Annotated in this window: 51 protein-coding genes, 1 pseudogene and 1 riboswitch (1 of these 53 running past the window's edge); of the genes and pseudogenes, 29 read left to right on the top strand and 23 right to left on the bottom strand. The window is 40.4% G+C overall.

Annotated elements, in window-relative coordinates; all coding sequences use genetic code 11:
- From dnaB to DW173_RS09410, 6 genes are all read left to right on the top strand, one after another.
- Positions 1-567, top strand: the 3' end of a protein-coding gene (gene dnaB / locus DW173_RS09435) for a replicative DNA helicase (RefSeq protein ID WP_004312759.1). 996 nt of this gene lie to the left of the window's left edge; only the last 567 of its 1,563 coding nucleotides appear in the window; the start codon falls outside the window, past its left edge; the stop codon is at positions 565-567.
- A gap of 112 nt (positions 568-679) precedes the next feature.
- The gene (pheT, locus tag DW173_RS09430) at positions 680-3,142 is read left to right on the top strand and encodes a phenylalanine--tRNA ligase subunit beta (protein ID WP_004312761.1); all 2,463 of its coding nucleotides are present in this window, start codon (positions 680-682) and stop codon (positions 3,140-3,142) included.
- A 33-nt stretch (positions 3,143-3,175) separates the two neighbouring features.
- Positions 3,176-3,913 carry a YebC/PmpR family DNA-binding transcriptional regulator gene (locus DW173_RS09425; protein WP_004312763.1) on the top strand — a complete coding sequence of 246 codons (738 nt, stop codon included), beginning with the start codon at positions 3,176-3,178 and terminating at the stop codon, positions 3,911-3,913.
- Between the two features lie 9 nt (positions 3,914-3,922).
- Positions 3,923-4,168, top strand: coding sequence for a TIGR03905 family TSCPD domain-containing protein (locus DW173_RS09420; RefSeq protein ID WP_004312765.1), 246 nt, complete (start codon positions 3,923-3,925; stop codon positions 4,166-4,168).
- Between the two features lie 257 nt (positions 4,169-4,425).
- On the top strand, positions 4,426-5,679 hold the full coding sequence (locus DW173_RS09415; RefSeq protein WP_008022695.1) for an Nramp family divalent metal transporter: 1,254 nt from the start codon (positions 4,426-4,428) through the stop codon (positions 5,677-5,679).
- A gap of 29 nt (positions 5,680-5,708) precedes the next feature.
- Positions 5,709-6,470 carry an exodeoxyribonuclease III gene (locus tag DW173_RS09410; RefSeq protein WP_008016274.1) on the top strand — a complete coding sequence of 254 codons (762 nt, stop codon included), beginning with the start codon at positions 5,709-5,711 and terminating at the stop codon, positions 6,468-6,470.
- Here the strand turns inward: DW173_RS09410 and DW173_RS09405 are convergent.
- Together DW173_RS09405 and DW173_RS09400 are read right to left on the bottom strand one after the other, a co-directional pair.
- A complete protein-coding gene (locus tag DW173_RS09405; RefSeq protein ID WP_004312772.1) occupies positions 6,465-6,872 on the bottom strand; it encodes a secondary thiamine-phosphate synthase enzyme YjbQ in 408 nt (135 codons plus the stop codon). The genes DW173_RS09410 and DW173_RS09405 overlap by 6 nt on opposite strands.
- 15 nt (positions 6,873-6,887) lie before the next feature.
- Positions 6,888-7,154, bottom strand: a complete 267-nt coding sequence (locus DW173_RS09400; RefSeq protein WP_008643710.1) for a hypothetical protein — start codon at positions 7,152-7,154, stop codon at positions 6,888-6,890.
- 92 nt (positions 7,155-7,246) lie between these two features.
- Here DW173_RS09400 and DW173_RS09395 point away from each other — a divergent pair, with 92 nt between their 5' ends.
- The 5 genes from DW173_RS09395 (at position 7,247) to nhaA (ending at position 12,637) form a co-directional block, all read left to right on the top strand.
- On the top strand, positions 7,247-7,705 hold the full coding sequence (locus tag DW173_RS09395; RefSeq protein WP_004312774.1) for a C-GCAxxG-C-C family protein: 459 nt from the start codon (positions 7,247-7,249) through the stop codon (positions 7,703-7,705).
- Between the two features lie 155 nt (positions 7,706-7,860).
- On the top strand, positions 7,861-8,061 hold the full coding sequence (locus tag DW173_RS09390; protein ID WP_004295603.1) for a winged helix-turn-helix domain-containing protein: 201 nt from the start codon (positions 7,861-7,863) through the stop codon (positions 8,059-8,061).
- Positions 8,062-8,189: 128 nt separating this feature from the next.
- Positions 8,190-9,971, top strand: coding sequence for a translation elongation factor 4 (lepA, locus tag DW173_RS09385; protein ID WP_004312779.1), 1,782 nt, complete (start codon positions 8,190-8,192; stop codon positions 9,969-9,971).
- 140 nt (positions 9,972-10,111) lie between these two features.
- The gene (locus DW173_RS09380) at positions 10,112-11,290 is read left to right on the top strand and encodes a sodium:proton antiporter (protein WP_120144364.1); all 1,179 of its coding nucleotides are present in this window, start codon (positions 10,112-10,114) and stop codon (positions 11,288-11,290) included.
- A gap of 45 nt (positions 11,291-11,335) precedes the next feature.
- Complete coding sequence (gene nhaA / locus DW173_RS09375; protein ID WP_008022684.1) at positions 11,336-12,637, top strand: Na+/H+ antiporter NhaA; 1,302 nt, start codon at positions 11,336-11,338, stop codon at positions 12,635-12,637.
- Here the strand turns inward: nhaA and DW173_RS09370 are convergent.
- From DW173_RS09370 to DW173_RS09355, 4 genes are all read right to left on the bottom strand, one after another.
- Positions 12,634-13,869 (bottom strand): DNA recombination protein RmuC, encoded by a 1,236-nt coding sequence (locus DW173_RS09370; protein ID WP_118408516.1) that lies wholly within the window; start codon positions 13,867-13,869, stop codon positions 12,634-12,636. The genes nhaA and DW173_RS09370 overlap by 4 nt on opposite strands.
- Positions 13,869-14,723, bottom strand: coding sequence for a type I methionyl aminopeptidase (gene map, locus DW173_RS09365; RefSeq protein ID WP_008643702.1), 855 nt, complete (start codon positions 14,721-14,723; stop codon positions 13,869-13,871). Before map ends, DW173_RS09370 begins: the two co-directional genes overlap by 1 nt.
- A gap of 100 nt (positions 14,724-14,823) precedes the next feature.
- Entirely contained in the window at positions 14,824-15,447 is a 624-nt protein-coding gene (locus DW173_RS09360; protein WP_118408867.1) for a DUF4858 domain-containing protein, read from the bottom strand.
- Positions 15,448-15,558: 111 nt separating this feature from the next.
- Entirely contained in the window at positions 15,559-17,199 is a 1,641-nt protein-coding gene (locus DW173_RS09355) for a B12-binding domain-containing radical SAM protein (protein WP_008643700.1), read from the bottom strand.
- Between the two features lie 111 nt (positions 17,200-17,310).
- Between DW173_RS09355 and DW173_RS09350 the strand changes: the two genes are divergently transcribed.
- Positions 17,311-17,709, top strand: coding sequence for a hypothetical protein (locus tag DW173_RS09350; RefSeq protein ID WP_008022678.1), 399 nt, complete (start codon positions 17,311-17,313; stop codon positions 17,707-17,709).
- 74 nt (positions 17,710-17,783) lie between these two features.
- Here DW173_RS09350 and DW173_RS09345 read toward each other — a convergent pair whose 3' ends face one another.
- Positions 17,784-18,704: an RluA family pseudouridine synthase gene (locus tag DW173_RS09345; protein ID WP_004312314.1), complete on the bottom strand. Its 921-nt coding sequence runs from the start codon at positions 18,702-18,704 to the stop codon at positions 17,784-17,786.
- Positions 18,705-18,807: 103 nt separating this feature from the next.
- The gene (gene rlmD / locus DW173_RS09340) at positions 18,808-20,178 is read right to left on the bottom strand and encodes a 23S rRNA (uracil(1939)-C(5))-methyltransferase RlmD (RefSeq protein ID WP_229077641.1); all 1,371 of its coding nucleotides are present in this window, start codon (positions 20,176-20,178) and stop codon (positions 18,808-18,810) included.
- Between the two features lie 247 nt (positions 20,179-20,425).
- Here rlmD and ppdK point away from each other — a divergent pair, with 247 nt between their 5' ends.
- The 11 genes and pseudogenes from ppdK (at position 20,426) to DW173_RS09275 (ending at position 33,830) form a co-directional block, all read left to right on the top strand.
- The gene (gene ppdK, locus DW173_RS09330; RefSeq protein ID WP_120144363.1) at positions 20,426-23,146 is read left to right on the top strand and encodes a pyruvate, phosphate dikinase; all 2,721 of its coding nucleotides are present in this window, start codon (positions 20,426-20,428) and stop codon (positions 23,144-23,146) included.
- A 203-nt stretch (positions 23,147-23,349) separates the two neighbouring features.
- On the top strand, positions 23,350-24,543 hold the full coding sequence (locus DW173_RS09325) for a tyrosine-type recombinase/integrase (protein ID WP_049703345.1): 1,194 nt from the start codon (positions 23,350-23,352) through the stop codon (positions 24,541-24,543).
- Between the two features lie 222 nt (positions 24,544-24,765).
- Positions 24,766-25,152 (top strand): annotated as a pseudogene (locus DW173_RS24120) (hypothetical protein); the annotation flags it as partial.
- A gap of 81 nt (positions 25,153-25,233) precedes the next feature.
- Entirely contained in the window at positions 25,234-27,402 is a 2,169-nt protein-coding gene (locus tag DW173_RS09315; protein ID WP_049702624.1) for a hypothetical protein, read from the top strand.
- A gap of 369 nt (positions 27,403-27,771) precedes the next feature.
- Positions 27,772-28,041, top strand: coding sequence for a hypothetical protein (locus tag DW173_RS09310; RefSeq protein WP_049702625.1), 270 nt, complete (start codon positions 27,772-27,774; stop codon positions 28,039-28,041).
- Positions 28,042-28,135: 94 nt separating this feature from the next.
- The gene (locus DW173_RS09305) at positions 28,136-29,023 is read left to right on the top strand and encodes an AAA family ATPase (protein WP_049702626.1); all 888 of its coding nucleotides are present in this window, start codon (positions 28,136-28,138) and stop codon (positions 29,021-29,023) included.
- Positions 28,989-30,074 (top strand): DUF3871 family protein, encoded by a 1,086-nt coding sequence (locus tag DW173_RS09300; protein ID WP_049702627.1) that lies wholly within the window; start codon positions 28,989-28,991, stop codon positions 30,072-30,074. The genes DW173_RS09305 and DW173_RS09300 overlap by 35 nt, the downstream gene beginning before the upstream one ends.
- Positions 30,075-30,082: 8 nt before the next feature.
- Positions 30,083-30,538, top strand: a complete 456-nt coding sequence (locus tag DW173_RS09295) for a JAB domain-containing protein (protein WP_049702628.1) — start codon at positions 30,083-30,085, stop codon at positions 30,536-30,538.
- Positions 30,539-31,594: 1,056 nt separating this feature from the next.
- Positions 31,595-31,942 (top strand): hypothetical protein, encoded by a 348-nt coding sequence (locus tag DW173_RS23750; protein WP_120067814.1) that lies wholly within the window; start codon positions 31,595-31,597, stop codon positions 31,940-31,942.
- 486 nt (positions 31,943-32,428) lie between these two features.
- Positions 32,429-32,827 (top strand): hypothetical protein, encoded by a 399-nt coding sequence (locus DW173_RS09280; RefSeq protein WP_049702631.1) that lies wholly within the window; start codon positions 32,429-32,431, stop codon positions 32,825-32,827.
- Between the two features lie 16 nt (positions 32,828-32,843).
- The gene (locus tag DW173_RS09275; protein ID WP_049702632.1) at positions 32,844-33,830 is read left to right on the top strand and encodes a leucine-rich repeat domain-containing protein; all 987 of its coding nucleotides are present in this window, start codon (positions 32,844-32,846) and stop codon (positions 33,828-33,830) included.
- A 248-nt stretch (positions 33,831-34,078) separates the two neighbouring features.
- Here DW173_RS09275 and DW173_RS09270 read toward each other — a convergent pair whose 3' ends face one another.
- The 4 genes from DW173_RS09270 to DW173_RS09260 all read right to left on the bottom strand — a co-directional run bounded on the left by DW173_RS09270 (position 34,079) and on the right by DW173_RS09260 (position 36,676).
- Positions 34,079-34,918: a VapE domain-containing protein gene (locus DW173_RS09270; protein ID WP_049702633.1), complete on the bottom strand. Its 840-nt coding sequence runs from the start codon at positions 34,916-34,918 to the stop codon at positions 34,079-34,081.
- Positions 34,915-35,184 (bottom strand): DNA-binding protein, encoded by a 270-nt coding sequence (locus tag DW173_RS09265; protein ID WP_049702634.1) that lies wholly within the window; start codon positions 35,182-35,184, stop codon positions 34,915-34,917. The genes DW173_RS09270 and DW173_RS09265 overlap by 4 nt, the downstream gene beginning before the upstream one ends.
- Before the next feature lie 159 nt (positions 35,185-35,343).
- Positions 35,344-35,520 carry a hypothetical protein gene (locus tag DW173_RS23805; RefSeq protein WP_153882615.1) on the bottom strand — a complete coding sequence of 59 codons (177 nt, stop codon included), beginning with the start codon at positions 35,518-35,520 and terminating at the stop codon, positions 35,344-35,346.
- 592 nt (positions 35,521-36,112) lie between these two features.
- Positions 36,113-36,676, bottom strand: coding sequence for a YdeI/OmpD-associated family protein (locus DW173_RS09260; protein WP_008643692.1), 564 nt, complete (start codon positions 36,674-36,676; stop codon positions 36,113-36,115).
- Positions 36,677-37,082: 406 nt separating this feature from the next.
- Here DW173_RS09260 and DW173_RS09255 point away from each other — a divergent pair, with 406 nt between their 5' ends.
- Both DW173_RS09255 and DW173_RS09250 read left to right on the top strand, forming a co-directional pair.
- Positions 37,083-37,616: an outer membrane beta-barrel protein gene (locus DW173_RS09255; protein ID WP_009039498.1), complete on the top strand. Its 534-nt coding sequence runs from the start codon at positions 37,083-37,085 to the stop codon at positions 37,614-37,616.
- Positions 37,617-37,812: 196 nt separating this feature from the next.
- A complete protein-coding gene (locus tag DW173_RS09250; RefSeq protein WP_049702636.1) occupies positions 37,813-38,385 on the top strand; it encodes a porin family protein in 573 nt (190 codons plus the stop codon).
- Between the two features lie 144 nt (positions 38,386-38,529).
- Here DW173_RS09250 and DW173_RS09245 read toward each other — a convergent pair whose 3' ends face one another.
- The 10 genes from DW173_RS09245 to DW173_RS09200 all read right to left on the bottom strand — a co-directional run bounded on the left by DW173_RS09245 (position 38,530) and on the right by DW173_RS09200 (position 49,337).
- On the bottom strand, positions 38,530-39,138 hold the full coding sequence (locus tag DW173_RS09245) for a thiamine phosphate synthase (protein WP_004313169.1): 609 nt from the start codon (positions 39,136-39,138) through the stop codon (positions 38,530-38,532).
- Between the two features lie 62 nt (positions 39,139-39,200).
- Positions 39,201-39,893: a HesA/MoeB/ThiF family protein gene (locus DW173_RS09240; RefSeq protein WP_118419474.1), complete on the bottom strand. Its 693-nt coding sequence runs from the start codon at positions 39,891-39,893 to the stop codon at positions 39,201-39,203.
- 4 nt (positions 39,894-39,897) lie between these two features.
- The gene (gene thiH / locus DW173_RS09235; protein ID WP_120144362.1) at positions 39,898-41,022 is read right to left on the bottom strand and encodes a 2-iminoacetate synthase ThiH; all 1,125 of its coding nucleotides are present in this window, start codon (positions 41,020-41,022) and stop codon (positions 39,898-39,900) included.
- A gap of 79 nt (positions 41,023-41,101) precedes the next feature.
- The gene (thiC, locus tag DW173_RS09230) at positions 41,102-42,799 is read right to left on the bottom strand and encodes a phosphomethylpyrimidine synthase ThiC (protein WP_049702637.1); all 1,698 of its coding nucleotides are present in this window, start codon (positions 42,797-42,799) and stop codon (positions 41,102-41,104) included.
- Positions 42,800-42,811: 12 nt separating this feature from the next.
- Positions 42,812-43,585, bottom strand: coding sequence for a thiazole synthase (locus tag DW173_RS09225; protein WP_049702638.1), 774 nt, complete (start codon positions 43,583-43,585; stop codon positions 42,812-42,814).
- A 153-nt stretch (positions 43,586-43,738) separates the two neighbouring features.
- Positions 43,739-44,359 (bottom strand): thiamine phosphate synthase, encoded by a 621-nt coding sequence (locus DW173_RS09220; protein ID WP_008022656.1) that lies wholly within the window; start codon positions 44,357-44,359, stop codon positions 43,739-43,741.
- 4 nt (positions 44,360-44,363) lie between these two features.
- Positions 44,364-44,564, bottom strand: a complete 201-nt coding sequence (gene thiS / locus DW173_RS09215; RefSeq protein ID WP_008022653.1) for a sulfur carrier protein ThiS — start codon at positions 44,562-44,564, stop codon at positions 44,364-44,366.
- 60 nt (positions 44,565-44,624) lie between these two features.
- Positions 44,625-44,718: riboswitch (TPP riboswitch) on the bottom strand.
- Positions 44,719-44,773: 55 nt separating this feature from the next.
- Positions 44,774-46,756 (bottom strand): ATP-binding protein, encoded by a 1,983-nt coding sequence (locus DW173_RS09210; RefSeq protein ID WP_120144361.1) that lies wholly within the window; start codon positions 46,754-46,756, stop codon positions 44,774-44,776.
- A 148-nt stretch (positions 46,757-46,904) separates the two neighbouring features.
- A complete protein-coding gene (locus DW173_RS09205) occupies positions 46,905-47,522 on the bottom strand; it encodes a superoxide dismutase (RefSeq protein ID WP_008022648.1) in 618 nt (205 codons plus the stop codon).
- A 75-nt stretch (positions 47,523-47,597) separates the two neighbouring features.
- Positions 47,598-49,337: an RHS repeat protein gene (locus DW173_RS09200; RefSeq protein WP_120144360.1), complete on the bottom strand. Its 1,740-nt coding sequence runs from the start codon at positions 49,335-49,337 to the stop codon at positions 47,598-47,600.
- Positions 49,338-49,483: 146 nt separating this feature from the next.
- Between DW173_RS09200 and DW173_RS09195 the strand changes: the two genes are divergently transcribed.
- Both DW173_RS09195 and DW173_RS09190 read left to right on the top strand, forming a co-directional pair.
- Positions 49,484-51,862, top strand: coding sequence for an ATP-dependent helicase (locus tag DW173_RS09195; protein WP_120144359.1), 2,379 nt, complete (start codon positions 49,484-49,486; stop codon positions 51,860-51,862).
- Positions 51,863-51,887: 25 nt separating this feature from the next.
- Positions 51,888-52,580, top strand: a complete 693-nt coding sequence (locus tag DW173_RS09190; RefSeq protein WP_004313158.1) for a hypothetical protein — start codon at positions 51,888-51,890, stop codon at positions 52,578-52,580.
- 102 nt (positions 52,581-52,682) lie between these two features.
- On the opposite strand, the gene DW173_RS09185 is transcribed toward DW173_RS09190, so the two are convergent.
- A complete protein-coding gene (locus tag DW173_RS09185) occupies positions 52,683-54,257 on the bottom strand; it encodes an ATP-binding protein (RefSeq protein WP_120144380.1) in 1,575 nt (524 codons plus the stop codon).
- Positions 54,258-54,382: 125 nt separating this feature from the next.
- On the opposite strand from DW173_RS09185, the gene DW173_RS09180 reads away from it, so the two are divergent.
- Both DW173_RS09180 and DW173_RS09175 read left to right on the top strand, forming a co-directional pair.
- Entirely contained in the window at positions 54,383-55,939 is a 1,557-nt protein-coding gene (locus DW173_RS09180; protein WP_120144358.1) for an ATP-binding protein, read from the top strand.
- 9 nt (positions 55,940-55,948) lie between these two features.
- Entirely contained in the window at positions 55,949-57,565 is a 1,617-nt protein-coding gene (locus DW173_RS09175) for a redoxin domain-containing protein (protein WP_049702646.1), read from the top strand.
- Positions 57,566-57,671 lie beyond the last annotated feature (106 nt).

The following is a 57,671-nucleotide window of genomic DNA, read 5'->3' as shown; positions in this document are numbered from 1 at the left end:
ATTATTATTGACTACCTTCAGTTGATGAATGCGAGCGGTATGGCGTTTGGTAGCCGCCAGGAAGAGGTTAGTACCATTTCCCGTTCGTTGAAAGGACTGGCGAAAGAGTTGAATATTCCGATTATCGCACTGTCGCAGTTGAATCGTGGTGTGGAAAGTCGTGAAGGTATTGATGGTAAACGTCCGCAGTTGAGTGACCTTCGTGAATCGGGAGCCATCGAGCAGGATGCCGATATGGTGTGCTTTATCCACCGTCCGGAATACTATAAGATTTATCAGGATGATCGTGGTAATGACCTGCGTGGTATGGCGGAGATTGTCATCGCCAAGCATCGTAATGGTGCGGTAGGCGAGGTGCTGCTCCGGTTTAAGGGAGAATTTACCCGTTTCTCCAATCCGGAGGACGATATGGTTATCCCGATGCCGGGTGAGCCTGCCGGGGCTATGTTAGGATCGAAGATGAATACAGGTGATGCCGGCTCGATGCCTCCTCCTCCCGCGCCTGATTTTGCACCGCAGACAGCGAATCCGTTCGGAGCACCGGGGGATGGACCTTTGCCGTTCTAGTTGCGTCCTCTGTGGTGAAATAACGCGCAATTTTTTATCAAACCTTCTCGGTCAACCGAAAAATCTTATTAACTTTGCGAATCTTTTTGAGAAACAATAAAAAATTAAGTATATGAATATCTCTTATAACTGGCTGAAAGAGTATGTCAACTTCGACCTGACGCCCGATGAAACGGCTGCTGCGTTGACTTCTATCGGCTTGGAAACAGGTGGTGTAGAAGAAGTGCAAACCATTAAAGGTGGTTTGGAAGGACTTGTGATCGGTGAAGTGCTGACCTGCACGGAACATCCTAACTCTGACCATTTGCATATTACTACTGTTAATCTGGGAGACGGTGAACCGGTACAGATTGTTTGTGGTGCCCCGAATGTGGCTGCCGGACAGAAAGTGGTGGTAGCTACTTTAGGTACGAAACTTTATGACGGTGACGAATGTTTTACCATCAAGAAATCAAAAATCCGTGGGGTAGAATCTACAGGTATGATTTGTGCTGAAGACGAAATTGGGATCGGTACGGATCATGCAGGTATCATCGTATTGCCGGAAACTGCTGTTCCGGGTACGCTTGCCAAGGATTATTATAATATCAAGAGCGATTATGTACTGGAAGTGGATATCACGCCTAACCGTGCGGATGCCTGCTCTCACTATGGGGTAGCTCGTGACCTGTATGCTTATCTGATTCAGAACGGTCGTCAGGCAACTTTACAACGCCCGTCAGTGGATGGCTTTAAAGTGGAAAACCATGACTTGAATATCGAAGTGAAGGTTGAAAACAGCGAAGCTTGTCCGCATTATGCCGGTGTTACCGTGAAAGGTGTAACAGTGAAGGAGAGTCCGGAATGGCTGCAAAACAAATTGCGCCTGATCGGTGTGCGTCCTATTAATAATGTAGTGGATATTACGAACTATATCGTTCATGCTTTCGGTCAGCCGTTGCATTGCTTCGATGCCGGAAAGATTAAAGGCAACGAAGTGATTGTGAAAACAATGCCCGAAGGTACTCCGTTCGTTACGCTGGATGAAGTGGAACGTAAGTTGAACGAACGCGACCTGATGATTTGCAACAAGGAAGAGGCCATGTGTATTGCCGGCGTATTCGGTGGACTGGACTCCGGTTCTACGGAAGCTACGACAGACGTATTCATCGAAAGTGCTTATTTCCATCCTACATGGGTGCGTAAGACGGCTCGTCGTCATGGCTTGAATACGGATGCTTCTTTCCGTTTCGAACGTGGTATCGATCCGAACGGTGTGATTTATTGCTTGAAACTGGCTGCTTTGATGGTGAAAGAACTGGCTGGCGGTACGATTTCTTCTGAAATAAAAGATGTATTCACTACTCCTGCACAGGATTTTATCGTCGATCTTGCTTACGAAAAAGTACATTCTTTGGTAGGTAAAGTGATTCCGGTAGAGACAATCAAGAGCATTGTGACCAGCCTGGAAATGAAGATTACCAATGAAACGGCAGAAGGACTGACACTGGCTGTTCCTCCTTATCGTGTAGACGTGCAGCGTGATTGCGATGTGATTGAAGATATTCTTCGTATCTATGGATATAATAATGTGGAAATTCCGACTACGCTGAACTCCAGTCTGACTACAAAGGGTGAGCACGACAAGTCAAATAAATTACAGAATCTGATTGCAGAGCAATTGGTGGGTTGCGGATTCAATGAAATTCTGAACAACTCACTGACTCGTGCTGCTTATTATGATGGGTTGGAGGCTTATCCGTCCAATCACCTGGTGATGTTGCTCAATCCGTTGAGTGCTGATTTGAACGCTATGCGTCAGACTTTGCTGTTCGGCGGACTGGAAAGCATTGCTCATAACGCCAATCGTAAGAACGCTGATTTGAAATTCTTCGAATTCGGTAACTGTTATTATTTCAATGCTGACAAGAAGAATGAAGAGAAGGTACTAGCTCCTTATTCGGAAGATTATCACTTGGGCTTGTGGGTAACCGGTAAGAAGGTTTCCAACTCATGGGCGCATGCAGATGAAAATAGTTCGGTGTATGAATTGAAAGCGTACGTAGAAAATATATTGAAGCGTCTGGGACTGGATTTGCACAATCTGGTTGTAGGTAATCTGACAGACGATGTTTTTGCTGCCGCACTCTCTGTCAACACAAAGGGCGGAAAACGTCTTGCTTCTTTCGGTATTGTAACTAAGAAGCTGTTGAAAGCATTTGATATCGACAATGAAGTATATTACGCCGACTTGAACTGGAAGGAATTGATGAAAGCCATCCGTTCTGTGAAGATCAGCTACAAGGAAATTTCCAAATTCCCTGCTGTGAAACGCGACTTGGCATTGTTGCTTGATAAGAATATACAATTTGCCGAAATCGAAAAGATTGCATACGAAACAGAGAAGAAGCTGTTGAAAGAAGTGGAACTCTTCGATGTATATGAAGGTAAGAACCTCGAAGCGGGTAAGAAGTCGTATGCGGTGAGCTTCCTGCTTCAGGATGAAAACCAGACTTTGAATGATAAGATGATTGATAAGATCATGTCGAAACTGGTGAAGAACCTGGAAGATAAACTGGGTGCCAAACTTAGATAAACTTAAAATTGTCATTATTAAAAATATAAACCAATGGGAAGAGCATTTGAATATAGAAAGGCCGCTAAACTGAAAAGATGGGGCCACATGGCTAAAACTTTTACAAGACTGGGTAAACAAATCGCTATCGCTGTAAAGGCAGGCGGTCCGGAACCTGAAAACAACCCGACGCTGCGTTCGGTGATCGCTACTTGTAAGCGTGAAAACATGCCGAAGGATAACATTGAACGTGCTATTAAAAACGCGTTGGGTAAAGACCAGAGCGACTACAAGAGCATGACTTATGAAGGATATGGCCCTCACGGTATTGCTGTGTTTGTAGACACATTGACAGACAACACGACTCGTACAGTGGCTGATGTTCGTTCGGTATTCAATAAGTTCGGTGGCAATCTGGGTACAATGGGTTCTCTTGCGTTCCTTTTCGACCACAAATGTGTGTTCACTTTCAAGAAGAAAGACGGATTGGATATGGAAGAACTGATTCTCGATCTGATCGACTATGACGTGGAAGATGAATATGAAGAAGATGATGAAGAGGGAACAATTACTATCTATGGTAATCCTAAGAGCTACGCCGCTATTCAGAAGCATTTGGAAGAATGTGGCTTTGAAGATGTCGGTGGAGACTTCACTTATATCCCGAACGACTTGAAAGAGGTTACTCCGGAACAACGCGAAACATTGGATAAGATGATCGAACGTTTGGAAGAATTTGATGACGTGCAGACTGTCTATACCAATATGCAACCGGAAGAAGGGGAAGAGTAAAGTAAGGTTATGGAATATGTTTATAAGACCCAGGGAACTTGCAGCACGAATATCGAACTGAATGTGGAAGATGGAGTGGTGAAGGAAGTTGCTTTCTGGGGAGGATGTAATGGTAACCTTCAAGGTATTTCCCGCCTTGTGAGAGGAATGAAGGTGGAGGAAGTGATCGCAAAACTTGAAGGAGTGCGTTGTGGTGGCAGGCCGACATCTTGTCCCGATCAATTATGTCGTGCATTGCATGAGATGGGATATTGATTGATCTTCATTTATGTAAATTATATATTGATTTGTGACCTCTGGCAATTGGTTTGTCGGAGGTCATTTTTTTGCAGAAAGTCCTTATTGCCTTTTCTCGAGTAGTCCTTACTCAATCCTTTTATAATAATGTCCTCATAATTAGTGTATCATCTGTGTCCATAGGTCATCTACTTATTGGTTGGTATTTTGAACTAAAATTGATTCTCACTCGTTATTTATAAGTATATTTGTACTGGATAAACTATTATGCAAAAATGAAGAATATTTTTCAAGACTTAAGACGCAAAGATCATAAACGCTATCTGGGTGGACTGGATGTTTTTAAATATATTGGTCCGGGGCTACTGGTTACTGTAGGATTTATTGATCCGGGAAACTGGGCTTCTAATTTCGCCGCCGGTTCCGAATTCGGCTATTCCTTGCTTTGGGTGGTTACCTTGTCTACTATCATGCTGATTGTCCTTCAGCACAATGTTGCTCACTTGGGAATCGTTACCGGACTTTGCCTTTCGGAGGCGGCCACTAAGTACACTCCTAAATGGGTGTCACGACCTATTCTTGGTACAGCAGTACTGGCGTCGATCTCTACTTCCCTGGCGGAAATTCTGGGAGGTGCCATCGCGTTGGAAATGTTATTGGATATTCCTATTATATGGGGAGCTGTATTGACTACGCTTTTTGTCTCCATCATGCTTTTCACTAATTCGTATAAAAAGATAGAACGTTCCATCATTGCGTTCGTTTCTGTTATCGGGCTTTCATTTATTTATGAGTTGTTTCTGGTGGAAATAGACTGGCCGGCTGCAACGGCGGGGTGGGTGACTCCTTCTTTCCCGAAAGGTAGTATGCTGATTATCATGAGTGTGTTGGGAGCGGTAGTGATGCCTCACAATCTGTTCCTTCATTCGGAGGTGATACAGAGTCACGAGTACAATAAGAAAGATGATGCTTCTATTAAGAAGGTATTGAAATATGAGTTGTTTGACACTCTTTTCTCAATGATTGTTGGTTGGGCGATTAACAGTGCCATGATTCTGCTGGCGGCCGCCACTTTCTTTAAGAGCGGTATTCAGGTAGAGGAACTGCAACAGGCTAAGTCTTTGCTCGAACCTTTATTGGGAAGTAATGCGGCAATTGTATTTGCATTGGCATTGCTGATGGCGGGCATTTCGTCAACTATTACGAGCGGAATGGCGGCAGGTTCTATTTTTGCAGGTATTTTCGGCGAGTCTTATCATATCAAGGACAGTCACTCGCAGGTGGGAGTTCTCTTGTCTTTGGGAATTGCCTTATTGCTGATTTTCTTTATTGGAGATCCGTTTAAAGGATTGATTATTTCGCAGATGGTACTTAGTATTCAATTGCCTTTCACCGTGTTCTTACAGGTGGGACTGACGTCTTCCCGAAAGGTGATGGGCGATTATGTCAATAGTCGTTGGAGTACGTTCGTGTTGTACTCGATTGCTATTATCGTTTCGGTACTGAACATTATGCTTTTGTTTTCATAAAATGAACATGAACTTATAAATATAGAATGATGAAAATTATTACTTATAACGTGAACGGACTACGTGCTGCCGTATCTAAAGGGTTACCGGAATGGTTGGCACAGGAGAATCCTGATATTCTTTGTCTGCAAGAGACGAAACTGCAACCGGACCAATATCCGGGAGAAGTGTTTGAAGCATTGGGCTACAAGTCTTATTTATACTCGGCGCAGAAGAAGGGATACAGTGGAGTGGCTATACTTACCAAGCGGGAACCGGACCATGTGGAATATGGGATGGGAATGGAAGCATACGATAATGAAGGACGTTTCATTCGTGCGGACTTCGGAGACTTGTCGGTAGTCAGCGTTTACCATCCTTCGGGAACGAGCGGAGATGAACGCCAGGCCTTTAAAATGGTCTGGTTGGAAGATTTCCAGAAATATGTGATGGAGTTGCAGAAGTCTCGTCCCAACTTGATTCTTTGCGGCGATTATAATATCTGTCACGAGCCGATTGATATTCATGACCCTGTCCGGAACGCGACCAACAGCGGTTTCCTTCCTGAAGAACGGGAATGGATGACGCGTTTCCTGTCTGCGGGATATGTGGACTCTTTCCGTACGCTTTGTCCGGAGAAACAGGAATATACCTGGTGGAGCTATCGTTTTAATTCGCGTGCCAAGAATAAAGGCTGGAGAATTGATTATTGTATGGTCAGCGAGCCGGTACGCCCGCTGTTGAAACGGGCGTATATCTTGAATGAGGCCGTACATTCCGACCATTGTCCGATGGCTCTGGAAATATTATAGAATGGTAATACTCAATTTACGGGTGTCTCCTCCGTCGCGAAACTCGCCGAGGTAGACGCCTTGCCATGTACCTAAGTTCAAACGGTGGTTTTTGATGGGGATGGTGACCGAGCTTCCTATCAGGGAGGCTTTTATATGGGCACTCATATCGTCAGGGCCTTCAAGGGTATGGATGAAGTAGGGAGCACCGTCGGGAACGAGTTTATTAAAAAACGTCTGAAAGTCATGCCGTACGTCCGGGTCTGCATTTTCGTTGATAGTCAGTCCGGCAGAAGTGTGTTTGATAAAGACTACCAGCAGACCGCTTTCAGGAAGTGGGGGTAGCTGTGAGACAATATCGCGCGTGATTAGATGAAATCCGCGCGAATAATGAGGTAGTTGGATGTCAAATGTTGTAGCCATATATATTTTAGCTTTTTAAAATTTGGATGGTGGATTCAGATCCACATACGGATCTTTGACGGCTGATTCCATCATCGCGTTGATTGTGATTCCTGTGTCTTCTTTATAATTCCTTCTTTTGTTCCATTCACGTATGTCCTTGAGAGTGACATCACGTTTCTTTCTGTTTTGAGGGAAATTACTTTTTCTTTTCCTATCGGCATATTCATCCTTTCTGGCTGCGCTCATCATAGCTTGGATGGCAATGGCTGTCGATTCTTTATATGAAATAGTTTTGTTCATATTTTCTTTTTTTTGATTTTAATCTTTACGCCCTATCTGATACAAAGATACTTTTTTATACTTTTGCACGAAATAAAAATGCAAAATAGTTTATGGAAGATAGAATACAGAAAGCAGTGGAGCTTTTTAAGAGTGGATATAACTGCTCACAGTCGGTGGTAGCGGCTTTTGCAGACATGTATGGATTTACACAGGAACAGGCATTGCGTATGAGTGCTTCTTTTGGCGGGGGCATCGGACGGATGCGTGAAACGTGTGGAGCTGCCTGCGGCATGTTTCTGGTGGCAGGCTTGGAAACCGGTGCTACGGAAGCAACTGACCGGGAAGGAAAAGCTGCCAATTATGCGGTAGTGCAAGAACTGGCGGCTGAATTTAAGAAGCGTAACGGCTCGCTGATTTGTGGCGAATTGTTGGGATTAAAGAAAAAAGAGCCGGTCTCCACTATTCCGGAAGAGCGTACTGCTCAATATTATAGCAAGCGTCCCTGTGCAAAAATGGTTGAAGAAGCGGCAAGAATTTGGTCGGAATATCTCGAAAAGCATCCAAAATGAGCTCCTAAAATGCTTTTTTATTACAAAAACGGTAAAAAAGTGCTCAATAAAGTGTTATATAACATAAAAATAACTATCTTTGCCTCCGAAATAAAATCTGAAAGTCTTTATGGCTGGAAAGATTTTAAGCATGTCTAACTAAAATTGCAAAGCAAATGTTGAAAGAAAAAGCTGGTGTAATTGCAGGTACTATCTGGAATGCACTGAACGAAACAGAAGGAATGACTGCCAAGCAGCTTAAAAAAGCAACTAAATTGGTTGACAAAGATCTGTTTCTCGGCCTTGGCTGGTTATTGAGAGAAGACAAAGTCTCTGTGGAAGAAGTTGAAGGTGAACTCTTCATCAAATTGATCTAAGCGAGTAACTCACTTAAGCAATAAAAAAATGCGTTGGTACATAATCATAATGTTATCAACGCATTTTTTTTTATTCCGCCATTTACGTATCTTTGCACACCAAAAAGATAAAATAATAAGAATTCAGAATGAAGAATATACGCAACTTTTGCATTATTGCTCATATTGACCACGGTAAGTCGACTTTGGCTGACCGTTTGTTGGAGTTTACACATACCATTCAGGTGACTTCCGGGCAGATGCTTGATAATATGGATCTGGAGAAGGAAAGAGGGATCACTATCAAGAGCCATGCTATCCAGATGGAATATACTTATCAGGGTGAAAAGTATATCCTTAACTTGATTGACACCCCGGGACATGTGGACTTTTCGTATGAGGTATCGCGTTCTATTGCTGCGTGTGAAGGTGCGTTGCTGATTGTCGATGCTTCCCAGGGAGTGCAGGCGCAGACGATTTCAAATCTGTATATGGCCATTGAGCATGACCTTGAGATTATTCCGGTGATTAATAAATGTGACATGGCGAGTGCCAATCCCGAAGAAGTGGAAGATGAGATCGTTGAATTGTTGGGCTGCAAACGGGAGGAAGTAATCCGTGCGTCCGGCAAAACGGGGATGGGAGTGGAAGAGATACTGGCGGCTGTGATTGAGCGGATCCCTCATCCGGAAGGAGATGAAGAGGCTCCGTTGCAGGCTTTGATTTTCGACTCTGTATTTAATTCTTTCCGCGGAATTATAGCCTATTTCAAGATCGAAAACGGTATGATTCGCAAGGGAGACAAGGTGAAGTTCTTCAATACGGGAAAAGAGTATGATGCCGATGAAGTAGGGGTGTTGAAAATGGATATGGTGCCTCGTAACGAACTTCGTACGGGAGATGTAGGATATATTATTTCCGGTATCAAAACTTCCAAAGAGGTGAAAGTGGGAGATACCATTACGCATATTGCCCGTCCGTGTGAAAAGGCTATTGCCGGTTTTGAGGAAGTGAAGCCGATGGTATTTGCCGGAGTTTATCCGATTGAAGCGGAGGATTTTGAAGATCTCCGTGCGTCTTTGGAGAAGTTGCAGTTGAATGACGCGTCTTTGACTTTCCAGCCGGAATCTTCGTTGGCTTTGGGTTTTGGCTTCCGTTGTGGTTTCCTCGGATTGCTCCACATGGAGATTGTGCAGGAGCGCTTGGACCGTGAGTTTGATATGAATGTGATTACTACGGTGCCGAACGTTTCTTACCATATATATGATAAGCAAGGTAATATGAAGGAAGTGCATAACCCTGGTGGTATGCCCGACCCGACTATGATTGACCATATCGAAGAGCCGTATATCAAAGCATCTATTATTACTACTACCGATTATATCGGTCCTATCATGACGCTTTGTTTAGGTAAACGTGGTGAATTGATTAAACAGGAATATATCTCCGGTAACCGGGTGGAAATCTATTATAATATGCCTTTGGGAGAAATTGTGATTGACTTTTATGATAAGTTGAAGAGTATTTCCAAAGGGTATGCTTCGTTTGATTATCATCCGAATGGTTTCCGTACTTCTAAACTGGTGAAGTTGGATATCCTCTTGAACGGTGAGCCTGTGGATGCGCTTTCCACTTTGACGCATATTGACAATGCTTACGATATGGGACGCCGGATGTGTGAGAAGTTGAAGGAACTTATTCCGCGTCAACAGTTTGATATTGCCATTCAGGCAGCTATCGGAGCGAAGATTATTTCTCGCGAAACCATTAAGGCGGTTCGTAAGGATGTGACCGCGAAGTGTTATGGTGGCGACGTGAGCCGTAAACGTAAACTGCTTGAAAAACAGAAAAGAGGTAAAAAACGAATGAAACAAATCGGTAACGTGGAAGTGCCGCAGAAAGCCTTCCTCGCCGTACTGAAGCTGGATTAAAAAACACTGCCGCAAGCAATTTTTCAGAGATATGTTCTGAACAAATTGACTTGCGGTTAGTTTTTAATACACCAGGTGATTGCCTTCTGTCTGCAGAGCTTTCCTTGGCAATCACTTTTTAGGAACAAACAACTATAAATATGAGAAAAGTTCTGTCTTTTTCGGGCTTCCTGATGCTGGGGCTCGTCGTTTCGCAATTCCTGCCGATGATGGCAGGGGATGGCTATGGAGCTGTTAAATCCATATCGAATGTATTGCTCTATGTATGCCTTAGTTTTATAATGATTAATGTAGGCCGTGAATTTGTTCTTGATAAGACACGGTGGAAAAGTTACGCCCAGGATTATTTTATTGCCATGGCTACGGCTGCTTTGCCGTGGTTTATGATTGCCATCTATTATGTGTTTGTATTGCTGCCACCCGATTTTTGGAACAGTTGGGAAGCCTGGAAGGAGAATTTGCTGTTGAGCCGTTTTGCCGCACCGACATCAGCCGGTATTTTGTTTACGATGTTGGCGGCTATCGGGCTAAAGTCCAGTTGGATTTATAAGAAGATACAGGTGTTGGCTATTTTCGATGATTTGGATACGATTCTTTTGATGATTCCTCTTCAGATTATGATGATCGGGCTGCGCTGGCAGTTGATTATTGTGGTGGTGATTGTGTTCCTGTTATTATCGATCGGCTGGCAAAGGCTGAATAAATACGATTGGCGTCAGGATTGGAAGGCTATCCTCTTTTATTCAATAATCATATTTTTGGCTACTCAAATTCTTTATCTCGGTAGTAAGGAATTGTATGGGGAGGAGGGAAGTATTCATATTGAAGTCCTGCTGCCTGCATTTGTGCTGGGTATGATTATGAAACATAAGGAACATGATACGCCCGTGGAACGAAAGGTTTCTACCGGAATTTCATTTTTCTTCATGTTCCTGGTGGGGATGAGTATGCCGCATTTTATTGGTGTGAACTTTGCGGAGACTCATGCAGGTGCTTATTCCGTCACCGGTTCGCAGGAGATGATGTCGTGGGGAATGATTCTGTTTCATGTGGTGATTGTCTCTTTATTGTCGAATATAGGAAAGCTTTGCCCGATGTTCTTTTACCGTGACCGGAAGTTAAGCGAGCGACTGGCTCTTTCCATCGGTATGTTTACCCGTGGTGAGGTAGGAGCCGGAATCATTTTCATTGCATTGGGCTATAACTTGGGTGGTCCGGCGTTGGTAATTTCTGTTCTTACCTTGGTACTGAATCTGATTTTGACAGGAATTTTTGTACTTTGGGTCAAAAATCTTGCTTTAAGGAGTTATACTAATTAGAAAATTCTGTATATTGCAAAACTAATATTATAAAAACATTTCGTTATGACTATTTTGCGGACTATGCGGAACTTCTCGTCTATGAATATCACGGCGAGTATTCTTTTATTCCTGGCTGCTATCTCGGCAGCCATTATTGCGAACTCTTCTGTGGCTCCGGTATATCAGGAATTTTTGTCGCATGAACTTCATTTACAGATAGGAAATTTTAATTTGCTTTCGCATGGTGGGGAAAATCTGCGAATGATTGAGTTTATCAATGATGGTTTGATGACGATTTTCTTTTTATTGGTTGGACTGGAAATCAAACGTGAGCTATTGGTAGGTGAGCTTTCCTCTTTCCGTAAGGCGGTGTTGCCTTTCATTGCCGCTTGTGGTGGGATGTTGTTGCCTGTGATGATCTATTCGCTTATTTGTGTTCCGGGTAGTGAAGGCGGACATGGACTCGCCATTCCTATGGCTACGGATATTGCTTTTTCATTGGGGGTGTTGAGCTTATTAGGTAGCCGTGTGCCGTTGAGTTTGAAGATTTTTTTGACTGCTTTTGCGGTAGTCGATGATATCGGGGGAATTTTGGTGATCGCTCTTTTTTATAGTTCACATGTTGCCTATGGTTATCTTTTGGTAGCTATACTTTTTTATATTTTACTTTATTTTATAGGAAAGTATGGAACGACAAATAAGGTATTCTTCTTGGTGATTGGAGTGATTATCTGGTATTTATTTTTGCAATCCGGTATTCATAGCACTATTTCGGGAGTTATTCTTGCTTTTGTTATTCCCGCTAAACCTCGTCTGAATGTAGGGAAGTACATCGAAAAAATTCGTCATACCATTGCCGGTTTTCCGGCAATGCAATCTGAAAGCATTGTGCTGACTAATGAGCAAATAGCCAAGTTGAAAGAGGTCGAATCGGCTTCCGACCGTGTAATTAGTCCGTTGCAGTCATTAGAAGATAATTTGCATGGAACAGTCAATTATTTGATTCTTCCTCTTTTTGCATTTGTCAATGCCGGCGTTGTGTTTAGTGGGGGAGGCGAATTAGTGGGAGCTGTCAGTATTGCTGTTGCTGCCGGTCTGTTACTGGGAAAATTTATTGGAATATATTTCTTTACCTGGCTGGCTATAAAAATAAGATTGACTCCCATGCCTTTAGGGATGACCTGGAAGAATCTTTCCGGAGTTGCATTGTTGGGAGGTATTGGCTTTACTGTATCACTCTTTATCGCTAATCTTTCTTTTGGGGTAGACTATCCTGTATTATTGAATCAGGCCAAATTTGGTGTATTGACCGGAACCGTACTTTCCGGCTTACTGGGATATGTCGTACTTCGGATTTCGCTTTAATCTGTCGATTCATCGTCTCCATCATCTATCGGAAGAATTTTCATGCTTTCTTCATGTGGCAATTGTTCAACTTGGCGGAGTTTTCGTTCGATAGCGCGAGTCCGCTTACCCATTACTTCTTCTAGTTGGTCGCCGGCATTTTGAAGGTTTTTCTGTACTTTTTCGAGTAGTCCTCCGAATTTGCTGAATTCTGTTTTTACAGCTCCTAATACCGTCCAAACCTCTCCCGTTCGCTTTTGAATAGCTAACGTGCGGAATCCCATTTGCAGGCTATTTAGGATAGCCCCTAGTGTAGTAGGTCCTGTGACAACTATTTTGTAATCTTTTTGCAGAGTTTCTACCAGGCTTGTTCTTCGGATTACTTCGGCATAAATGCTTTCAAAAGGCAGAAACATAATGGCGAAGTCTGTGGTAAAAGGAGGATCTACATATTTGTCGTGAATGTCTTTTGCCATTTTCTTGATGGTTGTTTCCAATTGCTTGCCGGACGATTCTATCAATGCAGTATCTCCTGCTTCAAAAGCATCATAATATTGTTCGTACACATCTTTGGGAAATTTAGCGTCGATAGGCAGATAGACGGTGCTGTTCGCATCATCCTTTCCCGGAAGTTTGATTGCAAACTCAACGAATTCGGTTCCGCTTTTCTTGGTTTTTACATTAGCGTCGTATTGTTCCGGACTCATCATCTGCTCTAATAATGCTCCTAACTGAACTTCGCCGAATGTACCACGCATTTTTACATTGCTCAACACCTTCTTTAATCCGCCTACGTCTTGAGCCAGAGATTTCATTTCGCCTAGTCCTTTCTGCACATTCTCAAGTTGTGAGCGGACAATTTCAAATGATTGGCCAATGCGTTCGTTCAATGTCTTTTGCAATTTTTCTTCCACCATTGTCCTCATGTCATCCAACCTCTTTTCGGTCGATTTAATCAATGATTCCTGTTGACGGGCCATCATATCGAATTTATGACGCTGCAGCTCTCCGTTAGTCAACATATTTTTGTGCAATGCATCTTGCAATTGCTGCATATTCTGATTCAGCGTTTGAGTCATCTCCAAGCGGAGTTCCCGGATGCTGCGATTCAGTTCTTCGCGATTCTCCTGCATTTGTTGGCGCAAAGCTGTTTGCAGTTGTTCCGCTTGCGTTTGATTATTACCTTTTGTAAGTGACAGTATTAGTAAGACTATCACTAATGCGGCAACAACGATAAGTAAAATTAATTCCATTAATAAGTAAGAATTTCGTTTCCGGTTTCAGTAATCAGAATCATGTTTTCCCATTGGGCGGAAGGTAGTCCGTCGTCGGTGCAGACAGTCCATCCGTCGGCATCATCTATAAAGACTTCGTAGGTTCCCATGTTAATCATGGGTTCGATGGTGAAGGTCATTCCCGGTACGATCATCATGCCCGTACCCCGTCGGCCGAAATGTTCTACGTCCGGTTCTTCATGGAATTGCATACCTACGCCATGTCCGCAGAGATCACGAACTACGCTGAAACCGTTCTTTTCTGCATGTTCCTGGATGGCGGCGCCTACATCACCCAGTTGTTTCCAGGGTTGTGCGGCGGCAATACCTATTTCCATGCACTCTTTGGTGACCTGTACTAATCTTTGCATGTCAGGATTGACATCGCCAATCATAAACATACGGGATGCATCGGAGAAATATCCTTTGTAAATGGTAGAAACGTCCACATTGATAATGTCTCCGCTTTTTAGAATCTCATTTTTGTTGGGAATACCGTGACAAACCACGTCGTTAATGCTTGTGCATACACTTTTAGGAAATCCTTCGTAGTTGAGTGGGGCAGGGATAGCACCGTGGCTGGTGGTGAAATCATATACTAATACATCAATCTCTTCAGTAGACATTCCTTCGCGAATATTTTCTGAAATATAGTCTAACAGTGCAGTATTGATTTTGGCACTTTCCCGGATACCTTCCAGTTGTTCGGGGGTACGGAGTACTTTACGCGGTGGAAGTTTGTAACCTTGTTTTCTGTATTTCTGTATTTTTGCTTCTACTTCTGCCGGATAATTAGAGGGGGTAAACCGGAATCCCTTGATAAAGTTCTTCATTATGATAGCATATTTAATCGTATGACAAAGGTACGAGAATAAATGGAAAATATGCTTTCTTGCTTTCTAAAACTTTTCGATCCTCAATTATCAATAGGATTTACCATTCGTATGAAACGCTAACTTGAGGTATCCATTCCCATCTTTTTCGTATAGCATTATATTGGTATTGCATCCCTGTTTTGATTTTCCAGTTTTTATTTATTTTGAAAACGACATTACTTCCTAATTTGGTTGGTTCCACTTCGGAGGGGAGCCCTCGGTATCTTCGGGTATCGAGGTTTTGTGAACCATATATGTCGAGAGACCATCTGGAGGATAATTTATATTCCATTTGGCTTTGGATATGGAAATGATTGGAATTTTCTGCAAAGTCGCTTTTACTATGCAGGATAAGGTTCTTGTTTATTCTTAACCAGGAATAAGTGGGTAAAAAGGTGGAACCTGGCTTTTGGAACATCTTGTATGTGTGAATAGAAGGTCTCGAAAAGATTGTGGAAGATTTTAAAGTGGGTAGTGTGGGATCAAAATCTACAAATGGTTTTCGAGAGTACATTTTTTGCTCTATTTTTTCGATAAGCTTTCTGTTTTTCTTGATTTCCTGATCGGATTCCAACATTTGCTGAAGTCTCAATGAGTCCTGTTTGCTCCATTCTTGCCCTGTTGCGGATAAGGGGAACAATAATAAACAAAGAATATTCAATTGATATTTCCGAATGTCCATACACTGTGCTAGTAAAGTTTATTGTATGGACGGTGAAAAACAGGATATGCTGCTTTGAACGATTAGTGAATAGTAATTATTTCACATAATATGGGAATACTTTTCTTTTGTTTATGATAATTTTCTAGCTTTGAAAACCGGTTGTATCTTCTGAATTTCCGATTCAAAGCCAAACCAGTAGCCATGTCCTTCTTCATCGACAGGGAGGAAACATAGTCGTAGATTTTCACGGTATGCACCGTATACTACTTCCCAACTTTCAGGAGGTAACTGTCTTTTGGTTCTTACTTTTTCTGCCGGAGCTTTTTTTAATGACATACCTGCTTCTATCCATGCAATACTGACTTGTGTCAGGTAGTCGGGATAATGATTCTTGCAGAAATCATAAAGGATTAATCCTCTTCTTTCCAAGCTAAGAGGAGTGTCGATGACATCTGTCCGGACCAGATGGTCGAGTAGGTCATGTATGAAATGGGGGTTCTCCAAAATTAGTATACGGGTGATATTTCGCCAGGTAGGAGTGTTATAGAAACCGTCTAACAGGCGTGACAGATAATGGGCTGTTTGTAACTCATCTACCGTGATTTCACGGGTTTGAAGTACTTCGTATGGAGGAAGTGGAGAATACTGTATACCTAATTCATCCGCTCTTCTTCGCATTTCGGTGCCCGGAAGTAATTTCAGAGATTCCAGTTGGATTTCTCCTGCGCCATACTCGGTTAAGGTACGGACGTCGTCGAAAATCTCTGATAGATGGTAGAGTGGGAGCCCGGCTATCAAGTCGGCATGAGTTTCCATGTTTTCAAGTGAACATAGATAGTGGAGTCCGGCCAAAGCATCGGAGAGTTTTCCTATTCTTCGACTTTGTTCAAGCACGTTTTCCCGAAGGCTTTGGATACCGGCTTCCAGGTGCAGCAGACCTTTAGGCAGAGTGGCTAATTCCTGTTTGAGTTCATCGGAAAGTAGTGCCGGATGAATTTCCAGATGGAAACAGATGTCCGGGTATTCGCGGAATAAGTTTAATAGCTCTTTTGCCCGTTTATTATTGTAATTGAAAGTACGATCCAGTACTCGCACGTTTTTGATTCCGTGTTCGTGTATCACGTCGAGACGTTCTTTGATTGCTTCGAGAGATAAGGTACGAACCGGCTTTTCACCTCCACTGACACAAAAAGCACAGGTGTTAAAACATCCCCGGGTAGTTTCTAACTGCACAAATGGTTTGCTCCAATTGAAGAAACGGCTTTTTTCAGGAGGAACCAATTCAGAAAAGTTCATGACACGGGCAAGTCCGTTGTCCTGATATTCTCCTGATTCATTCAGGTAACAAAGTCCTGTGATTGATTTCCATTCCTTTCTTGGCTGATTCCACACTTTTAACCATAATGGAAATACTTCTTCGCCTTCTCCGCGAAACACTCCGCTTACAAATTTGTTCTTATATAAGAAAGCTTCATTATCTCCTAAAAATTCGGGACCTCCGAGTATAACACAGCAGTGAGGTAGTAATGCTTTTGCGCGTGAAACAATGTGCAGGAGTTGCTCATGATTGAATAGCCAATTGGTAGCTGCAATGATATCCGGTTGATGGCGGTAGATTTGATTGACGACACTGCCAGTGTTTTCATTGATCGTAGCGGAGACGGTACACCATTCAATGTCTGTATTATTTGCTATTTGGGCATGTAAGGCAGGTAATGCCAACGAAGAATGAGCGTACGAACTATTTAAATCAAGCCAAAGAAGTTTCATGTGGAAATTTTAATATTATCTTTGCAAAGGTACAAAAAACTTGTGGCTTGTAATGTATAGTAAATAAAAAACGCTAATTTTGTATTAATAAACGCAATAAACTAGAGAATTATGGAAATGATAAAGAAATATGCGGGTATCTTGATGATGCTGACTTTATTGGTTGGCTTTACTTCGTGTGAAGACGATGAAGATATTTATGACGATTTGATGGGACGTACTTGGGTTGGTGATTTATGGTTTGGTTCTGACAATAATCCGATAGAAAGTGGTATTCGTTTGGATAACAATGGTTTGGGAATAGATTACCAAGTCTTTGACTACGATGGTAGACCTGCCGGTGATTTGCCATTCCGTTGGTGGGTGGATTATGGAACATTGTATCTTGATTATGGTTATGATTTTGCTTTACGTGAGATTAGAGGTGTTCGTGTTAGAGGTCGTTATTTGCAAGGTGATTTGTATCTTGATGGAGGATATATTGATTATATTGAGTTGCAGATGCAATAGAATAAATTATAATTTAAATAGAAAAGGAGTTATATCAATCGATATAACTCCTTTTCTATTTTGAGCATATTGTTTTATTTTTTTAGAAACAACTTCTTAAATTCCGCCGGATAAGGCGTCTCGAACTCCATTAAATCTCCCGTTACCGGATGATAGAAACAAAGTTTGAAGGCATGGAGTGCCAATCGTCCGATAGGGTTGGGAGAATCTTCTCTTCCATATCTTCCGTCGCCGATAATAGGATGGCCTAAATCCTGCATGTGTACACGAATCTGATTCTTTCGGCCAGTTTCCAAATCGAGTTCCAACAGAGAATATCCGTTAGCGCGTTTGATTGTCTTATAGTGGGTAATAGATTTTGATCCACCGTCATCATATTCACTGGAACTTACGTAAAGCGTTTTATCAGTCAGCCAGGAAACGACTGTATCATAATCTTTTTCCATACTACCTTCCACTACAGCTACATATCGGCGGTCGGTCACTATCTCATGCCAGTTGTCGCGTAGCGTCCGCTGTGTTTTTTCGTCTTTGGCAAACATCATCAGACCGGAAGTATCTCTATCTAAGCGGTGAACGATAAACACACGGAATTGACGTCCGGAGCGTTGCACATATTCATTCAGTATCGTGTAGGCAGTGCGCTCTTTCTGACGCTCCGTATTGACGGATAGAAGTCCTTGCATCTTTTCGACGACAATGATATAGGCGTCTTCATATACAATCTTCAGCAATCTGTTATTAAATTCTTTCTTTCCCTTTTGCTTGCTAATTTTCACTTTCATGCCTGCTTCAAGGGGAAAGTTGAATTGCGTGGTTATCACATTATCAACAAACACGACCCGCTTGCTTAACAACGATTTTAATTTCGTGCGACTTGCATCCGGCATCTTGGCAGCCAGGAACTCCATTAATTCCATGGGCTCTTTGACTGCATAATTGGTATATTGAGCACGTGCTTTTTCAGCAGGAGTTCTTCTAGGTCTTTTTTTCATTTCTTTTTTCTTTTGAGAATTTATTTTTCACCACAGATTACACAGATTAACACAGATTTTTATTACTGATTATTATAATCTGTGCTAATCTGTGGTGAACTCTTTATCGAAGTTCCAGCAACACCACATTTTCTACGTGGTGAGTGTGAGGGAACATATCTACGGGTTGAACAGCCTTCACCTTATACTTTTCATCCAGTAATTGCAGATCCCGCGCTTGAGTAGCAGGATTACAACTAACATATACAATTCGTTTCGGTTCCGCAAACAAAATGACATCAATCACATCCTGGTGCATACCGGCACGGGGAGGGTCTGTGATGATTACGTCGGGGCGTCCATGCTGATTGATGAAATCCTGCGTCAGCATATCTTTCATATCACCGGCATAAAAAATTGCGTTCTTGATATCATTGATCTCTGCATTCACCTTTGCGTCTTCAATAGCTTCCGGCACGTATTCGATACCGATCACCTGACGGGCTTGGCGTGAAACGAAATTGGCAATTGTTCCTGTTCCTGTATAAAGGTCATATACCAGTTCGTTTCCTGTTAATCCGGCAAAGTTACGGGCTATCTTATATAAATTATAAGCCTGTTCCGAGTTAGTCTGATAGAATGATTTCGGGCCGACCTTGAAACGCAGGCCTTCCATCTCTTCAAAGATGTGGTCTTTCCCTTTAAATACGTGAACGTCCAAATCGTTGATGGTATCGTTGCACTTATTATTAATAATGTATAGAAGCGAAGTGATTTCGGGGAAAGAGTCCGCTACGAATTGGAGTAATTGCTTGAACAGTTCCATTTCGTGATCTTCTGTAATCTTGCAAATGACGATTACCATCAGTTCCCCTGTGGAAGATGTGCGTATAATCATATTCCGCAGCATACCTTCCTGTGTGCGCAGATTGATGAAAGAATAATCGTGTTCGTAAGCGTAGTCACGTACTGCGTTCCGGATGCGGTTGGATATATCATCCTGCAACCAGCATTTCTCAATAGCCAGTACTTTGTCGAACGCTCCCGGAATGTGGAAACCTACCGCATTCATCTGATCGTATTTCACGTCCTGACGAACTTCCTCGTTTGTCAACCAGCGCTTATTTGAAAAGGTGAATTCCAGTTTGTTTCTGTAAAACTCCGTTTTGTCAGAACCGAGAATCGGAGAAATCTCGGGAAGTTCGATCTTTCCAATACGTCTCAAATTATCTTCCACTTGCTTTTGCTTATATCTGATCTGCTCTAAATAGGGGAGCACTTGCCACTTGCAGCCACCGCATACGCCATAATGTTGGCAGAAAGGAACAGCGCGATTGGGCGACAGCTCGTGAAACTTTACCGCTTCAGCTTCGGCATATTTATTCTTTTTACGCTTGATTTGCAGGTCTACAACATCACCCGGCACTACATAGGGAACAAAAATCACCAGGTCGTTTACTTTTGCGATGGCTTTTCCTTCGGCAGCCACATCCATGATTGTTACCTTCTCCAATAAGGGAAGCTCTTTTTTCTTTCTTGCCACTTTTACACCAGTCTAATAATTACTTTGCAAAAGTAGGTATTTTTTTTGGAAAAAATTCGGGTATACAGAATTATTCCGGATTGTAATGTCGAAATTGCATTTTGATAGAAAGTTTTTTCGCAAAAAGTTTTCAAGTTTGCGAAATATCCTTAGATTTGCGAACAGAAAAAAGTCATAATGTAACTTTAAACACAATATTATGGATAAAAAAAGAGTTTATACCTTTGGTAATGGTCAGGCAGAAGGAAAGGCTGACATGAAGAATTTGCTCGGTGGTAAGGGAGCCAACCTTGCTGAAATGAATTTAATCGGAATTCCTGTCCCTCCCGGATTCACAATAACTACAGATGTTTGTACGGAATACAATACGTTAGGACGTGATAAAGTGGTTGAGTTGCTGAAAGATGAAGTTGTAAAAGCGATCGCTCATGTGGAAGCGTTGATGAAATCTAAATTCGGTGATGTTGAAAATCCTTTGTTGGTATCTGTACGTTCCGGTGCACGCGCATCTATGCCGGGTATGATGGATACGATCCTGAACCTCGGATTGAATGACGAAGTGGTGGAAGGTATTATCCGTAAGACGGGTAATGCACGTTTTGCATGGGACTCTTACCGTCGTTTCGTACAGATGTACGGTGACGTTGTGTTGGGCATGAAGCCTACCAATAAAGAAGATATCGACCCGTTCGAAGCAATCATCGAAGAGGTGAAGAAAGCGAAAGGGGTAGAACTGGATAACGAGTTGAAAGTGGAAGACTTGCAGGAACTCGTAAAGAAATTTAAAGCTGCCGTAAAAGAACAGACCGGAAAAGATTTCCCGACTGGTGCATACGAACAACTTTGGGGAGCTATCTGTGCCGTATTTGATTCATGGATGAATGAACGCGCCATCCTTTACCGTAAGATGGAAAGTATACCTGATGAATGGGGTACAGCTGTCAATGTACAGGCTATGGTGTTCGGTAATATGGGCGAAACTTCGGCTACAGGTGTTTGTTTCTCACGGGATGCCGGTACAGGTGAAGACCTTTTCAACGGTGAATACTTGATTAACGCACAGGGTGAAGACGTAGTGGCCGGTATCCGTACTCCACAGCAGATCACTAAGATTGGTTCTCAACGTTGGGCTATATTGGCTGGCGTAACCGAAGAACTTCGTGCTGCGAAATTCCCTTCAATGGAGGAGGCAATGCCGGAAATCTATAAAGAATTGGATGCTCTTCAGACTAAACTGGAAAATCATTATAAAGATATGCAGGACATGGAGTTCACCGTACAGGAAGGTAAACTCTGGTTCCTCCAGACACGTAACGGTAAACGTACAGGTGCTGCCATGGTAAAGATTGCTATGGACTTGCTCCGTCAGGGTATGATTGACGAAAAGACTGCTTTGATGCGCGTGGAACCGAATAAACTTGATGAATTGCTCCACCCTGTATTCGATAAGGATGCTTTGAAGAAAGCCAAAGTGTTGACCCGTGGTCTTCCGGCTTCTCCGGGTGCTGCAACCGGTCAGATCGTATTCTTTGCTGATGATGCTGCCGAATGGCATGCTGCCGGTAAACGTGTGGTGATGGTTCGTATCGAAACTTCTCCGGAAGACTTGGCCGGTATGGCAGTTGCCGAAGGTATTCTTACGGCTCGTGGCGGTATGACTTCTCACGCGGCTGTTGTGGCTCGTGGTATGGGTAAATGCTGCGTATCGGGTGCAGGTGCATTGAATATTGATTATAAAAACCGTACGGTAGAGATTGACGGTGTATTGCTGAAAGAAGGTGACTATATCTCTTTGAACGGAAGTACAGGTGTAGTATATAATGGTAAGGTAGAAACGAAAGCTGCAGAGCTTTCCGGCGACTTTGCCGAATTGATGACACTGGCTGATAAATATACTCGTTTGCAGGTACGTACCAATGCGGACACTCCTCATGATGCGGAAGTTGCACGTAACTTCGGTGCGGTAGGTATCGGCCTTTGCCGTACAGAACACATGTTCTTCGAAGGCGAAAAGATCAAAGCAATGCGTGAAATGATCCTGGCGGAAAATGCAGAAGGACGTCGGAAAGCATTGGCTAAGATTCTTCCATATCAACAAGAAGACTTCAAAGGTATCTTTAAAGCAATGGCTGGTTGCCCGGTAACCGTTCGTTTGCTCGATCCTCCTTTGCATGAGTTCGTTCCTCACGATTTGAAGGGACAGCAAGAAATGGCGGATACGATGGGTGTAAGCCTGCAATATATCCAGCAACGTGTAGAATCACTGTGTGAACATAACCCGATGTTGGGGCACCGTGGTTGCCGTTTAGGTAATACTTATCCTGAAATTACTCAAATGCAGACACGTGCAATTTTGGGTGCTGCATTGGAACTGAAGAAAGAAGGAGTGGAAACTCATCCGGAAATCATGGTTCCGTTAACCGGTATCTTGTATGAATTCAAGGAGCAGGAAAATGTGATTCGCTCGGAAGCTAAGAAATTGTTTGAGGAAGTAGGAGATAGTATTGACTTCAAAGTCGGTACAATGATCGAGATCCCGCGTGCTGCTTTGACTGCCGACCGTATTGCTTCTTCTGCCGAGTTCTTCTCATTCGGTACAAATGACTTGACGCAGATGACCTTCGGTTATTCTCGTGATGATATAGCTTCTTTCCTTCCTGTTTATCTGGAAAAGAAGATTTTGAAAGTAGACCCGTTCCAGGTTCTCGACCAGAATGGTGTGGGACAGCTGGTACGTATGGCTACAGAAAAAGGCCGTGCTATCCGTCCGGATTTGAAATGTGGTATCTGTGGTGAACATGGTGGTGAACCTTCTTCTGTGAAGTTCTGTCACCGGGTAGGTTTGAATTACGTTAGTTGTTCTCCATTTAGAGTGCCGATTGCCAGACTGGCGGCGGCGCAGGCAGCTATTGAAGGATAGTCAAATACGCTGGTTAGGTACTTAACTATCTGATAAATCAATATTAATCAGTAAGTTATAGAGGGATTTGCTTTTATAGTAAGTCCCTCTTTCTATTGTTATAATAGTCTGTTTTTAATGATTGTTTGACTCTATGTTTGCATAAAGGAAGCATGGTGTTTGCAGTGAATATGTTATGTTAAACAATTAAATATTAGATGATTATGGCAACATTTAAAGCATGTGTTAGGTCACAGAGAAGTGATGGCTTGTTTGCTGTATTAATAAGGGTTACTCATAATAGAGTTGCAAGATATATAAATACAGATAAAACAGTAGATAAATCCAAATTACGTAAAGGGGAAATTAAAGACCCTGAAATACTTTCTTATTGTTCCAACCTTATTAAACTCTATAGTGATAGATTGAATGCTGTAGATATATCCAGTTGGGATACCAATGAGGTTGTATCCTATTTACAACACATAGATGAAGATATATCTTTTTCTAAATATGCTAGGAAGTATGTTTTGGAGATGGCTACTGTTAGGGGGATGGTTAGGAATGCAAAGAACTACAGATGGGCATATCAATCATTGGAAAGGTTTGCAGAGTCAGAGAATATAATGTTTTCAAAGCTTACTACAAAGTTTATTCAAGACTGGATTAGCTCTTTAGCATCTACAAATAGGGCAAAGGAAATGTATCCAACTTGTATTAGAATGATATATAATGCAGCTCTTGAAGAGTATAATGATTATGATAAGAATATCATCCGAATCAAATTACAACCTTTTAGGAAGATTTCAATACCTAAAGCTGATGTTCCAGAGAAGAGAGCTTTGGATATAGATATATTAAAGAGATTCTTTACAGGTGAAATACCTGAATCTAATTTAAAAGTATCTCTACCAGAATTAAGTAGAGATGTAGCAGAAATGGTTTTCTGTCTAGCAGGGATGAATACAGCAGACATCTTTGAACTACGTAAGGAGAATTTAAGAGAGGGAGTATTATGTTATCATAGATTAAAGACAAAGAAGTTTAGGCGTGATGGTGCATATTTGGAAATCAAGATACCATCAAGGATATTATATTTATTCGAGAAATACAAGTCAGATAATGAATACCTTCTGAATTTTAATAAAAGGTATCAGGATGGTAACTGTTTTAATGTTAATGTAAACAATGGTTTAAAATCTTATTGCAAGTATAATGAACTTCCTGATATCTGTATTTATAATTTCAGGCATTCATGGGCTACCATTGCCCAGAATAATTGTGGAGCTAGTACAGCAGAGGTTGGGTTTGCATTGAATCATTCATCCGCACATAGGGTAACAGAAGGGTACATTAAGAAAGATTATTCTCCAATTAGTATATTGAATAATAAGGTTATTGAATATGTATTTGGGTAATATTAGTTGGTGCTGATAGCACCACAAGTGGTAAAAAGAATCTTTATAGCTAGTAACTATAGGGATTCTTTAGTATCTTTGCGCACTAAGGTGTATATTTTATATAAATATTATATGAGTAGAAGCAGCCAAGACCTTAAGGTTGATTAAACAGAGGAAGTAGCAGACTTTCAAGAGTTAGGAGATGAGTTAGCTAATCTTGACCTCAAGAATGCTTTTGCTGTTGACCTTGATAGTCTATTGCACCAACTATGGGAGATTAGAGCAGATAACAATATAGCTTTCAAGAACCTTAATAATGCAGTTATGTACTGGGCACTTGATGAGGAACACCCATTCAAAGTTGCTATAAGAAGGAGCTTTACCTTAAATAAGAGCTATTCCGCAAGTGAAACACAGGATAGGCTGACTCTTATAGTCCAATACCATCTACATAAAGCACTGAAACCTAGAAAATATGTAGCCTTATTGAAGAATATGTATGCTACTGATAGAACATCTAGGAATAAGTATATCATTAGAAGTGAGAATCCTAGAGATTTTAAAGGACACATTAGTAGGATAGCCATCAAGGAGAACAATCTTTTGAAATACTTTATGCTCCAGTAAATTCCCATGTATTCATTTTTATTTTTATTAGGGAAAGTGAATACAAAAGACTACTTTTGACCATAACTAATAAAAAGAACTATGAACACAATAAATAATATTACATTTGATGACAATCAATTACCTGATAGTAGATATGAAATACTATTTTGTACAGGAATCCCTAAATCATTTGAAGATGGGCATCCTAGTATGATTCAAATAATCAATGGTGCAGATGTAAACTGTGAAAATGTAGACTTGAAGTGCAAAGTAAATTGGCTAGAGAAAAATAAAGTTATTGAATCAATTAGCTTTATGATGCCAAGAGATGATGCTCATCTAAAAGATGTATTCACAACTTCTCCTTATGGGTTAATCAAGAAAAATAGAACTGGAATTGGAGCTACAACGCTTGAATTAGATTCTCCAAGAAATAGTATTGTAGTTGTTCCTACAAGAACATTAGCCTATAGTAAAGCTGTGAATAGTAGAATTGAAGGAGATGAAAATAAGTACAAGATACTTTATGTAGGTGGAAAAATCACAGGATTCAATCCTCCTAAAATACCCACATACCTTGCTGATTCATCCATTAAATACAAGAAGTTCATAGTTGTTGCTAATAGTTTACCAAGCTTATTAAACATCATAGGAAAAGAAAACTACAAAGACTACTTCCTCATGGTAGATGAAATTGATTCATATCAATATGATTGTAGCTACAGACCTGAAATGGAAGATGTTATTGACTATTATTTTCAGTTTCCCCCAACCCAAAGATGTCTGGTCTCTGCTACTGTCAGTAGATTCTCCAACAAATTAATAGAAGATGAACCTGTTATTAATGTGGAATTTAATGAACCTCTCCCCAGAAATATCAGATTAATTCATACAGATGACACTAATATACGAGTCAAAAAGAGTATTGAAGATATTATATCCACTCATCCAAATGATAAAATATTGGTAGCATATAATTCAATATCAAACTGTGGATATATTATTAATAGCCTTGCAGATGAGTTGAAAACAGATTGTGCAATGCTATGCAGTACCAAGAATGAATCCACTGTGGAACATTACAGTGATATCACTGATAATCAACTCCCCCAAAAGATTTCATTTATGACTTGCACCTACTTTGTTGGTATTGACATTACAGAGAGATTCCATCTAATCACTGTTATCAATTCTAAGAAATTCCATACAGTGCTATCTGTTGACAAATTACAACAGATAGCAGGTAGATGTAGAAGTTCAGAAGGTTTACTTAGTGAGACTATAATCTACTCAACCAAAGAAAGTACCAATAACCTTAATCCAAATGATGTATGCAATGAAGCATTAATAGATGCTAAACAATTAATCCACTTTGGTAAGTTATATTCAACTCTAAAATATAAATTCCCTACAACAGATATATTTAGAAATGAAATTGATACAACAGAGTTTATTAGAAAGACAGCTAGAAGTTATCATGGAACTAAACCTGTTCAAATATTGAGGCAAGATATTCATGGAGATTTAATGCCTTCATTTTTCAATATAGATTATATAAGAATACAAATTGAGTTATTAAAAAATCTATATTCTCAAGCCCCCCATCTAATGGACAAATTAATTGTTGAAGGACATAATATAGAATATCAAAACCTCCAAGAACAAGAAAGAATAACAGATGCCGTTATTGAAGAAACAGATGCACAAACTCTATTATCAAATGAAAGTCAAAGAGATGAGCTCATTACGCTATTACGAGAAGAGACAACTCTGGAAGGTAGAGAAAGAACTGCTAATACCCTGCGTACACAATGTTCTTCAGCAAATAGAATATTCCTTGAGCACTTTATTGAGTTACACAAGTATGTTCCATTTGAAACTCTAATAGATAAGTTGGTACTATATAATAAAGCTAGTGAGTATAAAAAGCTAAGAAATTATGTGCTATTTTGGGCTTTAGAAGAGAGTCATTCAATAAAAGTTACAATGCGGCAAAATCTACCACTTAATGAAACCTACACTGGAGAAGAATTAGCTGCAAGATTTAATACCATATCTGGATTATTGGGGCTTGGAGAATTAAGTTCAAGACAAGCCATTCCATTTTTAAAAGAGTTCTGTAAACTTTCTACTAGAACTACTAAAAGAGTAAACAATACTCCTACAGGTGCATATAAAATCCTTAGCTATAACCCTTTTGGGCTAAATGTAGAGCCGTTGCAACATATTCCCGCGACTAAAGACATGCGTAAAGAATTCATATTCTAAAGTTTGTATTCACTTCTCTTATATTATAATTCCAGAGTGAATACACAACTATATCCTCAATCCCTTGTTTTCCCACCAGAAGGCAGGGGATTGCTTTATATGTATATAACTAATATATAGCAATTCCTACTGTCATCTGATATACAGTCTCTCTGATATTTTTAATTTTTATTTTAAATTTCTGCAAACTTGATATCTACAAGTGCACTCTAAGTCACCTTTTCACCCACCCCAGACCTTAAGAGTGGGATATCCCCCTGTGCATATTGGGGATTACTGGATTCATATAGTTAGCTCATTACCCCACCATAGTAACTGAATCAACAGCAGCAGAATGGTCTGTCTGCACAACAATAAAATTACAAGATTATGGAAAAGTTAAAGTTCTTAGAGACAGTGACAGTTAACGAGTTCAAAGCTCAAAAGGGAGTAAGTAAGATTGAAGTAAAGCAGAATCCTCATACAGGGAAGTGCTTCTTTGTTTATGGCTGTGAAACTGGAGCAGTAAGTGACAAGTTCCTTAATGGAGAGGTTACCAATCCTGTTATCTCTCAAGTATGTTCACCAGATACAGGTGACATGTTCTATATGCTGCACCAAAGAGGTGAAGGTGGAGCTATGACACTGGCAACTCTATGATGGTTATTAATGTTGACCTCAAGGAAGTAAGTCTATTAGGGCTTGCTTCCCTTTTTCTTTATAGACTGTGTATAACAATTAACCCTATTCAGACATGTTGAACTTAAGAGTTTCATCCAAGAAGCAGGCTAAGATTAAGCTTGCTCTTCAAGGCTGTGCAGGTTCAGGAAAGACCTATTCAGCATTACTTTTAGCTTATGGTCTATGTAATGACTGGACTAAGATAGCCATTATTGACAGTGAGAATGGAAGTGCAGACCTTTATGCTCACTTAGGTGCTTATAATGTATTAAGCCTAAGTGATAACTTTACACCTGAAACCTACATACAGGCTATTGAAGTATGTGAAGGTGCTGGCATGGAAGTTATTATAATTGATAGCATTTCCCAGTGTTGGGATAACTTGCTTGAATACCATGCAGGATTACAAGGTAACAGCTTCACCAATTGGCAGAAGGTGACACCCAGAATCAATGCTTTCATGCAGAAAGTATTGCAGTCTGGAAGTCATGTTATATGCACTATGAGATGCAAACAAGACTATGTTCTAAGTGAGAAGAATGGCAAGATGATACCGGAGAAAGTAGGACTTAAAGCAGTCATGAGAGATGGTATAGATTATGAGTTTACCATAGTCTTTGACATCAACATGAAGCACCAGACTATTGCATCTAAAGATAGGACAAACCTGTTCATAGGTAAGCCTGATTTTACCATTACACCTGCTACAGGTCAGATAATACTTGACTGGTGTAATGATGGTGTCAATTTGGAGATGATAAGAAGTAAGATTAAGAGTAGTAAAACCATTGAAGAACTGACTGCCATCTATCATCAATTTCCTGAATGGTATCAACAGTTAACATCAGACTTCATGCAGAAGAAAGAAGTACTTATGGACAAACAGAATCAACCAACTATTAACTATACCCCTAATTACATTAGATATGGAAATAATGCAGTTGCAGCCAGTCAGAGCTAATCTGATATACCCTAATAGAAATAAGGTAGATAACCCTTATATTCAAACAGTTGAGCCAATAGAAATCATCAACACAGGCATTATATCAACAAATCCTGTAGAAGCTGATTCCATAAGCACCAGAGAAGGTAATAAGTTACCTTTTATTGAGGCTAATACAAAGGAAGCAACCATGCAGTACCTCAAGGAGGAATGTATTACACCTGTGTTCTCTAAGGACAATGAGGTTACTATATCACACTCCAGTTTCATTGAAACTGTATGGGAAGCAGCTAATAAAGTCTTCTCCAATGAGAGAATAGAAGAACCTGCCATCAGGGTAAGTCATGTAATCAAAGGCAGAATACCGGAAGCTATTCATAAGCCAGTGAATCAACTATTGGAATCTGATAAAACCATCTACTTTGAGAGAATGATGTTCTGTTTTGAGATACCTACCATATATGAGGATATTGCAGGTAACAGACTGAATTTAACCATAGGTGGAGTCAGGGCTTATAACCATGAGAACCTCTACAGCAAAAAGGGTGCAGAGAAGTTCAAGGTGTTCATTGGCTTTCAAAACATGGTATGCTGTAACATGTGTGTATCAACAGATGGTTACAGGTCAGAATTAAAGGTTATGAGTACTGCTGAACTATTGAATGCAGTGATGAGGCTGTTCCAAGAATACAACATAGCCAAGCACTTGTATTATATGTCAGCCTACAAGGATACTTATATGAGAGAGTCCCAATTTGCCCAGTTCTTAGGTAGATGCAGATTATATCAGTTCTTACCTGTAGACCAGAAGAAGAAGTTACCACAGATGCTAATGACTGATACCCAGATAGGATTAGTTGCCAAAGCATATTATAATGATGATAACTTTAGCACCCTTTTGGACAGCAGGGAAATTAGCATGTGGAATGTGTACAACTTACTAACTGGAGCTAATAAAAGTAGCTACATTGACAACTTCTTGGACAGGTCACTTAATGCCACCCAATTGACAGAAGGACTTAATAAGGCTTTATATGGTGAAAATGAATATAGTTGGTTCATTAATTAGTGCATCTTATGGATAGTATAATGAATGTAGCAGAGGTTCAATTGAGCTATAAAAGCAATGTCAAATCATCAACTAGATACAAGATAAATAGCTCACAGGATGCCTATGAACTATTGATAAAGTACTTCCCTGATGATACAATAGAATACAAGGAAAGCTTTAAAGTAGTGCTACTTAATCAGTCTAACAGAGTACTGGGTATAGTACCTATTTCAGAAGGTGGAATATCTGCAACTTATGTAGATGTAAGGTTGATATTACAAGCTGCCTTATTGGCTAATGCAACACAGGTAATATTGGCACATAATCACCCTTCTGGAAGCATGAAACCCAGTACTTTGGATGATGTTTTGACTGAAAAAGTAAGGAAGGTGGCTGAACTCATGGAGATTCATGTAGCAGACCATATAATCTTAAGTCCAGAGAAGGAATACTACTCCTATCATGATGAAGGAAAACTATAAATACTTAACCTTCTAAGGTCTACATTACCCTACCTTCTATTAAATCCATCCCCCTCTGCTGTTATTATACCATTATGATGGGAAATTTTGAGAATCTCACTTTGTTGGTATAATATATTAATAAGTAAGCAGGATAAATTGTATCCACTTCTATTTCTTATTATTAAGAGAAGTGAATACATTATCAATAACAGATGGTATTTTATTGTAAAGTATAGAGAAGTGCTGCTATAATTACTTAACCACTTGAGGTTCGGTGAAGTATGTAAACATGAATTATAGCAATAGTTAGTAAGTTAGATTAAATTAAATGTCGATTGAATTATGTGTGAGATAATCTTGATTCTAGTGGGGGTTGTCCTCACAAGTATGATACTTAAGGATTAAGAGGTTATATACCTCTTACTATGTGTTTTTATTGTTGTTGATAGCCCTAGTTCATCATGGACTGGGGCTTTAACTTGTGTATATATGACAGCATTAGATATGATATTACAGTGGCTTATATTGATAGTTACTGGTACTCTATTTATCAATTGGGCATACAGAAAGTGAACAATTAGCCCTACCTTGGTATTATAAGGATATAGCCTGCATCTATGGTATTGATATGCCTTGAAACCTATTAATTTATGACTGTCAGATGATGAAGTATGACTGGAAAGTTCTATCTTTGCAGCAGTATTAATTAAATGACAATTAATGAAATAGATGTTTAACTAAGACATATTAGAAGAAGAAGTGTTTGCTTCTTGCTTGATGTTATCAGAGAAATCGCCAATTTCAATCAGATATAACCATCAAAAGCAGGTTAGTGAATGCTCATACCATATAGGTGTGGGCTTTCCTTATTTGCATGGTTATAGGTGTTTGGCGATACCTTCTGATAAGCAACTAAGGTTAGGCTCACACCTTCTTTTTGTAGTATGGCTACAAAAGGAAATTATCATGAAGAAAAGGTGTTGCTTATTTTTGTTTTTCGTTTTGCTAAGTTGTTATAATATCAAGGCACAAAAACAGTATGAGGTATTAAGAAGTGCAAAGTACATATCTATCATGATTGATGAAGATGACTTTCACTCTAATCCTGTTTTGAACTTTTTCACAGGTGAACTATGTGAATATTTTAAATCTTTAAACATCATTTGTCGTATAAATAAATCGCTAAATGATTTAGAACCTTGTGCTAAATGTATTTATGTAGAACCTATCTTTTCAGGAAAGGCAAATCTTGATACGAGAGGTGTATGGCAATACTATTTTTATAAAACTAAACTCTATTATTACACAGCATGTCCCCAAGAAGAAGATGACAATGAATATACTATTGATTTAGGTAACATAGTTACAAAGACAAGCCATGGAGCTTTAAAATCCATATTTAAGAAGAAAATTGGCTTATAATTCTCCACTACAAAATTAATAATATGATAAAATACAATTCACAATTGACTTTCCGAATAATATTTGGAATGTTACTATTCTGTTCTACAATAGTTAAGGCTCAATTAGTAGGAACTAATGTTCACAATTATACAGATTTTCACAAGTACACTTATATAAAAACAATATCTAATAATATAATGAGATATGAATGCTGGGAAAAAACTCATCCTTATTTTATAGGATTACAGACAATAAGTGTTCAAAGTAATATCATTCTACAGTATACTTTTGGTATAGAAGCAAAACATGCTATACCTCAATGCACGAAGTTTGTACAAGACAGTTATTATGAAGTACAGAATTCATTACGTGAAGGATGTATATCACATCAGACAAGAGACAATGAAGACATTTATCAGATGCCTGACAACATAGAAGTCATACTGCACTACAACTATAAAGATGGAAAGAACTCATACACAATGTGTTCTACCTTAAAATAGTATGGAACACAATCTATCGTTTTCTATAAGTAAGGTGCAATTACCTCTAATTATAGTTAAGGTAAAGGAAAAGTACATTTGCTTCATCTTAGATACTGGAAGCACCTGTAGTCTGATAGACAGCACTGTAGTTGAATATTTTAAAGATATAGTAGAACCTGTTGGTGATTATTATATCAATGGAATAGAAGGAAGTAAGCATAAGGTAGATATGATTACTCTACCTTTCATTTTTGAAGGTCAGATGTATAAACCTAAATTCTGTGTAAAACCTCTACTTGATGCCTTTAAAAGCATTGAGGATGAAAGTGGAATACAGGTACATGCTCTTCTAGGTACTGACTTTCTACTAGAGAATAAGTGGATTATTGACTTTGAGAAATTGAAACTTATGTATTAAAATATAATAAAGCATTATGAAAAAAGTATTTTTAGTGTTGGCTGTAGTTCTACTATGTACAGGATGCAGCAAAAGTGATGAGAATGAGTCATTAACAGGGTATCCAGAGATGTCTGAACCTGATGATGTCTGTTCAGCTATGGATGATATAGAATTCATGAAGTACTGTTATGATAACTTTGATGTAAACAAAGATGGCAAGGTGTCTCCTATTGAGGCTCAAGCAGTCACAACTATTGGCTTTGGTAATTCAACCACTAATATAAATGGTGTATTGACTAAAGTGAAATCCTTAAAAGGAATACAATATTTCACGAATTTAACGTCTCTTGAATGTAATTGTTGTATCATAAAATCATTAGATGTATCAAAAAACCTCAAATTAGCCTCGTTAAAATGTAATAGCTGTGGCTTAAAAGATTTGGATGTATCTAAGAATAAGAACTTGACTCATCTAGAATGTGGTAATTTACTCATTATTGATAGTAATAATAATGATATAATTGATGAAGATGAACTCGAAAACATGAACTCTATTCAGGAGTTAAACCTGTCTAGTAACAAAAGTTTACAGGAATTGAGGTGTAAAAATTTATGGTGGGCTACTAGCCTTGATTTATCTAATAATCAAGAATTAAAGATATTAGATTGTGAGCAAGCATCCATTTCAACATTAAATATATCTAAGTGTCCCAAATTAGTTGAATTAAACTGTGGACTAACAGACATACATATATTAGATATATCGAATAATTTTGAGTTGGAAAACATAAATTGTAATTATAGCAAAATTGCAAGCTTAGATATATCTAACAATCAAAAGCTTAAATCACTGAGTTGCAGCTATACAGCAATTAGTACTTTGGATATATCTAATTGTCTCCAAATAGAAAAAGTATATTGCTATGACTGCTCTTTATCTAGTATAACTATGAAAAGAAGCCAAGATAGATACAAAATATTTGGATATGTAAGTGTAGGCAATGTCTACTATATTGATTAGAAGGTATCTAAAGTTAAATCATATAGGATAATTGCAGTCTCTTATTAATTTCATCACTAATCATAGCCAGTTATCATCTCTAAAAGAAACATGATAAATACATAAAAATAAGTTACCCTGCTTACCCTACAGTAAGGTAAGTGGGTAACTTATATTTTAATGGTTATTCAGATTGCTTTTCTTTCAAAACATGACCTAATGTTTGCATTGACAATGACCTAAATCCAGTTTTCTGCACCAATACCTGTTCAATTTGAGCCGGTTGCATAAATGCACTTGCTGCTTCCATTACATGTTTCGAAAAAGCTGATTAAAACTTTTTCTTCAACAGAAACAGCTTTAAACTGTACATTTTTCTCATTTACTAAAGCTATTTCATCTTCATTAAACCAATACTGAAATCCTGTTTCATAAAGGCTTAGTAATTGTGCAAATAGCTGGTCAAGCGGTATGCCATGTTGAGTATTAATATGCTCAACTTCAAAACATAAACATCTCCCATTGGTCTCGAAATCTTTAAAAAATTGCTTTTTGTTTGTAATTCCAGTAAATGGAACTATAAATTCTTGCAATTCAAAAGGAATGATAGAATGAAACCATCTTGCTTTACCAATGCCATGTGTACCCCCAAGGATGATAGCAGTATGACTAATCACCCTTTCTTCTTTTAATGAAGCAACCATAGCAACTAACCATTTTTTCAAGCAAGACTGCCAGTATTCTTTGTTGGTAGTAATAATACTACTAGCTAACAATGATACATAGTCTTTCCCATCCCATTCTGGCAAATTATTCAGATAGCCTGCAAAAGGATTAAACTTTTGCACATAGCTTGCAAATATAGCCTTCCTAAGTAAATCCTTAGAACATGGAATATTAGCGTTTCCGATATCCTTTAGCATTAAGTTGAGTTCATAATCAGACAGGTAATGAAACTCTTCTGCATCTGAAATCCTCTTGTAGACTATTCTATGGGTATTTTCATTGTATCTGAATACATATGTTCTACTCAAGAAATTTTGGACTTGTTGAATTGCTATCATGGTTATGGCATGATTAGACAATGTTGTTAAATCAGTAGTTTTCATAAATTACCTCCTTTCTGGATAATGAGTTCCCTCAACTGTCCTTTGGACAAATACAACTTACCGCCAAATTCTATTAGCGGAAGTTCGCCTTTGGCTCTCCAATTAAACAATGTTCTTTTAGTAACCTTGAATATTTTTTCAAGGTCAAATAAATCATAAAGGATATTAGAATCCTTTTCCAATTTTTCTACTGCCTGTCCATCTCTTAGATGTGCAGTAGCTGCATTGGAAGCAGTTGCCAGATAATTTTCATTTTTCTGCTTCATTTTATTTATTTTTTCGTTGTGTGGTACACCACAACATAATTTATTTAGTTCTCCAACTGTACCACTGGAGTAAGCTATTGCAGGAACGAACAAGGCATAAAAAAACACCCAACAGAATTGGTATCTATTGTGTGTGTTATCTGAACCTGTCCACCTTTACTATCTACACTTTTGTAAAGGCTTCACTCTAATATCCGGAGTGGCTGCTGCGTCATTAGAGAGTGCAAGCTGATAAGGCATTGCCGAGTTCATGTCCTGCATAAACTCTTTGCAAAGGAATGTATTTCTTTTGAATGAAACAAATATATTGAAAGCTTTCTTTGTTGATTTCCTCATTTTTCATTCTTTTGCACTATGAAATTATTGTAACAATTAAATATATAGTATAATTGACGTTATATTGGACTATCTGTTTTAGTGAAGGCTATTTGTAATCTTCGACCTCTCATATACAGTTACATCACCATCTGTGTATTTATCCTATTTAAGAAAAGGTGCAGAACTTAGTAGCCTCTACCTTAATCTTAATATAGGTCGATTTATGCTTTATCGGCAACAAATTATATCAAGTTGATATCTATTGAATAATACTTTAAACTAATTTAGTTATGAAACAGAAGGAGGAAACTTAGTATCTATATACTATTATATTAAAATATTTTTGCTATTTTTGTAACAGAGCAATCAATGACAGACTGTATTGAATGTGCTGAAGGACTATTATAGAATTAATGAAGTTTTCAGTATGCTTGCAATGAAAGACTAACTTGTTGATTAATAGACAAGACTGGCGGCGGCGCAGGCAGCGATAGAAGGATAGTCAAATACGCTGGTTAGGTACTTAACTATCTGATAAATAGGCTGTAAATACTTGTGAAAGTATTTGCAGTCTATTTTATTTTAGATTATCATTGATTTTTAGTTGGGATTAATAGTATTTCTCTATTCCGCCAAATCCTGTGATCTTTTTATTTTCTTTCGTTTTATTGATAAAGTTGTTTAATCGCTTTTCAAATTCTTCAGGTCGTTTTCTGGCTGCTTCAATGTATGCAATTCGGATACGTTTATATGCGTCGGAAAAATGGAGATAATTTTCCCATATTGTCTTATCTTCCTTCAATCTTTCAATTATATCATTGGGGAAAATGAAAGGATCAGATAATACATTTCGTATTTTATCCTCAAATTTGGGGTGTATCATTTTATTTTCCAATAGCCACTTAAGTCTTTCTTTGTTAGCTTGCGAATAGGTACTTTTAGGGTTTCTGGGTGTGAAATGCTGAATTTTATGTTCTTTGTCGAGCGATTTTATCGTACTGTCAATCCACTCGAAACAAAGAGCTTCTTCAACAGCGTCGTTGTATGTGATACTTTTTTCGCCTGAAGATTTGCTGGGAAATACAAACCAAACTTCATTGGCAGTCTCAAAGTTGTCATTCAACCACTTTCGCCAATCTTTTCTGTTCTCGAAATACTTTATTTCTATTGACATAACCAATCGTTTAAACTAACTGTTTTATTGCCTTAACTTTCATAATATCGAAGCATTTTACACTATACAATGTCAGTCAAACGCGTCTGTGTCTGATGGCTGAAAGGCTTACCACCCGTCAAAGATACTAAATCTTAAAGAAACAGTCTTCATTACTTCTTAAATCCTTTGGCTTATTATGGTATGACGACACTCACTACATGCAATATATTTGAATAAGAATCGATAGCAAGAATTTTGTGTTGCTATATAATATGATGTACAGAGTCTCCGTTAAACATTTATTTGGTGTTTATTATAAAAAACTAACTAAATGTTTGTTTGTTCATAAAAACTGCTTTACATTTGCACCCAGAAATCAATCGACCGAATTGGGGTCTAACGTTTAATTTAAAAAACAAAGAAAATGAAAAAGGGTTTATTATTGGTAGTTGTGATGTTAGCAACTATCGCTGTAAAAGCACAAGACATTTACGTAGGCGGATCTTTGAACGTTTGGCGTAACAGCACAGGCAACACTACTTCTTTTAAAATTGCTCCGGAAATCGGATACAACTTTAATGAAACATGGGCGCTGGGTGCTGAATTAGCGTATGGACATGAGTATGCAAACAAAGTTTCTATGAATTCATTTGACTTTGCTCCGTATATCCGTTTCTCTTATTATGAAAGTGGTATTGTGCGTTTATTCTTAGATGGAACCGCTTCAATCGGTTTTGATAAAGTGAAAGATGGAGATACTTTTAAAAGAGGTCAAGTCGGTTTGAGACCGGGAATCGCAGTTAAGTTGAATGACAATTTCTCTTTTATAGCTAAGTATGGTTTCTTGGGTTATCGGAGAAATATGGATTATGATGAGGATTATGCTCCTATTAAGCATTCATTCGGACTTAATCTTACTAGCGAAGACCTTTCAATTGGTTTCCACTACGCATTCTGATAAGAAGAAAAGTAATTCAACAAAATAGGAAAGGGAGTTCTCAAAAATAGGGAATTCCCTTTTTTTATGTATAATCTCTATAAATTACGCACTTGTTAACGAAAAAGTTGTTTAATACAAATTACAATTATACATTTGCATTGTTAAACAATAAGGTCAATAAAAACCTTTAGTATTAATTTAAAACTTTAAAATTATGAAGAAGAGTGTTTTGTTTGTTTTATTTGCGCTGATTTCAGTAGCAGGTTTTTCTCAAATTACAGGTTGGAATGCCAAGGTAGGGATGAACTTTAGTAATTATACAGGTGATCTTGATCTGAATGCAAAAGTTGGCTTTAAGCTTGGAGGAGGTTTTGAATATGCTTTTAATGATACATGGTCATTGCAGCCTTCATTATTCTTGACTAGTAAAGGTGCAAAGAAAGATGGAAATAGCATTAATGCAATGTATTTGGAATTACCGGTAATGGCTGCTGCACGTTTTAATGTTGCAGATAATACGAATCTTGTAGTTAATGCAGGTCCTTATTTTGCTTGTGGTATTGCTGGTAAAACAAAATTTGATTTAGGAAACGATACAGAACGTAAAGTTGATACTTTTGGTGATGATGCTTTGAAGCGTTTTGATGCAGGTCTTGGCGTAGGAGTTGCATTGGAATTTGGTAGAATCATTGCAGGATTAGATGGTCAATTTGGTTTAGTTGATGTGGAAAAAGTTGGTAATCCTAAAAACATGAACTTTTCTATTGTTGTAGGATATAAGTTCTGATAAGAAAACACTGAAAATATAGAAAGCCGTTGCAGAAGGTAATTCGCAACGGCTTTTTTAATATTTCATGATTGGGAAAAACACTTCTCTTATTGGATAAAATGAGGAAGCATAACCAGTTAGTTTTATGATCGGCTATATTTATTAATCTGATAGTTTCTTCAGCTTTTTGAAATGCTCGATTACGGCTAAATAATTTTGGTCCTGACAAGCGTCGAATCTATTCCAGAGATCTCCTAAGACGACAGCTCCTCCAAAACCGAAATCCTTAATCTCCAATAAATTGTCTTCATTGATACCTCCCAATGCCATCACTTTCGAGTCGATAATCTTGGCTCTTTGTGCTTCGCGTAACTCTTCGGCAGTGTATGTTGAATAGTAATTCACTTTAGAGATACTGTCATAGATAGGGCTCATAAAAACATAGTCGTAAAAGTGCTTTCTGTTTTTTACCTCTTCCACAGAATGGCAGGAACAACTGATATGACCATAATAATCATGCGGTTCTTTGGGGTTACGTGCATTCAGGTGGATTCCCATCAGGTTGAATTCTTCTTTCAGATAAAAATGCTCATGTGTAACGATGCGACGGTGATATTTATCCGGAATAAGTGTCAATAGTCGTTCCGAATACATAGCCGGAGTCTCCGGCTTCCTAAGATGTAGGACATCCAGCCCCTCTTCGAAAAGAGCGGTAATAATCTTATCTTCTTCGACGAAGAAAGTAGGGGTGGTAACTACAATTAGTTTCATTTCTTTTGTTAAAATTGGATTGTTTAGCAAAGTTACTAATTAACTATGTCAGAAACCAACCTTTATAGTGAAAATTTGTTAGATTGCAGTGTCCGCAGGTCAATTGTCCATAGTTCGCCGGCTAAAACATCACCAAAACCACAGATTATTTTCAGTACTTCCGTAGCTTCAATGCTCCCTACAATGGCAGGAGTAACCCCCATCACTCCTTTGGGTGGAGGAGGCATCCGTTGCATTTCTTCTTCATCGGGATAAAGATCCCGGTAGTTTTTCTTTTGATTTCCGTAGTTGAACACAGAAACCTGTCCTTCAAAACCGCAGATAGCACCATATACGTAGGGCTTTTTCTGTGCAATGCAAATGTCGTTAATCAGGTAGCGGGTGGCAAAGTTGTCGCAGCCATCCACCACTATATCATATTCCTGAATGATATCATACGCATTGTCTTTCGTCAGCCGGGCAGCGTAGGGGTGTATTTCGATCTCACTGTTAAGAGCGGAGAGCCGTTCCGCAGCACAGATAGCTTTGGGTTTACCTAACCCCTTTTCGGAATAGAGCACTTGTCGTTGCAGGTTGGTGACGCTTACTAAGTCATCATCTACCAGCCCCAGGCATCCCACACCAGCACCTGCCAGGTAGAGAGCGATGGGAGAGCCCAGCCCTCCCACGCCTACAATAAGCACTTTGGCTTCCTGCAGTTTCTTCTGACCTTCTTCTCCGACTTCGGGAAGTATAATTTGTCTGTCGTATCGCATCTGTTTATCTTTTAAAATCAAAAGACTGATCCCAATCTTTCCAGACGGGTTCACGACCCAGTTTTTTCAAATCACGTTCCACTTCAACCGCCTTTCGCTCATCACTTACGTGAAATTGTTCCAGGGTTTGAGGATAACTGAAATATCCTCCCGGTTCAGTTTTACTTTCCGCACTCATGGTGGTTACGCCAAGTGTTGCCATGTGGTTTCGGATTTCTGCGCTCTCACGGGTAGAATAAGAGATATCTACATCATGGTCGAAGATTCGCATGGCGAATGTAAGTTGGGCGAGTTCCCGGTCATTCATGACTACATTCGGCTGGAATCCGCCGTTTTCAGACGGGCGCATACGCGGGAAGTTTACGCTGTATTTCGTTTTCCAGTAATGTTTCTGTAAATAACGCAGATGATAAGCCATCATCGTTACGTCGGTTCGCCATTCCTCCAGGCCGATCAGGACACCCATACCAATCTTGTGTACACCTGCCTGTCCCATGCGGTCGAAGCCGTTTACACGCCATTCGAATTTTGACTTCATGCCTCTTGGATGATACGTTTTGTAATTTGCTTTATGGTAAGTCTCTTGAAAACAGATCACTCCGTTCAGGCCATGATTGGTTAGCTCCTTGTATTCTTCCGCTTTAAGAGGCATTACTTCAATTTGCAGGTTGCTGAAATAAGGCTTTGCCAAATCCAACGCCCGGGCAATGTATGGGACACCTGCTGCGGCCGGGTTTTCACCGGTTACAAGCAGTAGATTCTCAAAAGGAGCCAACCGTTTGATGGCTTTGTATTCATTGACAATCTCTTCCTCTGTCAATATCGTTCTCTTCATCGGATTGCTGATGTGAAAACCGCAATAGACACAGGAATTGGTACATGAATTAGTTAGGTAGAGCGGTACAAACATAGAGATTATCTTACCGAACCGTTCCATTGTATATTTCTGACTAAGGCGTGCCATCACTTCCAAATAAGGAGTGGCGGCAGGTGAAATCAGCACCATAAAGTCGTTGACATCCAGATGCTCTTTTTTACCCAACGCACGGCGTACGTCAGCATCTGTTTTGGAATAGATGGCTTTTGTCGTCTCTTCCCAGGATATTTTTTCTAATTCGTCTGAGAACATTTTATTCAATTATAAATTAAAAATTAAAATGAGGGGAGAGGGTAGGTCAGTGGCCTGACGTTTTGTTTTTCCCCACTCATTATTTGTTGCTTTTAGTGCTTTTCTTTAAATCGCGTGACAATCTCATTGCACAGAAATTAGGTCCGCACATCGTACAATATTCTCCGTCGATATGGTGTCCTGCGCGGAAATAGGTCTGCGCCCGTTCCGGATCGAGAGACAGGTCGAACTGGTCTTTCCAGCGGAACTCATAGCGAGCTTTACTCAATGCGTTGTCGCGTACCTGTGCACCCGGGTGTCCTTTTGCCAAGTCAGCGGCATGAGCGGCTATCTTGTAGGTAATAACTCCTACGCGTACGTCTTCTTTATCAGGTAAGGCAAGGTGTTCTTTCGGGGTGACATAACAAAGCATAGCCGTCCCCAACCATCCGATTTGTGCGGCACCGATAGCAGAAGTGATATGGTCGTATCCGGGAGCAATATCCGTCACCAACGGGCCGAGCGTGTAGAAAGGGGCGTCATGGCATTTTTCAATCTGACGTTCCATGTTCTCTTTAATTTTATGCATCGGAACGTGTCCGGGGCCTTCAATAAATGCCTGAACATTCTTATCCCAGGCACGGAGCACCAGTTCTCCCATGGTATCGAGTTCGGCAAACTGCGCTTCATCGTTTGCGTCGTAGATAGAACCCGGACGAAGTCCGTCACCTAATGACACGGCTACGTCATATTGTGCCAGAATATCACAGATATCATCAAAATGATCGTATAAGAAACTTTCCTGATCGTGTACGAGGCACCATTTACTCATAATACTTCCTCCACGGCTGACAATGCCGCACAAGCGATTATCGGCAAGATGAACATTATGACGGCGAATCCCTGCATGGATGGTAAAGTAATCGACCCCTTGTTCACATTGTTCAATCAATGTGTCCCGGTAGATTTCCCAGGTGAGGTCTTCCACTATGCCATTCACTTTTTCAAGTGCCTGATAAATAGGAACAGTACCTACTGGTACGGGACAATTACGGATAATCCATTCACGTGTTTCATGGATGTTTTCTCCTGTGGAAAGATCCATCAACGTGTCTCCACCCCATTTACAGCTCCACAGTGCTTTCTCCACTTCTTCATCAATGCTGGAGGTAGTAGCCGAATTTCCGATGTTCGTATTGATTTTTACAAGGAAGTTACGTCCGATAATCATCGGTTCAGCTTCCGGGTGGTTGATGTTGGCTGGTAGTACAGCACGTCCCTCCGCAATCTCCTGACGAACAAATTCGGGGGTAATGTGAGTTTTAATTCCCAGTTCCTCACAATTCATATTTTCGCGGATCGCTACGTATTCCATTTCAGGAGTGATAATTCCTCTTTTGGCATACGCCATTTGGGTGATTGCTTCCCCTTTTTTAGCGCGATAGGGCAGGGCGATGTGTTCGAAACGTAAGTGATCGAGACTTTTATCATCTCTTCTCATTTGTCCGTATTCTGAAGTAATTTCGGGAAGTTGCTCTACATCACCACGCCCCACGATCCATTCTTCACGCATGCGGGGCAGTCCTTTTTTGAGGTCAATGTTCATTTCCGCATCACTGAACGGTCCGCTGGTATCATATACATATATTTCCGGATTTGGTGTTGCTATCTTTTCTTCGCCTTCAAAGCTGACACTGGGCACTTGCTCCACTTTCCGCATGGCAACGCGGATATTCGGATAAAGTTTACCAGGTAAATAGACTTTCTGCGAGCGGGGGAATTTTATTTTTTGTTCCATAGTTTATTTGTTTTAATCAAGAAAAGCCGTTAGAGGTGAACTTGCTTCTGCTACAAAGTCGACGGCTTGTAATCCTAATCCTGCTTCGTACGCCTGTCTTCCGGCTTCTGTAGCTGCTTTGAATGCTTTAGCCATTTCTACCGGATTTCCGGCAACGGCTATTGCAGTATTCACTAATACAGCGGAAGCTCCCAGTTCCATTGCTTCGGCAGCATGGCTTGGCGCGCCGATACCGGCATCCACTACCACCGGGATACCTGCCTGTTCGATAATGATTTGCAGGAATTCTTTTGTCTGCAATCCTTTGTTCGTACCGATGGGGGCACCGAGCGGCATAACGGTAGCTGCGCCTGCTTCTTCCAGCCGTTTGCAGAGTACAGGGTCAGCCTGGCAATAAGGTAACACGATAAAGCCCAGTTTCACCAGTTCTTCCGTAGCTTTCAGTGTTTCGATAGAGTCGGGGAGCAGATAGCGCGGGTCCGGATGAATTTCCAGTTTCAGCCAGTTTGTTCCAAAGGCTTCGTGAGCCAGTTGTGCGGCGAAAATAGCTTCTTCCGCGTTACGTACACCGGAGGTGTTGGGCAATAACTGAATATTCGGATGAATGATATGTTTCAGCATGTCGTCTTCTTTGTTATCCATGTCGATTCGTTTCATGGCAACAGTTACCATTTCCGTACCCGAAGCCAGGATAGCTTGTTCCATTACTTCATTGGAATTGAATTTTCCTGTTCCCAGGAAAAGGCGGGAGCTAAATTCGCGTCCCGCAATTACTAACTTTTCCATTCTATATATTTTAGTTGATTATTTAAATGCTGATTTTTTGAGACAGAAGAACATAAGAACAAAAATAAAACAGTAGAAATAATTATCTAAGTGCAGCTTTTATGTTCTTTTGTTCTTCTGTCTGAATTAAAATCCCATTTATCATTTGACAAATTATAAATCACTTTCAATGATTCTACGTGTTTCTTCTACCGGATTATCTGCTCCGAGAATAGTTCCTGACAGGGCTATTCCATTTACTCCTGTATGAAGTATGGCAGGAATATCTTCAAAAGTGATTCCTCCGATAGCTACAACGGGGATTTCGATATTCGCTTCCTTCATCTGTGAAAGAATAGAAGAATAGCCCTCTAAACCCAGTACAGGGCTTAGATTCTTTTTAGTGGTAGTAAACCGGAAAGGACCGATGCCGAGATAATCGGCTCCGGCACGATAGTGCTGTACGACATCTTCGAAAGTGTTTGCAGTGCCGCCGATAATAAAGGCTTCACCAAGTATTTGGCGGGCCTGGTCGATAGGCATATCCTTTTTGCCTAGATGCACACCGTCCACTTCCAGCTTTTTGGCCAGTTCGACGTGGTCATCCAGAATCAGGATTGCTTCGTGCTCTTTGCAAAGCGGCTTCAGTTGCAGGGCTACTGCTTCCACTTCTTCGAGAGGAGCGTCTTTCATACGTAGCTGGATCCATTTGCATCCGCCTTCGAGTGCCATACGTGCCGATTCGAGGTACGAATACCGTTCGGTCTGATGCGTGATAAATTGTAGACTAATCATCTCCTTATCCTCCGCAAGCCGCTTTGATAATCACCAGGTTATCGTTCTCGTGTAGAATGAAACACTCCCATTCGGTACGGGGAATCATTTTGTTGTTTACGGCGATAGCAATGCCTTGAACCGGAAGTTCGAGCTGTGCTGTCAGTTGCGTAAGGGTAGAGTCAGGAGACATTTCCACCTCTTTGTTGTTCACTTGTACTTTCATTGTCCTATCAGAATAAATAAGTTGAAAGTAAATACAAAGAGCGTGCTTAAATGGAAAGGCGATAAGAAGAAACACAATCCCTACGTCAGTATTAACTGCCTCAGGTTCCTAGGGTATAATCTCAGCCCCTCATGGGGCACCCCTTTGTCTTTACGGGAGCAAAGTAAGCGAAAAAGAAACAGAAAAACACTAAATCAGTCGATTTTTTTTCATTTTTCTGTTGATTCCTGTTTTTTGATGGGATGAGAAAAGATAAATCGGGCGCCATTTCTGTAGCTCTTGTCAATCCATATATCACCTCCCATATATTGGATGGTCAGTTTGCAGATAGCCAGTCCCAACCCTGTACCCTGCACGAATTCATTCAGCTTTTCGAAACGTTGGAATACGAGTTCCTGTTTATCTTCGGGGATTCCCGTGCCGGTATCTGTCACCGAGAACAGCATACATTGCTTTTCTTCGTCCACTTCATAATCCAGCGTGATACTTCCTCCGGCAGGAGTGAATTTCAAGGCATTATTCAGCAGGTTGATAATAATCTGTTGCAGACGCAACGGGTCCGTGTAGAGCATGTAAGGCTCCTTAGGCATTTGGAGTTTGATGTCTACATCCACTGTCTTGTTCCGGTTGGTGAGAGTAATCATATTCTGGCAATGGTTCACCAGCTCGCACCATTCATAGTTGAATTGCAGCTTTCCTGATTCCAGGCGTGATATATCCAGTACATCGCTAATCAGTTGGAGCAATAAATTGGAATTAGTCTGGACGATATCCGCATATTCTTTCAGTTCATCATTCTGCTCTACCGAACCGATAATCAGGCTGGAGAAACCGACAATTGCGTTTAAAGGTGTCCGTATCTCATGGCTCATATTCGAGACAAAAGCACTTTTTAATTGATTAGCTTCTTCGGCGCGCTCTTTGGCGTCGCGTAATTCGATTTCAGACTCTTCCAGTTTCTCTTTATCTTCCCGCAATTGTTGCGTGGTTCTTTCAAGGTGATTTTTCAGGATTTTCGTCCGGTAATAGTAATACAGGGAAATCATCAGACTTCCTACTAATACGAGGAAGATAATCAGGATAAATTGCACTTCTGTCTTGTAGGCTACAAAGAAGGGGATAGGCTGATTGATAACCATTGAGTTGACAGGCAACTTCTTGTTTTCAAATCCCCATTCCTTTAGTTTCTTCGCGTCAAATTTATATCGGTTGGGTAAGATATTGATGCTGCTGATACCCGTTTCCTTCTGGTCTAAAAAGCGGTAAGCATATTCTCCCATATTTTTTCCCACTCCTTCATATTGTGGGACATATCCTCCGATGGCCCAATAACCTATTGCGGTGGAAGTCATACTGAACACAGGTAGGAGTGGATTGGCTTTGGAAAAAGCATAAACGGAGTTGTTCATGTAAGTGATTCCCCGGCTGTCAATTCTCCAGATACCAAGAAGCATTGCTGTGTTTCTGGGAAGATTGCGCAATTGATTGGCAGCCATATCGAGTGTGTGGATGCGACCGTCAATATAGGTGATGGATAACTGCGGGAAATGTTGCAGGTTTTTCTTGAACCATGCCAGTTCGGCAAGTCCGTTATAGGTATTATCCGATACAAATACCAGGTGCTCTGTGTCCGGGTAGAAATCCTGTATCATTTCGATATCTTTGCTGATGTTATATTCGTATGTATCACAGTATTTTACGTTGTACTCCTTCATTCGTTCCGTTAAGTTGATACTTACAGGATTATAGTTCCGCATATCGATTGAATCCTCCGGAATACGGATGCCGTTGCGTGATGCCATTGCGCAGAAAACAGGAAGCTGCTTATATTTCTCATCTTCAAGATGAAGGAAACTGCTCCATGCTTCACCACCCAAAAGAATCACTAATTTAGCTTTCGGATGTTTGTCTAAAATATCGGTTAATGTTTTTTTCCATTGGTGCGCCTGCGTTAAATCCGTCGCATTCATGTTTTCTACAATGGTCGAGTATCTTCCTCCCAATTGGGTGTAGGTTTCTATAAATGTGCTGATGTTATCGTAGGTATATTTAGTGTCAGAATTGTATGAGGTAATGAACAGGATCTCTTCCTCTGGTTCTTCTGTGGCGGCAACGTTGCAGAAAAGGGGGAAGAAAAGAAGAACGGCAATGGAGACAATAAATCGTATCTCTTTTCTTTTATATAGTACCATAATTGTTTGTTATGCTAGTTTATGGGTTGCAAAAATACAACTAATGCGTTTGATATACAATAAAAGTTTGTTTTTTTAGTCTGTAAAAAAGGTCGCTGTGAAAACACAACGACCTTTTTCATAAGTATAGTTTTGCTAGTAAATCCGGTTACATTCTTTTTTCAACCACATCCCAGTCGATGATGTCCCACAGGGCATTTACGTGGTCGGCGCGGCGGTTCTGATAATCCAGATAATAGGAGTGTTCCCAAACGTCAAATCCGAGAAGTGGTTTCAAACCGGCACGTACCGGATTGCTTCCGTTGGCTTCTTTAGTGATTTTCAGTTTACCGTCTTTCCCAACGGATAGCCAAGCCCATCCTGAACCGAACAATCCGACTGCTGCTGCGTTGAATTCTTTCTTGAAGTTTTCAAAGCTACCGAAGTCGCGTTTGATAGCTTCTCCCAGTTTGCCTGCTGGTTCCTTCTTTGAGGGTTTCGGGGCGAATTGCAGGAAGTACAGATTGTGATTCAATACTTGTCCGGCGTTATTGAATATAGCTCCGTCCGGTGCGGTTGCAACGATTTCTTCTACCGTTTTACCTTCATATTCTGTTCCGGGCACGAGGCTATTCAGATTATTTACATACGTTTGTAGATGTTTTCCGTAATGGAAATCTATTGTTTGCTGACTGATTACAGGTTCCAACGCATTGTTTGCGTAAGGAAGTTTAGGCATTTCGTAAGTCATGGTCATCATAATTAAAGACATTAATATAGTATTCATAATGTTACAAGTTTTAATTGGCTTGTTATACTATAATAACAGAAGCCTTCTGCAAAATGTTCACAGCATCTTACTTTATTTGTAAATGTACTGTATACGTTCCACCTCTTTCGGGTGATCGCGGTTGGTCCGGCAGATCCATTGGCCCGTATTGTCATATTCATAATAAGAATTGCCGTCAATCCGGTTCCCGTATTTATCATACAGGCAAGTCAGGCATCCGGACGTTTTTTGGTTATTACCCAAAATCCGTTGGTAGACAATCTGCGACAGATAACCGTATTTATCGTATTCATAAGCATCTTTTTGTGAAATAACTTGATCCGGAGAATTGGCAAAAAGCAAGTTTTGATGTTGGGATGAAATCAATCTTCCTTTATCATCATATTTGTTGGCGGTGTATGCCTGAAGTTCTCCGTTCTTATTATATTCTTTGGTTTCGGTCAATAATCCCTGTTTGTTGTAGGAGCTTATGACGACTCTTCCGTCTGCATACTTGAGCGAATCACTCTCAATACTTCCATCGGTACCGATGCGGCGTGTCCGCCGGTAGAGATCCGTTTTGGTTTTCGGATTCGTTTGTACCTCAAAGATGCAGTGACCTTGCGGGTCGTATAATCTATTCGTCTGTATTTCATTGCCTGGCTGCCCGTTCTTCATGGTAAGTGCCAGGGTGGAGACGAGCTGTCCTTTATCGTCATACGAATAAGTGGTCGAGGTGGTCCCTGTACTGTCGTTTTCCGCAGACTTTATCAATCGCCCTCCATTATAGTATTTCACGGAAGTAGGGGTGGATATGATTGTTTGCAGAATAAAAGGTGCCCGCAGTGCGTTGGCCTGGTCGCGAAATTCCTTGTATCTGTGTGTGCAAAGAAAATCCTGCAACATACTTAACGATTCGGAATTGACAATGGCAGGTTTTAAAAGCTCAAAATCAGCTTTTTCACTAAGATATTCAAGGTCATCCAGGTGCGTACGTGCTGTGGAAGTCAGGTAAGGTGATTGCTTATAATCGTCAATGATCTGCCGGATAGCTGTTGCGTTTCCTTTCTCCCGGAGACTGTCAATCCCTTGAAACAGAAAGTCGTCGTATAACGTGCGGACTTCCGAAAGGAAGGGACGTGTGTCTTTATCAGTGAAGAATTTCTGCATGGCGGCATTATCAAAGAATGCTTTAAAATTCGCAGAGGTCGGATTACTCTTTACGATCTGATAAAGCCGTTTGTTCTCCGCAGTGTTGATTTGAGAGATAAACTTGCCGTTCGGATATTCCGAGATATACGTTTGATAGATGTTCAGCGCAGGTGTTTTCAGCATCCCTTCCAGTAGGGCCAGTTCGCGGATGTCCCGCACCTTTTGCAAGAGGGCGGAGTCTGCCGGATAGCCGCTTGACTGGATGCTGTCCATCAATGTCTTGCTAAAGGGAATCTGCTCTTTCGATGCTTCCAGGATGGAGATAACAGCCTGTTCCGCTTTGTCTTGTACGTTGGAAAGCTGTATTTTCTCTTCTTCGCAGATATTCGGAAAATAAGCTTTCGTAGCTTGTTCGTAACAGCCGAAATAGTTGGTGGCGGCTTGCTCACTTTGTTTGTTCCACAATTCGTTGAGAACGTCCAACAATGCCAGTTCTTCGGCATAATAGGTTTGCGTCTCTTCATCTATCTTATCACGGTTTTTCTGCCATTTGTCGGCGTCATTATCGTTCAGATACCTTAGCAGCTTTTCCAAGCGGCTCTGCTTTTGTGCCATTGCCTGTGGAATGCAGGCAACCAGAAACAAACTTAAAATAATTGATAAAAATATACTCCTTTTCATTGCTTTTTGGGGTTAGGTTAAAATAGTTAGTGATGAAAATTCATAAAAATACCTTCATTCTCGAATGAATATTATACTTTTGTATTGAGAACAAATTTGAGTGCCAAGGGTTTGTTAAAAATCCACATTGTTTTTATAATGCTGTTATGAATACCAATTATATAGATGAATTGAACGAGAGTCAGTGTGCAGCAGTGACTTATAATGACGGTCCTTCGCTGGTGATAGCCGGTGCGGGTTCGGGGAAGACGCGTGTGTTGACTTATAAAATCGCTTACTTGCTGGAGCAGGAGAACGGGTATAATCCGTGGAATATCCTTGCGCTGACCTTTACTAATAAGGCTGCGCGCGAGATGAAAGAGCGTATTGCCCGGCAGGTAGGTATGGAACGGGCACGTTATTTGTGGATGGGTACTTTCCATTCCATTTTCTCACGTATTCTTCGTGCCGAAGCACAATATATCGGATTTACTTCCCAGTTTACCATTTATGATACGGCTGATAGTAAGAGCCTGCTTCGTTCCATCATCAAAGAGATGGGGTTGGACGAGAAAACTTATAAGCCGGGAGTAGTGCAGGCACGCATCTCCAATGCAAAAAACCATTTGGTCACTCCTACGGGGTACGCTGCCAATAAAGAGGCTTACGAAGGAGATATGGCTGCCAAGATGCCTGCTATCCGTGACATCTATACCCGTTATTGGGACAGATGCCGTCAGGCGGGAGCGATGGATTTTGATGATTTATTGGTATATACCTATATTCTGTTTCGTGACTTTCCGGAAGTGCTGGCACGTTATCGCGATCAGTTCCGTTATGTGTTGGTGGACGAGTATCAGGATACGAATTATGCGCAGCATAGCATTGTTCTGCAACTGACAAAGGAGAATCAACGTGTCTGTGTGGTGGGAGATGATGCGCAAAGTATCTATTCTTTCCGTGGGGCGGATATTGATAATATTCTCTATTTTACGAAAATCTATCCCAACACGAAAGTCTTTAAACTGGAACAGAATTACCGTTCCACACAAACCATTGTTTGTGCTGCCAATAGCCTGATTGAAAAGAACGAACGTCAGATACGGAAAGCTGTGTTTTCGGAGAAAGAAAAAGGGGAACCCATCGGTGTGTTTCAGGCGTATAGTGATGTGGAAGAGGGTGATATTGTGGCTAATAAGATTGCGGAGTTACGTCGGGAATATCACTACGGATATGCTGAATTTGCCATTCTATATCGTACGAATGCGCAAAGCCGTATTTTCGAAGAGGCTCTTCGGAAACGGAGTATGCCTTATAAGATTTACGGGGGACTCTCGTTCTATCAGCGGAAAGAGATAAAAGATGTGATTGCTTATTTCCGTTTGGTGGTGAATCCGAATGATGAAGAAGCGTTTAAACGAATCATCAATTATCCGGCTCGTGGCATTGGAGATACCACGGTCGGGAAGATTATATTAGCGGCTACCAATCATGGCGTAAGTCTTTGGGCGGCAGTCTGCGAACCATTGAGTTACGGACTGGATATAAACAAAGGAACTCATGCAAAACTGCAGGGCTTTCGTGAACTGATAGAAGGTTTTATTGCCGATCAGGCGGATAAGAACGCTTATGAAATAGGAACGGATATTATCCGTCAGTCCGGTATTATCAATGATGTTTGTCAGGACACATCCCCCGAGAATCTAAGTCGTAAGGAGAACATAGAAGAGTTGGTGAATGGTATGAATGACTTCTGCGCTTTGCGGCAGGAGGAAGGCAATCCGAATGTGTCTCTTACTGATTTCCTTTCGGAAATTGCGTTGCTCACCGATCAGGACTCCGACAAGGCGGATGATGGGGAAAAGATAACGTTGATGACCGTCCATTCGGCGAAAGGATTGGAGTTTAAGAATGTATTTGTGGTTGGTCTGGAAGAAAATCTGTTTCCCAGTGGGATGGTCGGAGATTCTCCCCGGGCGCTGGAAGAAGAACGTCGCTTGTTCTATGTAGCTATTACCCGTGCGGAAGAACATTGCTATCTGTCTTTTGCCAAAACCCGTTTCCGTTACGGAAAGATGGAGTTTGGAAGTCCCAGCCGTTTCCTGCGTGATATTGATGTTGATTACTTGCGGTTGCCGCATGAAGCAGGAGTGAGCCGTGCTGTGGATGAAGGAGCGGGACGTTTTCGCAGGGAGATTGAAGGGGGATTTGCCCGTTCTGCTTCTCCGTCGCGTGCGCCTTTCGGTAGTAATTCTTCCGAGCAGCGTGAACGTCCGAAAGCACAGATTATTGCTCCCAGTGTACCGAGAAATTTGAAGAAGGTAAGTGCTGTTGGTGGAAGTAGCAGTGCGCAGATGGCGTCTTCCGGTTCAGCATCGGTAGCAGGAGTACAAGTCGGACAGATGATAGAGCACGAACGTTTCGGATTGGGCGAAGTGCTGAAAGTGGAAGGAACGGGAGACAATGCGAAAGCCACTATTCATTTTAAAAATGCGGGTGACAAACAACTATTGTTGCGTTTCGCTCGTTTTAAAGTGGTAGAATAAATAATAACACTAAATAGAGAGGCTCATGAAGAAACAACTAACAGTAATTTTGCTTTCCGCTTTGCTTTTGAGTGGATGTGCGTCGGGGCGTATGGGAAATCCGGGAGCTATCATGGCGGGTGCTTCTATCGGAGGTAGTCTGGGAAGTTCGATAGGCGGACTTATCGGAGATAATAATCATGGCTGGAGGGGCGGTTATCGTGGCTCTGCCATTGGAAATATTGTAGGAACCATTGCCGGTGCGGCTATTGGAAACGCATTGACGGCACCGAGACAAGAGCAGATAGAGGAGGATGCGTATATTCCTGAAGTACGGGAAGTACGTGTGCAAAAGTATAAGAAGCAGCCGCAAGTGCAGCCGCCCATTTCTCAACTGAAGTTGCGCAAAATCCGTTTCATTGATGATAATCGTAGTCATGTGATTGATGCGGGAGAAAATAGCAAGATTATCTTTGAGATTATGAATGAAGGGAGAAAGCCTGTCTATAATGTGGTTCCTGTGGTAGAAACGGTAGGAAAGGTGAAGCATCTCGGCATCTCTCCTTCGGTGATGATTGAGGAAATTCTTCCGGGTGAGGGTATCCGTTATACGGCTTCGATTCATGCAGGTGAAAGGTTGAAAGACGGTGAAGTGACATTCCGTGTCGCAGTGGCGGACGAGAATGGGGTGATTTGTGATTCGCAGGAATTTACCTTGCCTACACAGCGCGGGAACTAGAGTTAAAAGCCCGAAATATCCGGTTTAAATATAGTGACGGTATATGCCTTGGATAGTGACGCTATCCTGTGCATATACCGTCACTATGTTGGTGGGATAGCGTCACTCTTTAATGATCCATTTTCCTAAATTCCGTTTCTCGGCATCAAAGGAAACACCTACCTTTATGAGCTTCCTGCCGTCAACACTATAAGGTAACATATAACCTTTTTCATCTATCTGCCGTAAAGCGTCTTCGGCTGTACCCTCTAGTTTGAATTCGAATACATAGATATAATCGGCGGTTTTTACTACTGCGTCTGCACGACCGATAGCGGTACGTACTTCCGCCTGTGTGAATTGCCCCATTAGTTTGAAGACCAAATAGAATACAACTTGATAGTGACGTTCCGTTTTCGAATTCAATTCGTAAGGGAAGTCGGCGAAGAAACAGTTCAAGCGGGTAAGGAATGCATCAACATCACCCGTTTCCAATTCATGAACAAACTTGCCGATATAAAACGAAGTATCGGTAGACGAGACAGGAGTATAAAAGGGGGCGGCAAAATTAAGAAAGCCATATTTCACTTCTTCATTAGGAAATCCCAATATATATACACGAAAACGTTGGTCGTAGGACTTTATCGTCAGATACCCGCTTTGATAAATCATCGGTATGGGATTACTGATATTCGCCCTGTCGTCACTCAAAGAGGCGGAAGAAACTTCGATGCCATCAAGTTCACGAAGGTCAAAATCAGTCTTTTTAAGTATCTCCACCAGGAAAGTGGGAGTGCCGCTGGCAAACCAATAGTCGCCGAAACGCAGTTTGTCGAGGGCGCTAAGTACGCTAAACGGGTTATATATTGGAGCAAATCCCTTGCTCGGAGTAAAACGGTAACCGTCATATTGTCGGGTAAGTTGTTCCACTACATTGTCATAAGTTGCTTCCGTTTGTGCGGCCAGTGCTTGAAGTTCAGGAGCAAAAGTTGCTTCTATTTCAGGGCGAGTCATGCCGCAGAGAGCATTATATTCAAGGTCAAAGCTGATATCGTTGAGTTGATTCAGTGTGCTGAATATCCCCATTTGCGCAAATTTTGTCACTCCGGTGATAAAGACAAACTGCAAGTAAGCATCGGTACTTTTGAGCACGGTATAAAAGGCTGTCAATGTTTTACGATAGTCGTCTTGCAATTCCGGATTATCGAATGATTGTAGCATGGGTTTATCATATTCATCAACGAGCACAACTACCCTGCGTCCGTTTTGTTCATAGGCTTGTTGGATGATTGTGGCGAACCTGCCGGAAAATGTCATTGTTCCTTTATCAATACCGTATTGTGTTTCCCACCTTGTCAGGTGAAATTCCAGCATTTTCTCTAATCGTTCTTTGCTGTCATATTTTTCAGCATTTAAGTCGAGGTGAAGTACCGGATATTCGAACCAATTCTGTTCCAATTGTTCGATAGCAAGTCCCTTGAAGAGTTCTTTCTGTCCTTTGAAATAAGCTTCAAAAGTAGATAGTAGCAGACTCTTTCCGAAACGCCGCGGGCGACTAAGGAAACAAGGAGCACCCGCTTGTACCAAACGAAACACCAACGCAGTCTTATCCACATAAAGAAAACCTTCAGAGCGGAGTTTTTCGAAGCTTTGTATTCCTATCGGGAGCTTGCGGAGCATATTAACGGATGCATTCATAACAACTTTCATTTTCAATATAACAATGATACGGGCAAAGATAACAAATTCAGATTGTATTTTGTCCAAGATATGCGTAAAAACGTTATCTTTGTTCATGTTTCAACAAAAAACATTAGATTGATATGAAAGAGATATTTAGAAGATATCCTATCGGGATACAGAATTTTGAGCAGTTACGTAATATGGATTGTGTATATATTGATAAAACCGCATTGATTTATCAATTAGTCCATACTGATACTGTGTATTTCCTTAGCCGCCCCCGTCGTTTCGGAAAGAGTCTTCTAGTTTCTACTATGGAAGCCTATTTCTCCGGAAAAAAAGATTTATTCAAAGGACTGGCAATAGAACAGTTGGAACAAGAATGGACTGTTTATCCTGTGTTGCATATTGATTTCAGCAGAACAAAATATACCGCTATCGAAGACTTGCAAGAGCAACTGAATCTTTATCTAAGCGGATGGGAGAGGACTTATGGAAAAAATGAAGAAGAAACGAGTTATGCAGCTCGTTTGACGGGTTTGCTTCAACGAATTTATCAACAGACAGGAAAGCAGGTTGTCGTATTGATTGACGAATATGATGCACCTTTATTGGATAGTAATAGTGACTCTGCTTTACAAGGACAATTACGGATCGAGATGAGGAAATTTTTCAGTCCTCTCAAAGCCCAAGGACAATACCTTCGTTTTTTATTTCTGACAGGTATCAGTAAATTCAGTCAGATGAGCATATTCAGTGAGTTAAACAACTTGCAGAATATCAGTATGAGTGATGATTACAGTTCTATTTGCGGTATTACAGAACAGGAATTGCGGAGTCAGATGCTGCCGGATATTGAGAGGATAGCCCAAGCGAACAATGAGACTTATGAAGAAGCCTGCCAGCATTTGAAACGGCAATATGACGGTTATCATTTTAGCAAAAACTGTGAAGATATTTATAACCCGTTCAGTCTTTTCAATGCTTTTTCTCAAAGGGATTATAAAAGTTTCTGGTTCTCTACCGGTACGCCCACTTTCTTGATTGAAATGTTACAGCGAATGGACTTCAGTCTCAATTTATTGGAGAAGATGGAAGTGAAAGATGAAGACTTTGATAAAGCAACGGAAGTGATCACTGATCCGATTCCTGTACTTTATCAGAGTGGTTATTTGACTATCAAAGGATATGAACCTCTTTTTCGTACATACACATTAGGTTATCCGAACGAAGAAGTTAAAATAGGCTTTATTGAGACACTGATTCCTTCTTATCTTAATCAGCCAACCCGTGAAAGTAATTTCTATGTAGTCTCTTTCGTAAGAGACTTGATGAAAGGTGATATTGAGCAGTGCCTTCTTCGTACTCGTTCTTTCTTTTCTTCTATACCATACGATTTGGAGAACAATCAGGAGAAGCACTACCAAACTATCTTCTATTTGTTATTCTGTTTGATGGGGCAATATGTGGATGTAGAGGTTAAGAATGCTATTGGCAGAGCAGATGTGGTGATAAAGATGTCTGATGCGATTTATGTGTTTGAGTTTAAAGTGGACGGAACACCCGAAGAAGCGTTGGCGCAAATTAATAGTAAACAATATGCTATTCCTTATGAGATAGATCATCGCAAGGTTGTTAAAATTGGAGTAAACTTTGATAGTACGACACGGACGCTGGGACAGTGGAAAATAAAATAGGAAAATAATATGAGAAACACACTATTAGCAGTTGGAATTGTCCTGATGGGAATCTCTGTTTCGGCACAAACCAGAGTGATTGAATATCCGGCAACAGGAGCACGTACAACTGATGCACTGGAGTTATATCAAGTTGAGGTTTCAGATACAGCTGTTGTTATTAAGGGCGATATGTATAGTCGTCCCAATTCATGGGTTAGCATAGCGTCTTCCTCTGTACTAAAAGGAAGACAAACAGGGAAAATGTATCGTCTGATACGTGCGACAGGTATAAAATTGGATAATAAGGAATATATGCCTGTATCCTGTAACCGTTCATTTACATTACAATTCGAACCAATAGATAAACGTGATAAATCAGTGGATTTTGATGAAATGCTGACTGGAGACAATGGCTTTCAGATAAATGACATTTCTTTAGAGAAGCCGGATCAAAAGAAGAAAATACATTGTCGTATTGAAGGTAAAGTGATTGATAATCCCGCATACAGTCGTTTAATGTTGATGCCGGAAGGCACTGATCCCCGTGTGCAGGAATGGATTTCTGTCCCGGTGCGTGATGGAAAATTCTCTTATGATTTATATGTTGATAAAGAAGAGCCCTATATATTATATGCCTGGAGCGATCAGATGAATGGTGCGTGGCATCCGATTTCTTTCTTTTCCGAGAATGGTAAAATAGAATTGGCCTTGTATTCAATGGAGAAAGAACCGGAAATACATTCGAATGCACCGTTGACAAGTGAACTTCTTCGTTTCCGGAAAGAAACGAATGATCGATTTATGTTTCCTCTTGAGAAAGAGAGAGAACGTTTAGAGCAGGAAGGGAAAATAGAAACTCCGGAGATGAGGGTTTTACATGGGCAATTTGCAAAGACGGAGGACAAGCAGGAATTAGATGCGATTCGCAAAAAGGCACGTCAACTGGAAAAAGAAGGGAAAGCATATACGGAAGAATATAAAGCATTTGAACAAAAGAGCCAGGAAGTGTATAGTAAATATAGGGAATATCAAAATGAGTATATCCAGTCAAATCCTACTTTAGTGGGACTTTACTTATTGACTCGTCAGGCAAGAAGAATGCATGATTCCGATGAAAATATGACTACTTATATCAATCTATACCGTACAGTATACGCTGAAAAATTTACTGATAATCCTATGACGGAGTATATGAAATTATGGATTGTAAGTAACGAAATAAAGATCGGCGGAAATTTTGTTGACTTTACAGCACCTGATTTACAAGGTGTTCAATATACATTATCCGAAGAGATACAGGGAAAAGTAGCGTTGATCGATTTATGGGCTTCATGGTGTGGTCCTTGTCGTCGTACTTCTATCAGTATGATTCCTGTTTATGAAACGTATAAAGATAAAGGATTTGTAGTAGTGGGCGTAGCTCGTGAACGCAAGGCTGCTGATATGAAAAATGCTGTTGCTAAAGACAAATATCCATGGCTCAATCTTCTGGAATTAAATGATGCAGGCAAGATCTGGGAGAGGTATGGTGTAGGTAATGGTGGCGGATGTACTTATCTGGTGGATAAAAATGGGAAAATATTGGCTATTCATCCTACTGCGGAGGAGGTGAGAACTTGGTTGGAGAAGCTGCTTTCGGATTAAACCACGGACATAATATAAGAAGAGACATTTTATTGGGAATCAAACATTTTCTGCTTACCTTTCCTCTAAAAAGAAAAATCTCCTGCTCTTATATTCGCATGTAACT

Origin of the sequence: Bacteroides sp. AM16-13 (assembly GCF_003602705.1) — a bacterium.
GTDB lineage: Bacteria > Bacteroidota > Bacteroidia > Bacteroidales > Bacteroidaceae > Bacteroides > Bacteroides xylanisolvens.
This window is presented reverse-complemented; position numbering and strand designations above follow the sequence as displayed.

Coding starts and splice junctions, on each gene's coding strand:
- DW173_RS09220 (WP_008022656.1), bottom strand. CDS start 44,359: ATGATTAGTCTACAATTTATCACGCATCAGACCGAACGGTATTCGTAC.
- thiH (WP_120144362.1), bottom strand. CDS start 41,022: ATGTTCTCAGACGAATTAGAAAAAATATCCTGGGAAGAGACGACAAAA.
- thiC (WP_049702637.1), bottom strand. CDS start 42,799: ATGGAACAAAAAATAAAATTCCCCCGCTCGCAGAAAGTCTATTTACCT.
- DW173_RS09300 (WP_049702627.1), top strand. CDS start 28,989: ATGGAAATAATGCAGTTGCAGCCAGTCAGAGCTAATCTGATATACCCT.
- DW173_RS23750 (WP_120067814.1), top strand. CDS start 31,595: ATGATTGATGAAGATGACTTTCACTCTAATCCTGTTTTGAACTTTTTC.
- DW173_RS09280 (WP_049702631.1), top strand. CDS start 32,429: ATGGAACACAATCTATCGTTTTCTATAAGTAAGGTGCAATTACCTCTA.
- DW173_RS09305 (WP_049702626.1), top strand. CDS start 28,136: ATGTTGAACTTAAGAGTTTCATCCAAGAAGCAGGCTAAGATTAAGCTT.
- DW173_RS09425 (WP_004312763.1), top strand. CDS start 3,176: ATGGGAAGAGCATTTGAATATAGAAAGGCCGCTAAACTGAAAAGATGG.
- pheT (WP_004312761.1), top strand. CDS start 680: ATGAATATCTCTTATAACTGGCTGAAAGAGTATGTCAACTTCGACCTG.
- DW173_RS09315 (WP_049702624.1), top strand. CDS start 25,234: ATGAACACAATAAATAATATTACATTTGATGACAATCAATTACCTGAT.
- DW173_RS09200 (WP_120144360.1), bottom strand. CDS start 49,337: ATGAAAAGGAGTATATTTTTATCAATTATTTTAAGTTTGTTTCTGGTT.
- DW173_RS09185 (WP_120144380.1), bottom strand. CDS start 54,257: ATGAATGCATCCGTTAATATGCTCCGCAAGCTCCCGATAGGAATACAA.
- nhaA (WP_008022684.1), top strand. CDS start 11,336: ATGACTATTTTGCGGACTATGCGGAACTTCTCGTCTATGAATATCACG.
- DW173_RS09250 (WP_049702636.1), top strand. CDS start 37,813: ATGAAGAAGAGTGTTTTGTTTGTTTTATTTGCGCTGATTTCAGTAGCA.
- DW173_RS09345 (WP_004312314.1), bottom strand. CDS start 18,704: ATGAAAAAAAGACCTAGAAGAACTCCTGCTGAAAAAGCACGTGCTCAA.
- DW173_RS09295 (WP_049702628.1), top strand. CDS start 30,083: ATGGATAGTATAATGAATGTAGCAGAGGTTCAATTGAGCTATAAAAGC.
- DW173_RS09210 (WP_120144361.1), bottom strand. CDS start 46,756: ATGGTACTATATAAAAGAAAAGAGATACGATTTATTGTCTCCATTGCC.
- lepA (WP_004312779.1), top strand. CDS start 8,190: ATGAAGAATATACGCAACTTTTGCATTATTGCTCATATTGACCACGGT.
- DW173_RS09380 (WP_120144364.1), top strand. CDS start 10,112: ATGAGAAAAGTTCTGTCTTTTTCGGGCTTCCTGATGCTGGGGCTCGTC.
- DW173_RS09350 (WP_008022678.1), top strand. CDS start 17,311: ATGGAAATGATAAAGAAATATGCGGGTATCTTGATGATGCTGACTTTA.
- thiS (WP_008022653.1), bottom strand. CDS start 44,564: ATGAAAGTACAAGTGAACAACAAAGAGGTGGAAATGTCTCCTGACTCT.
- DW173_RS09400 (WP_008643710.1), bottom strand. CDS start 7,154: ATGAACAAAACTATTTCATATAAAGAATCGACAGCCATTGCCATCCAA.
- DW173_RS09195 (WP_120144359.1), top strand. CDS start 49,484: ATGAATACCAATTATATAGATGAATTGAACGAGAGTCAGTGTGCAGCA.
- DW173_RS09325 (WP_049703345.1), top strand. CDS start 23,350: ATGGCAACATTTAAAGCATGTGTTAGGTCACAGAGAAGTGATGGCTTG.
- DW173_RS09405 (WP_004312772.1), bottom strand. CDS start 6,872: ATGGCTACAACATTTGACATCCAACTACCTCATTATTCGCGCGGATTT.
- DW173_RS09395 (WP_004312774.1), top strand. CDS start 7,247: ATGGAAGATAGAATACAGAAAGCAGTGGAGCTTTTTAAGAGTGGATAT.
- DW173_RS09270 (WP_049702633.1), bottom strand. CDS start 34,918: ATGAAAACTACTGATTTAACAACATTGTCTAATCATGCCATAACCATG.
- DW173_RS09410 (WP_008016274.1), top strand. CDS start 5,709: ATGAAAATTATTACTTATAACGTGAACGGACTACGTGCTGCCGTATCT.
- DW173_RS09225 (WP_049702638.1), bottom strand. CDS start 43,585: ATGGAAAAGTTAGTAATTGCGGGACGCGAATTTAGCTCCCGCCTTTTC.
- DW173_RS09265 (WP_049702634.1), bottom strand. CDS start 35,184: ATGAAGCAGAAAAATGAAAATTATCTGGCAACTGCTTCCAATGCAGCT.
- DW173_RS09415 (WP_008022695.1), top strand. CDS start 4,426: ATGAAGAATATTTTTCAAGACTTAAGACGCAAAGATCATAAACGCTAT.
- map (WP_008643702.1), bottom strand. CDS start 14,723: ATGAAGAACTTTATCAAGGGATTCCGGTTTACCCCCTCTAATTATCCG.
- DW173_RS09245 (WP_004313169.1), bottom strand. CDS start 39,138: ATGAAACTAATTGTAGTTACCACCCCTACTTTCTTCGTCGAAGAAGAT.
- DW173_RS09175 (WP_049702646.1), top strand. CDS start 55,949: ATGAGAAACACACTATTAGCAGTTGGAATTGTCCTGATGGGAATCTCT.
- DW173_RS09180 (WP_120144358.1), top strand. CDS start 54,383: ATGAAAGAGATATTTAGAAGATATCCTATCGGGATACAGAATTTTGAG.
- DW173_RS09240 (WP_118419474.1), bottom strand. CDS start 39,893: ATGCGATACGACAGACAAATTATACTTCCCGAAGTCGGAGAAGAAGGT.
- DW173_RS09190 (WP_004313158.1), top strand. CDS start 51,888: ATGAAGAAACAACTAACAGTAATTTTGCTTTCCGCTTTGCTTTTGAGT.
- DW173_RS09260 (WP_008643692.1), bottom strand. CDS start 36,676: ATGTCAATAGAAATAAAGTATTTCGAGAACAGAAAAGATTGGCGAAAG.
- ppdK (WP_120144363.1), top strand. CDS start 20,426: ATGGATAAAAAAAGAGTTTATACCTTTGGTAATGGTCAGGCAGAAGGA.
- DW173_RS09310 (WP_049702625.1), top strand. CDS start 27,772: ATGGAAAAGTTAAAGTTCTTAGAGACAGTGACAGTTAACGAGTTCAAA.
- DW173_RS09355 (WP_008643700.1), bottom strand. CDS start 17,199: ATGAAACTTCTTTGGCTTGATTTAAATAGTTCGTACGCTCATTCTTCG.
- DW173_RS09255 (WP_009039498.1), top strand. CDS start 37,083: ATGAAAAAGGGTTTATTATTGGTAGTTGTGATGTTAGCAACTATCGCT.
- DW173_RS09370 (WP_118408516.1), bottom strand. CDS start 13,869: ATGGAATTAATTTTACTTATCGTTGTTGCCGCATTAGTGATAGTCTTA.
- DW173_RS09420 (WP_004312765.1), top strand. CDS start 3,923: ATGGAATATGTTTATAAGACCCAGGGAACTTGCAGCACGAATATCGAA.
- rlmD (WP_229077641.1), bottom strand. CDS start 20,178: ATGGATGTGGCTGCCGAAGGAAAAGCCATCGCAAAAGTAAACGACCTG.
- DW173_RS23805 (WP_153882615.1), bottom strand. CDS start 35,520: ATGAGGAAATCAACAAAGAAAGCTTTCAATATATTTGTTTCATTCAAA.
- DW173_RS09205 (WP_008022648.1), bottom strand. CDS start 47,522: ATGAATACTATATTAATGTCTTTAATTATGATGACCATGACTTACGAA.
- DW173_RS09390 (WP_004295603.1), top strand. CDS start 7,861: ATGTTGAAAGAAAAAGCTGGTGTAATTGCAGGTACTATCTGGAATGCA.
- DW173_RS09275 (WP_049702632.1), top strand. CDS start 32,844: ATGAAAAAAGTATTTTTAGTGTTGGCTGTAGTTCTACTATGTACAGGA.
- DW173_RS09360 (WP_118408867.1), bottom strand. CDS start 15,447: ATGGACATTCGGAAATATCAATTGAATATTCTTTGTTTATTATTGTTC.